Raw genomic sequence first — 57,200 nt, forward strand, 5'->3', positions numbered from 1 at the left:
GGCGGAACCGTTTCGATTACAACGCTGGCATTCGCATGATCGGCCATCGCGTTCCCCCTCGATCTTTCTGATCGTCGCCGTTCCGGCGATGTCGATTGTTACGCAAATGCATAGCAGTTCTATAGTTATCACGCAACGAACGCGGTGCGATGGCACTTTTATTATGCTTTGCTTTGAAAGTGCTCGACAATCGATGCTCCTGATATTCGCAAATATCCGTTGATCACTTCGCTCGTTGGAAGTTGAGTGCAGCAGTATTCTTCCGTTCCTGCATAAAGGGACTACTTCATGGCTGATGACTCCTGCAAACGCTCAGCGTTTGTAGGAGTGTATCTGAGAAGCTCTTCGGCTCGACCTGTGAGCGAATTACTGCGGAAGGCTCGTCATGCTGAAAATCGGTTCTCGTCTGCGCTTGTATCGTCGTTGCTGACCGATCACTGCTGCACGGGAATATCTAGATCTTCCGTGTTGATGTGATCTGCGTCTGGTCGGATACGTGCAAGGCGCTCCCCCTAAGGGAATGGAAGATGACGGCTTCTAACTTCGTGACTAGTTATCCGGATCAGACCCTTGATGCGCGCATTGGACGTGCGTTGAATCACTTGACGTCATTCCATGATGGTGACGGTGGTATGGCTGAGATATTGGAGCTTGGAATCGATGCTGTTCCCGCGCTGACGCAGGTTTTGACACAGCGCGAACCGTCTGGACTCTTTCAAGTTCGATGCCGTGCGGTCGAAGCACTGGCGACGCTCAAGGCATTCTCTGTTCTCAGCGATTTCCTTCGAAAGCGCCGCGACATTGCTGATCCGGTTGAGCGGCTCGGAGACGATGCGGTTGTCAGTATTGCAGCGCGAGCGATCGCGCATCTTCGTGAACCTTGGGTCTACGAGTTGCTCGCGGACCTTGCCCACCACCATCCACTTCAGGGAGTTCTCGCCGGGCTCGGGTCGTTCTTCCGCGTTGACTCCCTACCTGTCTTCATTGACGCGCTTCAAGAAGACCATCTTCGTTCGACTGCAGAGGCGATTCTTCGAGGCTTTGGGTCCAAGGCTCGTCCTGCCTTGGTGCTAGTCGCGTTAGAGCCTGGGGAAGGTGCAGGATGGGAAAGCGAATCACATTTGCGTAAGCGTCGGAGCGCGCTCGGAATTCTTTCCGAAGTCGGCGTGCGATGTCGAGATTGGCCGCGGCTGCGCCTTCTTATCGATGATTCCGATCATCAGGTCGCGCTGCTCGTCTGCGAGATCGGAATTAAGCTTGGTACCGCCGCAGATCGCGTGCGCGTCGCTGCCAGATTGCGCGACTTGCGATTGACCGCCGACTGGATTCATCGTGAACAGATTGACGAGTTGACGAAATCCTTGTCCTCTCCACGTATCAAGGGCGATCAGCGCTTGTTGTAGGCAGCAGGCAGAAGCAGCCGATGCTGGGCTGGGCACAACCGTGAAAATGAACTCAAACCGGACTCATTGAGTGCCCGGTGGACATGCAAGAAATTTCCTTGCTGTCGATCGGCAATCCCTGTCAAAGAACGAATGTTTTCTGATACATTTGCAGGGAATGGCTCGAGCAGTCACCGACTTCCGCGTCCGCGCGACAATTTTGAGAAAGCCGCGCCGCGCCGATTTTCGCCACATCTCCGGCGTTTTGCCTGATAATTCTGGTCTCAGGTTATTCGGCATGTTGGCCGCTGTTTGAGAAACTTCGCCGGCCGGTGGCATCCGATCTCAACGGGGGACAGCGATGCAGCGTGGAGGCGTTAGCGTGACGAGCCCTGGACGTCGCTCTTCACGGCTGAGATCGGCAGGACAGGGTGCAGTTTCCGGATTCTCCCGAAAGGCTGGCAGGATAAGCCTCGCCAGCCGGTTTGCTGCTGCCGCGGCGGCGTCGTTCATTTTCGCGACGGTAGACCCGCCGGCCCAGGCGGCGCCGGGCCCGTGCCATGAGGCGGCCGATTTCTCGATCCTGCCCTCGCCGTTTGCGCCCTGGAAAGGGGCGCCGCTGCGCGTCATGATCGTCACCGAAAAGCCACTCCGGGGTGTGATTTCGTTGGTCGCGCCCGATGGAAGCGTGGCGGCCAAATCGTCTGACCGGCATGGTAATGCGCCGTACTCCTGGTTCGCCGAGGTCGCTCAGCCTGCCGCGGGCATGTGGCACGCCACCCTGACACTCGACCACGCAACGGCGGGCTGCAGCACGATCAAACGCGATATCTCCGTCAGCGCGCGCAAGCCAAACCCTCTGCCTGTTCCGCCCAATGCCTTCTGGAAGGTTCGTAACAACTGGAATCACGCGACGGAGTCCTTGTTCTCGGCGTGGATCGAGAAACTGTTCGATGCGCCTCCCGATCAGGATCTGTCCTGGAAAGTCTGGCATGAAGTCCTGCGCGACCGCTCACGCAATTTCCTGTTCAACTATCTGGGTCGCGGCGAAGATAATGTGCGGACGGGCCTTCGCCCCGACTGCGCTGATTTCGTATACTTCCTGCGCGCCTATTTTGCCTACAAGATGGGGCTGCCCTTCGGCTACTCCAATTGCTCGCGTGGCACCCACGGCAAGCCGCCCAAGTGCTTCCAGTGGTTCGACATGGAGCATCCCGAGGTCACCCGTCCGCCACCGCCTCCCGAACAGGAAATCGCGTCGGCTACGACCGCCGCCAACGCCACGCCGCCCGGGCAGACGCCTCCTATACTGCAGCCCTTTGTCCCCTTGCAGTCGGCCGAGACGCCCGCGGCTCCGCTGAAGGCGCGGCCAAAGCGGCCGACGACGTTCAACGAATATCTTCGGGACGTCGGCGACGTGGTGCATACCGGCGCCGTGCGCGCCACCGCGAACGATGAAAACACCGATTTTTACACTGTCTCGCTGACCCAGGAAGCGCTCCGCCCGGGCACGGTCTACGCCGACCCATACGGCCACGTGCTGATGCTCGTGCATCGCGTACCGGAGATGAACGGCAAGCCGGGCGTTTTCCTCGCCGTCGATGCCGAGCCCGACGGCTCGATCACACGAAAGCGTTTCTGGCGTGGCAACTTCCTGTTCGTGCACGATCCTGCGCTGGGCAGCCCGGGCTTCAAGCACTTTCGGCCGATCGTGCGCGACAAAGGCGGCTCGTTGCGGCGGCTGGCCAACGCCGACATTATCGGCAATCCCCAGTATGCCGATTTTTCGCTCGATCAATCAAGAATGAGCGCCGAGGATTTTTACGATCACATGGATGACGTGATGTCGCCTGAGCCACTCGATCCCGTGAAAGCGATGACAGACGCCATCGAAAGTCTGAATGAACAGGTGAAGACGCGTGTGACCTCGGTTGAAAACGGACGGCAATATCAGGAAAAGCACGCCGGGGAGGTGGCTATGCCCAACGGCTCCTCGATCTTCGGGACGACGGGAGCCTGGGAGGATTACTCCACTCCGGCGCGCGATTTCCGTTTGTTGATCGCGATCGATGTCGTGCGAGGATTTCCCGATCGTGTCATTCGGCGGGCGCCGCACTACGCGATGCCGAAAGACAAGAGCAACGCCGATGTCGAAAGCGAATTGCAAGGGGTGCTTGCCTCCGAGCTTGCCTCGCGAAAAATATCCTATACGCGCAGCGATGGCTCGCAATGGACGCTTTCGCTCAAGGAGGTCATCGATCGGGCACCACGTTTCGAGATGGCCTATAATCCGAACGACTGCGTCGAGGTGAGATGGGGCGCATCGGAAGGGAGCGAAGAGGCATCCACGTGCAAGCGGCACGCGTCGCAGGCGCAACGCGAGAAGATGTCCTCGAAGTACCGAATTTGGTTCCACGAGCGGCACTGGCCGACGAACACCTGAATCGCGATGGTTTTGGCACGCCTTCAATGTCGTCGAATGGCCAAAGTGGACCGCCACGACTGACTCATTCCCCGTCCCTCGGGCGCATGAGAGCCTCCGGGGTGCATGAGAAACCCTGAGGGAATTGACTCCAAAGGCAAAAGGAAAAGCGATGGCAATTGGCAAGAACACTATCTGCCTATGGTACGACAAGGACGCCGAGGCTGCGGCCCGCTTCTACGCAGAGACTTTTCCTGACAGTTCGGTGAGCGCCGTCCGCCATGCACCCACTGACTATCCGTCCGGCAAGGCGGGCGACGTGCTGATGGTCGAATTCACCGTCGCCGGCATCCCATGCCTCGGTCTCAATGGCGGCCCCGCGTTCAAACATAGCGAGGCATTCTCGTTCCAGATCGCCACTGACGATCAGGAAGAGACAGACCGCTACTGGAACGCCATTGTCGGCAATGGCGGCCAGGAAAGCGCATGCGGCTGGTGCAGGGACAAATGGGGCATCTCCTGGCAGATCACGCCGCGCGCGCTGACCGAGGCGATGGCTGCCGGCGGCGACGAAGCAAAACGCGCGTTCAGTGCGATGATGACCATGAAGAAGATCGACGTCGCCGCGATCGAGAAGGCGCGGCGGGGCTGACGGTCGCAAAGTTGAGGGGTGCTGACTCGGATCAGGGACTCATCAATTCGAGTCGAAGGCTTTGGTCGAAGCGCTCGCGCCACGAAAAGGGATTCTGAGCCCTGACTTTCTCTTCTTGCTGCTTTTCCTTCTCCCGCTTGCGATTCATGAAACCAACGACGTGGGGAGGAAATACTCTCTCTTCCATTCCAGGCCTCCAAAGAAAGGCTCCGAACTCGAGAAGAACGGAGCCTTTCCAGGACCAGCAACGCGATGCGCGCTGGCACTACTGTTACTTGGAAATAAATCCGGGAGGGGAATTTCGTTCCCGTCCTAACTTTCGTCTATGAAAAGATCGAGGATTCAGAGAATTCCCTCATCGATTCCATTGCACCCGAGTGATCCATTCATGACATCGTCCACCGCAATGCAAAAAGGGTGGTAGTTCCATTTGGGCTGTTCGCGCTATAAGGCTGTCGAGCTATATAATTGTGATACGGATCGCCGGCCTGCCGGCGGCAGCTGAACTCCGGAGATGCGACAGGTGACCGATTATCGAGTCTACATCCTCAACGACAAGGGCCACATCCAGGGCGACACGCTCATAGTGAGCGCGGACGATCCTCAGGCGATCGAAACCGCAAAGAAGATTGTCGGCGCCCGTAACGTGGAATTGTGGGACGGGGAGCGCCTGGTTGGGCGTTTCAAGACGGAGCTTAATAGCTAGTCAGATGCTTTAATCCAATCTCCACTACTTCATGCCGGTGAGCAGGGCTCCAGCGCTTGTCTGTCTTGTGGCTGAAAGCGGAGGTCGAAGGTGCATCGTCAATACGTGTGCGCCACATCCAAACAGTGCTCATCCAGCGCGTCCGCATGAAGCGCGCTTCGCGGCGCGTCGAGCAGGTTGATCGATGCTTATCCCGTGACTCATGCCCCTCGCCGAATTCCGCATCGCGTTCAACTTAGAAGCGCTCCAATTTAACGGGATTGCGGGAAACATCGTTACGGTTTATTCGAGATCGCCATTGAGCGGCTGATCCTCTCCGGCACCGGGAAAACAGTCAGCGCGGCGCTGCCGTTCGCGAGTCGTTGGTGGTGGGTTCCGTCGGTGGTGGGTTCCGTCGCGCCGGGGCGGATCTCGCGGAGGGAGGTCGTACGGGATCGCTTGCGATGAAGGATGGGGAAATCAGCCACGGCGTTTACCTGTCGCATCGCGCGGCGCTGATTGACTACGTCGCTCCGATCCTTGGGTCGCGCGAAGCCGCCGAGGATATCGTTCAGGACGCATTTTTGCGTTTCGTGCCGGAGCGGATTCGATCGGTCACACCTGAACAGACCCTCGCCTATCTCTACCGTATCGTACGTAATCTGGCGTTCGATGTTCTACGCCGCCGCAAGGTCGAAACGCGAGAACTGGCGCAGGACGTGCCGTTTTGGGCGACGCTGCGGACGGAAGCCACGCCGGAAGAAAATCTTCTTCTCTCTGACAACGTGCGGAGCGTGTCGCGCGTTATGGCGGATCTGACCCCGGAGGCCCGAATCGCCGTCGAAATGCACCGGTTGGGCGGCTATACGCTCGGGGAAGTCGCCGAGCATCTTGGCATCTCGGTCGCCACCGCGCATCGGCACGTACGGGGCGCCATGATGCGGATTGCAATGGCGCTCGACACACCCGACGAGGCGTGAAAAGAAATTCCAGGCTAATCGTCTATTCGGTCGAGAGCAGGCTTTTCGGATCGCTCCGGTTCGACAGGCGGATTGGACGATAGCTGGAGGATCAGAGTGTTTGGTCGCGCACGACGATAAATCGGATCCGATACTTGAAGAGGCGATGGACTGGCTGCTGCGGTTGAACGCGGCTTCTCAGGATTCTGCGTTAGCGTGCGAATTCGAAAATTGGCTCGCGCAGTCGCCGGAACATCGGATCGCCTGGCAGAAGGCCCGGCGCACCTGGCGCGTGATGCGGGAGGTGCCTCCGGTCTACGAGCACGTATGGCGCCGCGAAGACCCCCGGGGCATCACGATCGGTTCCAGCCGGCGGGTTTCTTCGCTGCGGTCTCGATCACATTGGGGACGGCGGGCGGTTGCCGCCAGCATCGGCCTGGCGGCGTGCGTCGTCATCGCGCTGAACTACCCCGCATTATCGGTGCGTTTGCAGGCGGATTATGCCACGGGCACGGCCGAAACGCGCACGGTGCACCTGATCGACGGGACCAGCGTCGAGCTCGCTGCGGACAGCGCCATCAAGATTGACATGGCGAAAGGAGAACGGCGGGTAACTCTGCTGGCGGGGGAGGCGTTTTTTGACGTCACCCACGATGCGGCGCGCCCCTTCGTTGTCGCGGCGGCCGGCGTCGATGTGATCGATCTCGGCACTGCCTTCAATGTGCAGCTGTCAGCGACGGGCACAAGCGTGGAACTGTCGCGCGGATCGGTGTCGGTGGCTTTACCCAAAAAGGCTACGAACGAGATGGTCCTGGTGCCGGGCGAAGCGGTGGTGGTGGACCGCAGCACGGGCGCGATGCAAAAGAGCACGATCGCGCAAGACGACATCGCGGCGTGGCGCGACGGAAAGCTCTTCGTCAACGATGTGCCGATCGCTACGGTCATCGAGCAGTTGCAGCGCTATCACCGGGCATGGATCACGATCCCGGACAGGGATCTGGGACAGCAAAAAGTCACGGGACTTTACGATCTCCGCCATCCCGACAGGGCATTGCGGGCGCTTGTCGAGCCCTATGGCGGCACCGTGCGCACGGTCGCACCTTATGTGCGGTTAATTACCCGTTTTTGAATTGCTCCAGTCTCGCCTTGACGCCTGAGAATAAAGCGGCGGGCGGTGAAAAAAGCTTGTGAGCTAATCGTCTTTGGTCCGGAAACGCATGCGCGGGGGCGATGCGTCTGTTCGAGGAATAAAGACCAATGGGTTGGCCGAGCGCAGCAAGAACCAGAATGCGGTTTCCGACCGTGACACTCATCGCCGGGTTGGCGCTGAGTACGGCCGCTTGCGTCGGCCCCGCAAGCGCACAGGTACAATCAGAAGTGCGGACGTTCCATATTCCAGCGCAGCCTCTCACGAGCGCCCTGAATGCATTTGGACGGCAGGCGGGCGTTCAGGTTACGCTTGCAGCGTCCACCTCGCGCGGCCTTACCGCTCATGCCGTCGATGGGCAGTACACGACGCAGCAGGCCCTCTCGCAGCTTCTTCGGGGGACGGGGATCGTGTTTCGTATCACGAGCGATCGGACCGCAGTGATTGGTGAGCGCGCCTCGACCGGGAACGGTGCTGCGCCGGTAGAGAACGCGATCTCGCTCGACACGATCAATGTCCAGGGCGAAAATGGCTGGGGCCCGGTGAACGGACTTGTGGCGCAGAAAACGGTCACGGGTTCAAAAACCGATACCCCGGTCATTGAAGTGCCGCAGTCCATCTCCGTCGTAACGGCCGATCAGATTCGCCAGCAGGGCGCGCAGACAGTGAGCGAGGCGCTGCGCTATACGCCTGGCGTCGACAGCGAGGCTTTCGGCTACGACGCCAGGTTCAATCACCTCACCATCCGCGGGTTTCAGGTCGACAAATACCAGTATGTCGACGGCATGAAATTCCCGGCCGGCAATTATGCGATACCGCGTATCGAGCCTTACGGCCTGGAGAGGGTCGAAGTTCTGCGCGGTCCGACTTCGGGGCTGTATGGGCAGAACGTGCCGGGCGGGTTGATCAATCTCATCAGCAAACGCCCATCTGAAGAGACGATCCGGGAGGTGCAGATTGGCACGGGCTTTCCGGCTCAGGGCCAGGGCGCTTTCGATCTGAGCGGCGCTGCCAATGCCGAAAAGAGCGTGCTCTATCGCCTCGTCGGCGCGGGCAGCTTCGGTGACACGCAGGTCGATCACACAACAGATAAAAGAATGTTCTTCGCCCCTTCGGTTACTTTCAAACCGACGGAGGACACCAAGCTCACGATTCTGTCGCATGTTCAACGCGACAACGTGGAAGGCTGGAGCGGAACCTTCCTGCCGATGCAGGGCACGCTCCTGCCCAACCCGAACGGCAGGATTCCGACGAGCCGCTTTGTCGGCGAACCCGGCTATGACCATTACATGCGCGATCAGAATGCGATCGGGTATGAACTCGAGCATCGGTTCTCGGATACGCTGATTTTCCGGTCCAGCGCACGCTATGCCGACGTCAATGTCGATGCGCCCAACGTCTATCCGAGCGGCCTGGAAGCGGATCTCCGTACGCTTGATCGAGACACGCTGCGATTTCGCGACTATGTCCGCAACGCAACGACCGACAACAACATCACGACGAAGTTCGATCTCGGGCCGACATCGCACACCGTTCTCGCCGGTCTCGATTATCAATGGGTACGCGATCGCGACCGATTTGACGGCTCAGCCGGCCCGACGCCCCCGCTGGATATCTTTAATCCTGTCTATGGAGCGACGCTTCCCGGCGTAATACCGATGATCGACAACGACATCGAACAGCGGCAGCTCGGCATCTACCTGCAGGATCAAATCCGCCTCAGCAACTGGCTGTTGACGCTGGGCGGCCGGGAGGACTGGGCGCATGGGCGCATCACCAACATGATCGTTCCAAACTCCGCGTCGACCACAACGAACGACACGGCGTTCACCGGACGGGCGGGTCTTACCTATTTGTTCGAGAACGGCTTGGCGCCTTATATCAGTTACTCGACGTCATTCGAACCTACGGTCGGTGCGACCTATGAGGGTAACCTCTTCGTTCCGACAACGGGGCAGCAATATGAGGCCGGTGTCAAATATCAGCCCGCCGGCTCACGGATGCTGATCACGGCAGCGGGTTATCAGTTGACCCAGCAGAATGTGTTGACGGCCGACAACCGCCCCGCAGCGCCGCCTTTCAGCCAGATCCAGCAGGGAGAAATCCGCGTACGCGGCGCCGAACTGGAAGCGAAGGTGCAGGCCTGGAACGGTTGGGATCTGATCGGCTCGTACACATTCTCCGACGCGGTCGTGACCAGGAGCAATTCGGACGTTAACGGCGTGCCGATCCAGGGTCGATTCGTGACGAGCATTCCGCGCCACCAGACAGCGCTGTGGGCAAAATATACGTTCGACGCCGGGCCGCTTGCCGGCTTCGGCCTTGCTGCCGGCTTGCGGTATCGCAGCAGCGTCTACGCCGACGATCTCAATCAACTGACGGTTTCACCCGTCACGTTGCTGGATGCGAGCCTGAGCTACGACTTGGGCAAGGCCAATCCGCAATGGAGAGGCCTCACGCTCAATGTCAATGCGAGCAATCTGCTCGGGAAGGATTACGTGGCGAACTGCCAATATGGCGTCTGCTATTATGGCCTGTCGCGGACCGTCATAGCCCGGCTCACCTATCGATGGTGAGAAACACGATGCGGCTACCTCGCCTGGCGAAGCTCGGTCGGCGGACGAGGAGCGTGGATCGGGATCGCATGACGGCCAGTCGTCGCTGCCGTTGCGATCGGCCAGTGGACTGTCTGCGGTCGCCCTTTTGGTGAAGTCGTTCACGCTTTGCGGGTCAGCTTGTCGAGCGTAATGGGAAGATCGCGCACGCGCACACCTGTAGCGTGATGAACGGCGTTGGCGATCGCAGCCGGAACGCCGACGATACCGATCTCTCCAAGCCCCTTGACGCCCATCGGGTTGACGAGTTCGTCCTGCTCGTCGACAAAGATCACATCGATATCGTGAACGTCGGCATTCACCGGAACATGATACTCGGCGATGTTCGCATTCATCACGCGCCCGAAACGATGATCGATCAGAGTTTCCTCGTGCAACGCCATGCCCATGCCCCATACCACGCCGCCCATTATCTGACTGCGCGCGGTCTTCAGGTTGAGAATTCGCCCGGCGGCCACAGCACTGACGACGCGGGTGACGCGAATCACGCCGATTTCCTCATCGACCCTTACCTCGGCGAAGATCGCGGAGTGGGTATTGTGCGCGTGGGCATCGTCCTTGGCGAATGTCGTCTGCTCTTCGCGCTCGATCCGGTCGATGCCGGCCGATCGCATCACATCGGCAATCGCAACCGTATCCCGACTATCTGTTTTTAACGCGATCGCGCCGTCGGCAAGCACGACGTCGCCGCCGTGTCGCCCTTTGAGCGGCGAGCCGGGCAGGCGTTGCGCCAGCTTCAGAAGGTCGTCCCGGATCGCCTTGCAGGTGGTGACGATGCCGTTTGAGACCGACGCGGCCATCCACGATCCTCCCTCCACCGGCGCCTGCGGAAGCGCGGAATCGCCGAGCTTGATCGAAATCGCCTCCAGCGGAAGGCCCAGCATGTCGGCCGCCACCTGGGCCATGATGGTATAGGTTCCGGTGCCGATATCGGCTGTCGCGCATGACACCTCGGCGTGTCCGTTCGACGTCAGCGCGATACGGACGGTAATCGGCATCTGCAAGGCTTCCCACACGCCGGTCGCCATGCCCCAGCCGATCAATTCGCGGCCGTGGCGCATCGAACGCGGCGCAGGATTGCGCCGGCTCCAGCCGAAAGCCTCGGCGCCTTGCCGGTAGCACTCCCGCAGGTTCTTGCTGCTGAAGGGCAGGCCGCTGCTTTGGTCGCGATCGGAATAGCACTTCAGCCGCAGTTCGATCGGGTCCATCTTGAGCGCTTCCGCGAGTTCATCCATCGCCGCTTCCAGCGCATAGACTCCGGTCGCCGCGCTGGGCGCGCGCATATCGCAGCCGGTCGGAAGATCGAGACGGGCAAGTTTGTGGTCATATCTTGCCGTTTCGCTCTTGTAGAGAAGGCCCGACCAGGTCGTTTCGTTGCGGTGGAAGTCCTCATATTGTGACGTCGACGTCACCGCGTCGTGGCTGATTGCGTTCAGGCTGCCGTCGGCCTTTGCGCCGAGCTGAATGCGCTGGATCATCGCCGGCCGATAGCCGATCGCATACATCTGCTGGCGCGTCAGTACGAGGCGCACCGAGCGACTGATCGCGCGGGCGGCCAGCACAGCAAGCGCGACCTGAAACGGAGGCCGCAGGCCGGAGCCGAACGCGCCGCCGACATAAGGCGACATCACGCGGATATCTCCGGGGTCGCATTCGAACACGCCGCACAGGTAACCGTGGACGTTCTGGACCCCTTGCGTTTTGTCGTAGACGGTAATCCTTCCATCGTTCCATATGGCTGTCGACGCATACAACTCCATCGGATTGTGGTGCTCGATCGGAACGAAGTAATCGGCTTCATGGCGGACGTCCGACTCGGAGAAGGCTCGCGTGGCATCGCCGCGCGGCTTCGCGGGAGCCTTGAGCGCCACCGCATTATTGCGTTGACGCGTGATGTCGGTGACATGCGGCTCCTCGTCATATACGACATGGACGAGAGAGGCTGCGTAGCTTGCCGTCTCGGGATCCTCCGCCAGAACCATCGCGAGGGGCTGGCCACTGAACTTGATGTGGTCGTCGTAGAGCGGCCGGAACGGCGAACCGTTCCTTGGCGCAACCTGATCCTTGTATGCCTTGTCGTTGTCCGCCATGAGCGGACGGTTCTGGTGCGAGAGCACGGTGATGACGCCCTGGACTTTCAATGCCGCGGTCACATCAAGCTGTTTGAGACGGCCTCGTGCGATCGGCGACGTCACCAGGCTGGCATAAGCAAGATCCGGCGCTCCGAATTCGGCTGCATAGCGCGCCGCGCCGGTGACCTTGTCGCGCCCGTCGACCCGGGATGTCGCCTTGCCGATATAGCTGGTCATGGATGCCCTCGCTTGTCCCGGCGTCTCGGTAGCCGCCGCATGAGAAGCTGCGGTTCCGACCGTGCCGAAAGCGGCCGCGCCTTTGAGCAGCGTGCGGCGATCGATTCCTGCCGAAACGGATGTGCTTCGTTGCAGGCCAGGAATGTCATCGGCGCTCACGCGATCCTCTTGTCCGACTGCGATTGCGGCGTGCCTTGCGCCGCCTGATCCAGCGCACGGATCATGGTGCGCCGGGCGAGGTCGATCTTGAAATCGTTGTGGCCGAATCCTCTCGCATCACGCAGGACAATGTCCGCGGCCTTGGCGAACGTGGTTCTGTCGGCGGACTGACCGACCAAGGCCGCTTCGGCCTCCGGATCACGCCAGGGCTTGGGAGCGACGCCGCCGAGCGCCAGCCTGGCTTCGCGAATGATGCCGCCTTCGATTTCGAGCGCGACCGCAACGGCGACCAACGCGAAGGCATAGGACAGGCGGTCGCGAATCTTGAGATAGGTATGATGCGTGCGGAAGCTGCGCTCAGGAAGCGCGATGGTCGTGACGATCTCATTGGCTCCGAGATTGGTATCGCGCTCGGGCGTATCGCCGGGCAGGCGGTGAAAGTCCGCCATGGCAATGGCGCGCTCGCCTTCGGGGCCGACAACGTGAACGGTGGCGTCGAGCGCCGCAAGCGCTACGCACATGTCGGACGGATGCGTGGCGATGCAGGCGTCGCTGGTGCCGAGGATCGCGTTGATCCGGTTGATCCCGCCAAGAGCCGCGCAACCGGCTCCCGGCTTGCGCTTGTTGCATGGTGTGGCAACGTCATAGAAATAAAGGCAGCGCGTGCGCTGGAGCAGGTTGCCGCCGGTGGAAGCCATATTGCGGAGTTGCGTTGACGCTCCGGCAAGGATGGCGCTCGACAATAGCGGATAACGTTCTTTGACTTGCGGGTGCCATGCAAGGTCCGAGTTTGGCACCAGCGCGCCGATATGAAGTCCTCCGTCGGGCGTTTTTTTTATGGTGCGCAACGGCAGGCGGGAAATATCGATCAGGCGTGCGGGACGCTCAACTTCATACTTCATCAGGTCGACGAGATTGGTGCCGCCGGCAATGAACCTGGCTGATCGGTCGGCGGCGGATTGCCGGATGGCATCGGCGACATCCTGCGCCCGCGAATACTGAAAGCTGTTCATGTCGCCTTCATCGCCTCCTCAATTGCGGCCACGATGTTGGGATAGGCCCCGCAGCGGCAGATGTTACCGCTCATCGCCTCGCGTATCTCGTCGCGCGTTTTGGCTTTGCCGTTACTGATGAGGCCGACCGCCGAGCAAATCTGTCCCGGCGTGCAATAGCCGCATTGAAAGGCATCGTGATCGATGAAGGCCTGCTGCACTGGATGGAGCGTGCCGTCCCGGGCAAGACCTTCCACGGTGGTGACGTCGGTGCCGTCCTGCATCGCCGCGAGCGCGAGGCACGAATTGATCGGCCGTCCGTCGAGCAGAACCGTGCATGCGCCGCACTGACCGTGATCGCAGCCTTTCTTGGTCCCCATCAAGCCGAGACGCTCACGCAAGGCGTCCAGCAGCGTTGTCCAGGGCGCGATCTCAAATTCCCTCCTGACGCCATTCACCGTCAAGGCGATGGAAATTTGCTGCCTGGGCGAGGGCTGAGATGAAGGGAGGGCCATTGCCGCTGGAACATTTGAGTCTGCCATAGGCTTTCTCCGCAGATAACGTTCAATTCGATGAAGTCCGAGACGTTCCGTCGGTCGCGGCGGCGCCTGGCGCGAAGTGGACCGGATATTCGCACCTTTCGCTCAAGCAATGAAAGCCGGATGCAGACCGGTCAGGGTCCCGGACCGGCGAAGCTCTTAAGGTCTTCAGTGATAGGCATCCTTTTTCTCCTTGAGGGAATCCGGCGGATAACCCGTCAGCGGACGAAGGAGCCTCTCCAGAACCGCCCCGAGTGCGAACCCGGCGAGGACGTCCGACGCCCAGTGCGCGAGGATTGCAACTCGAGCCAGAGAAAGACTTACCGCGATCGCTCGAATCGCCCGCCGTTGGCCGGGAGGCAAAACGCCGGCCGCGGACGCCAATGCGCCCATATGGAGTGCGTGGCCCGAGGGAAAAGCGTCGTCGCGCTTGCCCGAGAACGAAATTCCGTGGACATGGCCCAGGACTGTTTTTCGATCGGGACGAGTCTGATCAAAAATCAGTTTCATGGCGTGCGGCAACAATGAGGAGGCCAATGCGACCAGCAGCGCATGGTCGCCGGCTCGCCGAACCTGTTCTCCACCGCCTCGGGAAGCAACCCATCCGATCGACGCTAGAACCAGCAGGACCTTCTCGTCGGCTCCCCACGCCAGCGCTCTGGCAATCTCCTCCGGAACGGGAGAGGTATGGCGGGCGATCGTTTGCGCGATCTCGACATCCGCTTTTGCAGGCCTTACGCGCACAGGAAAGCGAGGGCTTTGTTTTAAGCCGGCAATTTTGACCAGGGACCGACGTATGCTCATGTTTTTATGATCTCAGCGCGTCGCGCCTTTCTCCTAACGTCATCCGCTCGCGTGGGTTCATTTTTGCCATCCGTCTTAGCGGGAGACATGTGGCAACCAGACTGAATAGCGGAGGAACTCCAACTCGGCGGCGTTGTTGGCTCAGCCAGCAAAGGGAGTTTGGCTATGACAACAAATCCACGTTCCACGGCGCAAGTAGCTGGCCATCCGATCCATCCGATGGTGATAGGGTTTCCCATCGTCTGTTTTGTTCTGACCTTCGTCTCCGATCTCGCCTTTTACGCCACGGCAAATGAGTTCTGGGCGACAGCCTCACTGTGGCTGCTCGGCGTCGGTCTCATTACGGCGGTGATCGCCGGGCTGACGGGCCTTGTCGATGTCTTCGGCGACGGGCGCGTGAGCAACCTGTCGGATACACGGGTTCACGCAATCGGGAATGTCGTCGCAGTACTGATCGCGCTTTATAACTGGTATTCTCGTTACGAGCACGGCAGCGCGGCGGTTGTTCCGACCGGCGTGGTGTTTTCGGGCCTGGTGGTGCTGATCCTGGTGTTCACGGCCTGGAAGGGCGGCGAAATGGTTTTCCGCCATCGGGTCGGTGTTGCTGATTAAAGGTAGTGGATTCAAAAGGCTGCCGCCGGGACAATGGGAGCGACAAACAGGGCGCTTGGCACCGGCTTTTTCTGCATATGGAACAACCTTGCAGTGGTCGGCGCCGAACCTCTCATGAAAATGCAATCCTTTTATGTGAAAAGTGAATGAGTTGGCGTCGATGCAGAAGAGACGATTCCGTTTCAGGCGCGTTGGTAGGTGAGAGAGGAGAGGGAGAAAGACACATGGCTTATGCTCTATTTTATGACGATCAGCGCATCGGTGCAGCCGCGTCGACCGAGCTCGATGCCTGGAGACGAGCACTGCGGTCCGGCCTCATCACGGATATTCCGGTGGCGGACGAACGGGGCGGGCATGCGCTGCCGCGCGGCCTTCACGTGGAGCAGGTGGCCGAAGATTCTGGCACTCCGGTCAGAATGGAGGTTTCCGACGGAACCTCTTAAGTGGAAGGACATCCAGTTCTGAAGATTGGAGCGCCGACGGCTTCTTTCAATCCTTGGACAGGCCGAGATTGCTTGTCGGATGACTTGTCTCGCAACGAACCTGGAGGACGCGGCTCGCGCCTCCGTGAATGGTCGATGGCCCCGTTACCGTAATTGGGCGCTACTCCGGCGCTTGCTCGCGGCCAAAGCAAACAGTCGATCTTTGTGCTTCTGACAACATTCGGCCAGCTTCCAATTCTGCGTGATAGGCTCGGCCTCCCAGGAACGAACCCCGAGGCCGCACGTTTGTAGCCATCATCGGACAGTTCCATGCTCGATCGCCGCACCTTTCTCGCTGCCTCCGCGTTCTGGCTTGCCAGTTCGACAGCCATGACGCAGGCGTCCGAGATCCGCGAGCATATGCCGTGGTCGCCGTTTCCGTCCTCGGAGCCTCAGGTCGAGCGTCCCGGTCCCTGGAAATTCTTCACGGCGAACGAAGCCCGCGCCATGGAAGCGGTTGTCGATCGCATGATTCCGCCTGATCCCGAAACAGCAGGCGGCAAGGATGCCGGCTGTGCCGTCTTTATCGATCGTCAGCTCAAGGGTCCCTATGGCTCTTCGTCGGGGCTCTACAAGCTCGGCCCCTTCGTCAAAGGCACCAAGGAGCAGGGATCGCAGTCGCCTGTCACGCCCGCGGAACTCTATCGCAAGGGGCTCGCGAACCTCGATCGGGTCTGCAAGGCCGACAACGGCGGCAAGAGTTTTGCCGATCTTTCGGCCGACGAGCAGGACCGCGTGCTCAAGGAAATTGAATCCGGCAATATCAAGTTCGAGGGCGTCGATGCGCAGGGCTTCTTCGACGCATTGCTGAAAGACGTGCCTGAGGGATTTTTCTCCGACCCTATCCATGGCGGCAACCGCGACATGGCGGGGTGGAAGATGATCGGCTTCCCCGGCATCCGGTACGACTACCGCGACTGGATCGGCCGCCACAACGAACGTTATCCGTATCCTCCCGTCAGCATCATGGGGCGTGCTGACTGGACACCTCACAAGGCATAAGTCATGTCCCGCAAATTGCCGGCCAAGGATGTCGTCATTGTCGGCCTTGGATGGACCGGATCGATCATGGCTCACGAGCTGTCCGACGCCGGACTCGATGTGACCGCAATTGAGCGCGGGCCGTGGCGCAATACGGCGACAGACTATCCACCGGGCTATGTGGCGGACGAGTTGCGATACCGCATCCGCCATGAACTGTTCCTTCGGCCCGAGCAAACCACCTTCACTTTCCGCAACAGGATGAATCAGACGGCACTGCCGATCAGGTCATGGGGAGCTTTTATGCCGCCCAACGGGGTTGGCGGCGGCGGCGTTCACTGGAACGCTGAAACGTGGCGCTTTCTGCCGTCGGATTTCGTGGCGCGTACGCATCTGACCGAACGCTATGGCGCGGACTTCCTGCCAGAGGACATGACGATCCAGGACTGGGGTGTCACTTATGACGACCTCGAACCACACTACGACAGGTTCGAATATCTCTGCGGAACCTCGGGGCAGGCCGGCAATGTCAACGGACAGATCATCGAGGGTGGCAATCCCTTCGAGGGGGCGCGTTCGCGGCACTATCCCAATCCGCCGCAACAGCAGCCCTTTGGCGCAACGCTGTTCGCCAAGGCTGCCCGTGAACTCGGCTACAAGCCGTTTCCCCAGCCGTCGGGCAACATGTCGCAAGCCTATCGTAATCCGCTCGGCGTTCGGTTGGGGCCTTGCACCTATTGCGGCTTCTGCGAGTGGTTCGGTTGCGGCAACTATTCCAAGGCCACGCCACAGACGACGATCCTGCCGGTGCTGCTGCGGAAGCAGAACTTCTCGCTGCGCGACAACAGCGAAGTGACGCGCATCAACCTCGATGCGTCGGGCAAGCGCGCGACCGGCGTGACCTTCGTGGATACCAATGGCGTCGAATGGGAGCAGCCCGCCGATCTGGTGATTCTGGCCGCCTACACGATCTTCAACGTGCAATTGCTGCTGTTATCGGGAATCGGCGAGCCCTACGACCCGATCGCCGATACCGGAACGGTCGGCCGTAATTTCACGCACCAGACCATTTCGGACGTCACGAGCTTCTTCGATCCGGCCAAATTTGTCTTCAATCCCTTTATCGCGTCCGGCGCGATCGGCATGTGCATCGACGAGTTCAATGGCGACAACTTCGATCATGGACCGCACGGCTTTGTCGGCGGCGGCTACATGGGGCAGGTTCAGACCAACGGCCGGCCGATCGAGACCACGCCGGTCCCGCCGGGCACGCCCGCATGGGGCGCGGAATGGAAAAAGGCGGTAAAGGAAAACTATCAGAGCGCGCTGAAGCCGGGTACCGGCGTGCACGGCAGCATGTACAGCTATCGCGACGTCTACGTTGATCTCGATCCGACCTACAAGGATCGCTTCGGCCGTCCGCTCGCGCGCATGACCATCGATTTCCACGACAACGAACTCAGGCAAAACAAATTCCTGACCGACAAGTTCGCCGAGATTTTCGAGGCGATGGGCGCGAAGCAGATCAAGAAGGAATACCGCAAGGGCCCCTACGACATCACGAAGTACCAGACCACGCACCTTTGCGGCGGCGCGATCATGGGCACCGTTCCTGGCAACAGTACGCTCAACCGCTATCTGCAAAGCTGGGATGTGCCGAACCTGTTCGTCACCGGCGCCAGTGCGTTTCCGCAGAATCCGGGATACAATCCGACGGGAACGGTGGCTGCGCTCGCTTATTGGGCAGCGCAGGCGATCCGCAGCAAGTATCTGAAAAACCCGGGCCGGTTGATCGATGCGTAGTGCCGTCGCCATAACCGCAGCGATGCTGTGCGTCTGCGCCAGCCCTTCCCGTAGCGCCAGCTCGCAGGATTTCGCCGCAGTCGAGCGCGGTCGTTATCTGACAACGGCCGCCGATTGTGGAAGCTGTCATACGACGCCCGGCAGCGCTCATCCCTTCGCTGGCGGACGTCCCATCGAAACACCGTTCGGGGTTCTCGCGGCGCCCAACGTCACCCCCGACCCCGAAACGGGCATCGGCGCCTGGACCGACGACGAGTTCGACGCCGCTGTGCGGCACGGACGCAGCCGGAACGGCGCGCGTCTCTATCCGGCCATGCCGTTTCCGTACTACACGCGGATGTCGCGCCAGGACGTGGCCGATATCCGCGCCTACCTCGACACCGTCGAGCCCGTGCATAACGCGGTGACCGTCAATCGTCTTCCGTTTCCCCTCAACCTTCGTTCCTCCATGATCGCGTGGGACGCGCTGTACTTTACGCCGGGCGAGTTCCGGCCCGACGCCTCGAAGTCGAAGGAGTGGAATCGTGGCGCCTATCTGGTTCAGGGGCCCGGGCATTGCGGCGCGTGCCATACTCCGAAGACCGTACTTGGCAGTGATGAAGCGTCCCGGACGCTGCATGGCTCCGCCCTGCAAGGCTGGACCGCGCCGGATATTACGGGCAAGCAGGGATCGCTGCGCGACTGGTCGGTCGATGATATCGCTGCCTATCTCAAGACCGGCCACAACAAGAATGCGGCCGCGGCCGGATTGATGGGCGAGGTGGTCGGACGTTCGACCTCGCATCTGACCGATAGTGACGTGAAAGCCATCGCCGTCTATCTGAAGGATCTTTCCGGGTCGGCACCGGGAAAGACCGCATCGCCCGACAAGGATGTCATCAACGCAGGGGCTGCGATCTATCAGGATCTTTGCTCGGCCTGCCATCGCGGGGATGGCAAAGGCGTGCCGCAGATGTTTCCGAACCTGACGGAAGTCGCGACCGTCTCTGCGGCGAAGCCGGACACCGTGTTGCGGGTGATCATCCAGGGAGCGGAGAGCGTTTCGACGGACAAGGAGCCGACCGGTCCCGCCATGCCGGCCTTCGGCTGGCAGCTTGACGACGCCCAGATTGCTGCGGTCGCGACCTATGTCCGGAGTCATTTCGGCAAGCAAGACTCTGCCGTCAGCGCGGTGGATGTGGGCAAGGCGCGTTCCGCGCTGGCCGCGCGGGTCAATTGAAGTTGACCTGGATCAGGTGCGGGTGAGGAAATCCATCATTCCGAGCCACAGCAGAATGCCCAGCCAGAACACTCCGGCGCCGGCGAAGACGTAGGTGCGTGCGCCGCGGTGCCGCAGTTCCATGAACACCGCGGCGACGATGGTGGCTTTGGTCGCGGCGATGGTGAGCGCGATGATGCTGTTGAAGTTGCCGAGCGGCACATAGGCCAACGTCACTGTCAGCGTAAGCAGCGCCAGCAGCGCCAGCCAGGCGCCGAGCAATGCTGGAGGCGGACGCCAGTGCATCAGGCCGTCCTTCCCGGCAGGTAGATCAGGGCGAAAAGAAATATCCAGACCACGTCGACGAAGTGCCAGTAAAGCGCCACGCTGTGCAGGGCGGCGCGGTGCCGCGCAGTCGGCGCGCGCAAACTCAGTGGAGCGAGAACCGCCAGCAGACCAATGCCGACCAGCATATGCAGGGCGTGGATCGCGGTGGCGACGAAATAGAAGATGAAAAACAGCATTGCGCCGTTGGCGAATTTGTCAGCAAATCTGAAATCAACTCCCGGCACCAGATGCTCGCGGTACTCATTCGCATATTCGAAGCCCTTGAGGATGATAAACAGGGAACCCAGCAAGATAGCGCCGGACAGAAGCGTGACGCAGGTTTTCCGCGTCTCCTCGGCAAACGCATCCACTGCGCAGGCCACCAGAAAGCTCGATGTGAGGAGGATGGCGGTGTTCGCCGTTCCGATCGCGATGCCGGTATGTCGGCTCGCGGCAGCGAAAGCTTCGGGATAGGCGTGACGATAAACGCAATAGCCCAGAATGAGGCCGCCGAACAGCAGCACCTCGGTCGCGATGAAGACCCACATGCCGAGTTCGGCCGTCTCGTCGCGATGACGCGCGGAGACAAATTGCGGAGCGAAAGCACCGTCGTCAGGCATTTTGCGGCTCCGCGTGGAAATTCGGCGTGTATTGGTAGGGCGGCCGCGTCACAACCGGCTGCGAGGCGAAGTTGAATTCCGGCGGCGGCGAGGACGTTTGCCATTCCAGACCGGGCGCATCCCACGGATTGGCAGGGGCGCGGGCTCCAAAGAACAGCGAGTAAGCGAGATAGAACAGCGGCAGCAGGTAACCGAACGCCAGAATGCTGGCGCCGCCAGAGGAAAGCACGTTCCAGAGCTGAAACTCCGGCGGATAGACGTGATAGCGCCGCGGCATTCCCTCGGCGCCGAGAATGAACTGCGGAAAGAACGTCAGGTTGAAGCCGAAGAAAATCAGCACGGCTGCGACCCGCGCCCAGGGCTCGGAATAAAGCCTGCCGGTGATCTTCGGCCACCAGTAGTGCAGCCCGCCGAAATAGGCCGTCACCATGCCGCCGACCATGATGTAATGGAAATGTGCGACAACGAAATAGGTGTCCGTCGCATGCACGTCATAAGCAAGGCAGGCGAGGAACAGGCCGGTGAGACCGCCGATGGTGAAGAGGCCGATGAATGCAAGCGCGTAAAGCATCGGAGCATCGAAACGGATCGAGCCTTTGTGCAGCGTCGCCGTCCAGTTGAAGACCTTGATGGCCGATGGCACTGCGACAATGAAGCTCATGAAGGAGAATACAAGACTTGCCAGCAGCGACTGGCCGCTGACGAACATGTGATGACCCCAAACAAGGAAGCCGACCGCGGCGATCGCAAGGCTCGCCCAGGCAACGAACCTGTAGCCGAACACGGCCTTGCGGGAGAAGCATGATATCAATTCGTTGATCACGCCCATGCCCGGCAGGATCATGATGTAGACGGCCGGGTGCGAATAGAACCAGAACAGGTGCTGGAACAGCAGGGGATCGCCGCCGATTCTCGGATCGAAGATGCCGACGCCAAGCACGCGCTCGACCACGATCAGGACAAGCGTCATCGCCAGCACGGGCGTCGCCAGAACGAGAATGACGGACGTCGCATAGAGCGACCATATGAACAGAGGCAGACGGTACCAGGTCAGTCCCGGCGCTCGCAGGCGATGAATGGTGACGATAAAATTCAGCCCGGTGAGGATCGAGGAGAATCCTGAAATAAAGACACCGGTCACGGCCACTGCGACGTAACTGTTGGAATAAAGCGTCGAGAACGGCGTGTAGAATGTCCAGCCGGTATCGATGCCGCCGGCGGCGATGGCAATCAGCGTCACACCGCCGCCCAGCATGAACAGATACCAGCTCAGCAGGTTGAGGCGCGGGAAAGCAAGATCGCGAGCGCCGATCATCAGCGGAACGATGAAGTTGCCAAGTGTGTTCGGTATCGACGGGATCAGGAAGAACCACACCATGATGACGCCATGCATGGTGAACAGGCGATTGTACATGTCGGAGCTGACGAGGTCTGCCTGGGGAGTCGCGAGTTCGATACGGATCGCGGTCGCGGCAAGGCCGCCTATGAAGAAAAAGAAGATCAGGCTCGCGAAATAAAGAATGGCGATGCGCTTGTGGTCGGTGGTGAAAAACCAGGAACGCAACGTATAGCCGGCATTGAGATAGTTCTCTTCGTTCATGGGCGTCGTCCGCCAAGCGATTTGATGTAGAGGATTAGCCGGAGCAACTGTTCTTCATTCACCTTGCCTTCGAACGAGGGCATCAGCGGCTCGTAGCCGGCCGCGATCTGGCTGCGCGGCAGCAGGATGGAGTCGCGGATATACTTGTCATCGGCCGTCACCGTGCTGCCGTCGCTCAGCGGGACCGGACGTCCGTAAAGGCCGTCGAGGGACGGTGCATGGATCTTGCTGCCGGCCCCATGACAGCCGCTGCATCCCAGCTCACGAAACAGCGTGCCGCCTTCCTGTGCCAGCGAATTGACGGGCGTTTGCGCCGCGAGCCATGCCGCATAGTCCGGTGCCTCCATTGCGACGATCTCGCCCGTCATGCCGGAATGTTCGGTGCCGCAGTATTCCGCGCAAAACAGATGGTAGTGTCCCGCTTTGTCTATTTCGATCTCGAGGTCCTGATAGCGCCCCGGCACAACGTCGTGCTTGAGCCGGATCGCCGGAACGAAGAAGCTATGGATGACATCCTGCGACGCCATCACCAACCGGACCGGCTGGCCAACCGGAATATGCAGCGCGTTGATCTCGGACTGGCCGCCGCTGTGCTGGACTTTCCACATCCACTGCTTGGCCACCACGAACACCGACAGTTGATCCGTCGGTACCCGGTAGATCTGAAAGTAGATTTCGGCTCCCCACACGAACAGCAAAAGAAATCCAACCAGCGAAGCCGCTGTCCAGCTTACTTCCCAATGCCAGCTCTTGGTAATCCGATGGTCGCGATCGACATCGTTCGTCGCGCGATAGCGCACGCAGAAGAGGGTCAGAAGAAAAAACAGCAGGACGAGTACAAGCGAACTTGCGACCAACAGGCCGGTGAACAGCAGATCGACGTCGCTGCCATGAGGCGAAACGCCGGGATGCCAGAAGGGGATCCATTCGCGCCACATTGCGAGGGCCCGATCAGCGCCAGTGCGTCCGAATGACCATCATTGTGATGGCCATCCAGGCAATCCTTTGTGAAGCAGCACTTGCACGGCCCGCGCGACGGGAATCCGGACCCGTCCATGTTCCCGGTCCGACCATCCGTAAGTGTCGGTGAGCCGCCTTTCGCTTCGGTGGAATCGATCCAGGCTCTCGCGCGGCACGATGTCGAGACGCGGCGTGCCGGCGCTTAGTGTGGGCGGCGCGGCTGGGTTTTTGTGCTTCATCGATTGAGGGAAGACAAACGGCATCAAAAGCGGCGTCAGAATAATGAACGCCGCGAGCCCGCCGGCGGTCCAGGCGATCCCGACGCTTGCGATGTCGGTTCGCTCGTAATCGAAGTCTGTCTGCTCTGTCATCGCCTGACCCTCGGCGATTCGATAATTCGCCCGATGCTTGCCGGTTCCTGAGAAGGAACGATTTCAGCGCCGGAGGATTAGACGACGTACATTCTCCAGGCGGGTCAGCCCGAATGACCCAGATCTTTTCTCCTGCCGCCGACACATGGCTGCGACTGTTCCTGCTGGCGGGGCTCGCGTTGACGGCGGGCGGCTTGGTCATGGTCGTCGGCGTGGCGCGGTCGGACTACGTCACGTCGTCGAATTTCCGGCCATCGCAGCCCGTTCCGTTCAGTCATCGGCATCATGCGGGCGAACTCGGTATCGACTGCCGTTACTGCCACTCAAGCGTCGAGGACGGTCCTCATGCCGGCTTGCCGCCGACCGCAACCTGCATGACCTGCCATTCCCAGATCTGGACAAATGCCAGCATGCTCGCGCCGGTTCGGGACAGCCTTGCAGAGAACAAGCCGCTCAGCTGGACGCGGGTGGCAAAGCTGCCAGATTACGTGTTTTTCCGCCACGACGTCCATATCGCAAAGGGCGTGGGATGCGAGACCTGCCACGGTCGTATCGACGAGATGGCGCTGACTTATCGCGCCAAGGCATTCACCATGCAGTTCTGCCTCGATTGCCATCGCGATCCGGCGCCGAACTTGCGCCCTGCCAATGCCATCACCGCGATGGGCTGGAAGCCCCAGGGCGATGTGCGTGCCGCTGGCGAAGCCATTGCCGCGCACGAGCATATTCGCGTTGGTGAATTGACCCATTGTTACGTGTGTCACCGATGAATCGCCGCTCGTCAAAGCAGGAGGGCAACAGCTCGAGCCCGACGCGGCTCTGGTCGGGCATCGAGGAGTTGTCCGGCGATCCGTCGTTCGAAAGCTGGGTGAATGCCGAATTCCCATCTGCAATGGAGCTGCCTCCGGCGGCGCGGCGGCAGTTCCTCAAGCTGATGGGCGCCTCCTTTGCGCTCGCGGGTTTGACGGCCTGCGAAAAGAGTCCATTCGTGGCGGCGCTTCCGTACGTCGATCAGCCCGTCGATGACGTGCCGGGAGTCCCGCGCTATTACGCCTCCGCCGTGACGCTAGAGGGTTATGCCCAGCCGGTGATCGCCACGACCTATGCCGGGCGGCCGACAAAACTCGACGGCAATCCGGATCATCCGGTTACGCAGGGCCGTAGCGACATCTTCATGCAGGCGGCGATTCTCGGCCTTTACGATCCCGACCGCGCGCAAGCGCCGACGCGGCGAAGCGAGCCGGTCACGTGGAAAGACGTTGCCGCACATTTTCACGAGCAGCGCGCGAACTGGTCGGAAAGCCAGGGCAAGGGAGTGCGCCTTTTGATGGAGCCAACGACGTCGCCGACCCTGCTTCGACAGGTCGACGCGTTGCTCACGCAGTTTCCGCTGGTTCGTGTCCATACATTTGAAGCTGTCGGTCGCACTGTCCGCCGTGGCCTGACACAAGCCGCCTACGGCCGGGCGCTCGACGTTCACTATGCTCTCGACAAGTGCGACGTCATCGTCAGTCTCGATGACGATTTTCTCGGGCCCGGTCCCGATCAGGTGCGGAACGCGCGCGCCTGGTCGGCTGCACGAAGGCGGCATGCGAACCGGCCGGGCGTCCGGCTTCTTGTTGCCGAACCTGTACCGTCTGCAACCGGTGCTGTGGCCGCCGAGCGTCTTGCCGCTGACGTTGCGCGGATGTCGATCCTCGCTGAAGCCTTGGCCGCGCAGATGGGCGTCGGCGGCGCGTCGATGCGGGAGGTCAGCGATCGCGAGCGTCGCTGGATAGAGGCTGCTGCTGCTGCATTAAAGGTATCCGCAGGACGCAACGTCGTTGCCTGCGGCGGATGCTGCAGCGGCATCGCTGCGTTGTGGGTGGCGCGGCTCAACGAGGCTTTGAAGAATCCGGGCCAGACGTTGAGCTTCACCGATCCCATCGGGGGGCCTACCTCTGCGGAAACGATGTCCGGCCTGATCGCTGACATGCGAGCGGGGCAGGTCGATACGCTGATCGTTGTCGATGCCAATCCGGTTTATGCGACGCCGGTCTCGCTCGGCTTTGTCGATGCCCTCGCGAAGGTTCCGTCAAGCGTGCACGTCGGTCTCCAGCGCGACGAGACCGGCTATCATTGTGAATGGCAGCTCCCACTGACGCATATGCTGGAAAGCTGGAGCGACGCCCGTGCCGTCGATGGTACTGCGACCATCATCCAGCCGACCATCGCACCGTTCTACGACGTCCGGAGCGTTCATGAGATTTTTGCGATGCTGCTCGGCGAGATCGATCCGTCGCCGGATGGTACGGTGCGCGAGACCTGGCGCGCCGTGTTTGGCGACCAGTTCAACGCGCGGTGGTCGCAAGCTCTGCATGACGGCTTTATTCCGGGTGCCGCGCCGTTTGTGACTGAGGTGGCGCCGCGTCAGGATCTGCCGTCGCCGATGGATATCAAGACCAGGGCAGACGATTTCGACGTCGTCTTCCATCCTGACCCGACCATCTGGGACGGCCGCTTCGCCAATGTGGGATGGCTGCAGGAATTGCCGAAACCGCTCACCACTTTGACATGGGGCAATGTCATCAGCATCGGCCCGTCCCTGGCCCGATGCCTCAATCTGTCCAATGGAGATGGCGTCGAGATCGCCATCGGCGATCGGCACATCCAGGGACCGGTCTGGGTGATGCCGGGACAGGCCGCGAATACGGTTGCTCTGTCGCTCGGCTACGGCAGGACACGCTCGGGCCGCGTCGGCGACAATCTCGGCTACAATGCGTTCGAGGTGATGCCCGCCGACGGCGCCCGGACTGCGAAGGGCAGCCTCCGCAAGACCGGGAAGCGCGAAACCCTCGCGGTCACGCAGTTGCATCATCGCATGGAAGGATTTGATTTCGTCCGCGAAGTGAGCCCCTCCCGTCCGGCGCTACCGAAGCCTGAACAGCAGGCGAGCCTGTATCCGCCATGGCCCTCGGCAAGGAATGCGTGGGGCATGGTGATCGATCTCGACTCCTGCATTGGGTGCAACGCTTGCGTCGCCGCCTGTACGGCCGAAAACAACGTACCGGTTGTCGGCAAGGAGCAGGTCGAGGCCGGCCGCGAAATGCACTGGCTGCGGATCGCTCGCTACTACACGGGCGATGTTAAGACGCCGCGCAGCTTCTTCCAGCCTGTGCCGTGTATGCATTGCGAGCAGGCGCCTTGCGAAATGGGTTGTCCGGTCCATGCCACGACCCATAGTCCCGAAGGCGTCAACCAGATGGTCTACAACCGCTGCATCGGGACGCGGACCTGCTCCAGTTTCTGCCCCTACAAGGTACGGCGCTTCAATTTCTACGACTACCGCGCGCCCGAGGATTCGCCGCTGCATGCTGCCGACAATCCTGACGTGACCGTGCGCGCGCGCGGCGTGATGGAGAAATGCACCTACTGCACGCAGCGGATCGAGGCCGCTCATGCCGCAGCCGACAAGGAGAATCGAGCGATCCGTGAGGGCGAGGTGGTGACCGCCTGCCAGAGTGCCTGTCCTACCCGAGCGATTACATTCGGCGACATCAACGATCCGCAGTCGGAGGTGTCCCGTCTCAGGCGCGACGGACGGCATTACGCATTGTTGGAAGAGCAGGGGACGCGGCCGCGCACCACCTATCTCGCTCGCTGGCGCGATAGCGAGGAGGATCAGGGATGACTGATCGCTCCGCCGACATCCTGCCGTTGCGGCAAAGCATGGGCGGCATCGCCGATCAGTTGACCGGCATTCCGCTACGCTTCCCGGCGCGTCGCCGCTGGTGGATCGCGATGCTGATCGCATTGGCGCTGTTGCTGCTGCTGATCGTCTCGACAATCGAACTGTTCACGCGCGGCGTCGGAATCTGGGGCATCAACATCCCGGTCAACTGGGCTTTTGCGATCCACAATTATGTCTGGTGGCTCGGCATCGGCCATGCCGGCACGCTGATCTCGGCGTTGCTGCTTCTGACAGGCAGCGAGTGGCGCAATTCGCTCAACCGGTTTGCGGAGACAATGACGTTATTCGCGGTGCTTTGCGCCGGTATCTATCCGGTGCTGCATCTTGGCCGGCCCTGGTATCTCTACTGGATGTTTCCTTATCCGGCGACGATGGGCGTTTGGCCGCAGTTTCGCAGCCCGCTGGAGTGGGACATCTGGGCCGTTCTGACTTATCTCACAGTCTCCCTGGCGTTCTGGTACACCGGTCTCATTCCCGATCTCGCATCCGCGCGTGATCGCACCACCCGCCGCGGATGGAAAATCTTCTTCGGCATCACCGCGCTCGGCTGGCGAGGATCGGCTGCACATTGGCAGCGCTGGTCGCAAGCCTATCGGCTCACGGCGGGGCTCGCGGTGCCGCTGGTCGTGTCGGTTCACAGCGAAGTCTCGCTGCTGTTTGCGGCGGGCCAGATCCCCGGTTGGCACTCGACGATTTTTCCGCCGTATTTTGTACTCGGCGCCGCCTTCTCCGGCTTTGCTATGGTGTCGATCATTGCGATTTCGCTGCGGTCCTGGTTCGGGCTTAAAAACCTCGTGACCGACCAGCACCTCGATCTGCTCGGCATGGTGCTGCTGGCGACGGGACTCATGACCGCCTACGGCTACGTGTTCGAAGTGTTCGATGCGTTTTATTCCGGCGAGCCGCATGAGATGCAAACGCTGCTCGATCGCGCCGCCGGGGCTTATGCCTGGACTTATTGGGGCGCGGTGATTCTCAATTTTGTCCCGCTGCAGGCGCTGTGGTCGCGCCGCGTACGCCGCACGGGCTGGGCCATGATGCTGATTTCGATCGCGGTCGTGATCGGCATGTGGCTTGAACGCTACATGATTCTTGTCACCAGCCTGTATCGCGATTTCCTGGTTTCCTCCTGGAGCCACTTCACGCCGACGTTCTGGGATTGGTCGACATGGCTCGGCACCATCGGCCTGTTTCTGGTGCCCTTCCTGCTGGCTATCCGCTTCATTCCGATGATTTCGATATTCGAAACCGAGGAGCTGTTGCACGAGGAAGAGGAGAAGGCGCATGGCTGATCGCCCGTTCGGCCTGCTGGCCGAATTCGACAGCCCGGAAGCCTTGCTGAAGGCGGCGCGCAAGACGCGTGAAGCCGGCTATCGCGCGCTCGACGCGTTTACGCCGTTTCCGGTCGAAGGGCTGGCAAGAACCCTGCGGCTGCCGCGACCGAAGATTTCCTGGGTGGGGCTTTTCGGCGGTTTCGCGGGGAGCGCGTTTGCTTTGCTGATGCAGAGCTACGTCAGTTACGACTTTCCCCTCAACGTCGGCGGGCGCCCCGTCTATGCGCTGTCAGCATTTGCGGTGGTCACATTCGAGCTCACGATTCTGTTTTCGGCGTTGTCGATGATCGTCGCCCTGCTGTGGCAGAACGGATTGCCGAGGTTGAACTTTCCGCTGTTCGCGGCGAGACGCTTTCATCTTGCCAGCAAGGACCGGTTCTTTCTTTGCGTCGAAAGCCGTGACGCCGCATTCGACGAGCAGGGGACGGCGTCGTTTCTGAAGGGACTGGGCGCGATCTCGGTGGAGCTCGTGCCGTCATGAGAACTCTTGTGCTGTTGCTCGCGGCGCTCGCCCTTGCCGGCTGTGACCAGAACATGGAAATTCAACCCAAATACGGCGAATACGCGAAGGCGCCGCTGTTTCGCTCGAGCAGCGCGCGCAATCCGCCGGCGGGTGCGATGGCGCGCGACGCGCTGGCAAGGCAGCAAGAGGCGACGCAAAGACCGCCCCTGACGGCCGGCCTGCTCGACCGCGGCCGTCAGCGTTTTGCGATATTTTGCTCGCCTTGTCACGGCGCGGGCGGTGATGGCAATGGCATCATCGTGCAGCGAGGCATGCCGCACCCGACGAGTTATCATGATCCGCGGCTCGTCGCGGCTGACGACCAGCATTTCTTCGACGTGATCAGCGATGGCTACGGTGCGATGTATTCTTATGCCTCGCGGGTCCCGCCGCGCGATCGTTGGGCCATCGTCGCCTATATCCGCGCGCTGCAATTGAGCCGCCGCGCTTCGCTTGACGATGTGCCGCCCGGTCAGCGCGCCAGGCTGGAGGCGATGCCGTGAGGGCGGGCATCAATTTGAGCATGGCCGCGATTGCTGCGATCCTGCTTTCTCTCGGCGCGGTTGTCGATGGCCGGTCCGCGCTTGCGGCCTATCTTGTCGCGTGGATCGCGCTGAGCGCCATTCCGATCGGAGCGCTCGGCGTGCTGATGGTCAGTTATCTGGTGCGGCGCGACTGGACTGAATCCCTGCATCCCATCCTGACGGCCGCCACCGCGACCCTACCTTTGGCCGGTGGGCTATTCGTTCCGGTCCTGGTTTTGCTCGGCTGGCTCTATCCGGCGGCATCGGACACCGCCTCTCTGCCGGCGTTCAAAGCCATTTATCTTGCGCCCTGGTTTTTTGTTACGCGGGCGGTTTTCTATTTTGTTGTATTGACGATTTTGGGATGGCGGCTGCGCGCCGCCTGGCCCGATCGGGCTCGCATGAGCCGCGTCGCGTCCATGGGGTTGATCGTCTACGCGTTGCTGGTGTCGCTGGCCGGCGTGGATTGGCTGGAGTCGCTGGAGCCGGATTTTCATTCGTCCATCTATGGATTGCTCTATCTGAGCTTTGCTCTGACTGCCGGCATCGCCTTTGCGATCGGTGCCGGCTTGCTGCTGGCGCGCCGTCTGGTCGGCATCAACGGCTATAGTGGACTGTTGCTGTCGACGATACTGCTTTGGGGATATCTTCACGCGATGCAGTATATCGTGATCTGGTCCGCAAATATTCCGGACGAGGTGGTCTGGTATCTCAAGCGATCAGTTGATGGCTGGCAGTATGTGCTCGTTGTTCTTGCCATCGGTCAGTTTATCTTTCCCTTTTTCGCACTGCTCAGTGCGCGTATTCGCCGGGACCGTCGCTGGCTCGCTGGGCTGTGCGCGCTCACGCTTGCGATGCGCCTCGTCGAAGCCGCTGTGCTGATTTTTCCGGCTATCCCCGCATTGCCGGTCATCCCGGTCATGCTCATGCTGGTGCCGGCGCTGATACTGGTGAGTACGCTTCTGCTTGTCGTTTTTGAAGCAGCGAGGACCAGAGAAGGACGGCTATTCAGCCACGCGACCGGTCCACACGAAACAGCACCGCGATCAGCAGGATGAGGGAAATCGCGGTCACCGCGCCGGCTCCCGCCAGCACGCGCCCGATCGCAACGTTGTAAACACCTCGCGCCGGGTCGAACCCGTAGCACAACAGCCGGATATGATCGGCAAGCGATCCGACGTGGCCCTGCGACGCGCTGACGATTGCCAGCCGCAGGTCGGAGGGCCGAAACGCGAGATCCGAAAGCATGAAGGCAATTCGTCCTTGCGGTGTCAGTACAAAGGCGGCCGCGGGATGCGCGAACTGGTCATTGCCGCGGTCATAAACGGCTTGAAATCCGAATGCATGCAATAAGATTGCGGTGTCCTTCGGAGAAGCCCGCAGGAAATGGGTGTATTCGGCGAGAGGGCCGCCGATCCGCCCATGTTTCATGGTTGCCGCGTCTGCGGCTGTATCTTTGGCGTCGAGCCCGGCAACGAGGTAATTGAAGTCCTGACCCGGCCGAAGTCCGCTTCGATCGAGCGCATCTGCGACCGCGCCAATCGTCGGTCCGCACAATGTCTTGCAGGTATAGTCGGCCAGAACCCAAATCGTTGGCTTTCCATTCAGCCATTGCCGTAGGGTTTTTGTCGTATCCTTTTCGTCGGTGAGTGCCAGATCTGTCGGCAGGCGGGCATTTGGCTCAGGCGCTGCTTGCGCACGCGCTATATCCGCGCGCGACAGCGCCGCTCGCGCCGGGTCCGTTCCGCCGATCGTCAGGCCAAAACAAGCGACCATAATGGCTACGGAGAATCGCAGCGTCTGCCTGCCTGCATAAGCCATTCTGTCCGGTCCGGAACGAAAAGACGCCTCGTGAAACGCGATCGCGACTTCAGGGTTCCAGCGACCGACAGGAAAAGATGGCCTATCCTTGCCGTACCGTGATTGCCTGTATGGGCGACGGCGCCATGCAGATGAATGGCCTCAATGTGATGATCACGATTTCGAAATACCGGAAGCAATGGTCGAATCCGCGCTGATCGTTCTCGTCCTCAACAATCGTCCCCTCACATCACGCTGAAGGAAGCCGTGCTCCCCGGAAAAAATTGAAGACGCCGATCCGGGATCGGAAAGGATCTGTGTGCCGAACGGTCATGCAGGCGGGACGGGCGACTGAGGTTCTCCCGCTGGACATGGTTGCGAGGGAGCATTAGCTTGAGCGGCCAGAGGGTAACTCGAGGCGCACTCGTGAACGCCCAGAGAGCGAGAATAGCGTGGCCCCTCAGTGGCGGTATCAGGTTAGATTCGATGTAACCGATTCTGCTATGGCGGAGTCGATACGAAGAAACGCGCGTGAACCGGGGCTCGCCGGTCTCTTCGATGTCCTCGCAAGACATCGCGCCGTGCCGAAATGTCAGTACGACGCCTTTTCGGAGTATGTCGCTGCAGCAGAAGCGCGCGGCGTCGAGAGCTACCCGCTTTATCATTGGACCAAGACGACGATCGAAAACCCGGCAAAGAAGGAAAAATATTTGAAATCCTTTACGCTCTATGTGGACGACCGGGAAGTCTACGCCAGGGAGATCGCTGACGGTCTGGAGGCGGATCTGCAGCCGCTCGCCGCGAGCGGGCTTATTGCGCGAATCTCGAAGTATGACACGAATCCCTCAAACAATCCTCAGCCGCCACAGCGCGGATTGGCGTGAATCGATCGGCTGCAAACCATCGCGGTGGAGCAGTTTTTTCTGTCGCCTTCAATCCCAGGCGAGCGCGCCGCCGTTCTGATATTCGATGACGCGGGTCTCGAAAAAGTTCTTCTCCTTTTTGAGATCCATTGCCTCGCTCATCCACGGGAACGGATTGTCGGCCTCGGCGAACACCGGCTCAAGCCCGAGTTGCGCGCAGCGCCGGTTAGCAATGAAGTGCATATAGGTCTCGCACAGCGTCGCGTTCAAACCGAGAAATCCGCGCGGCATGGTGTCCTGTCCATAGGCGGCTTCGAGTTCGGCGGCATTCTTCAGCATGGCGCGCACCTCCTCCTGGAATGGTTTGGTCCAGAGATGGGGGTTCTCGATCTTGATCTGGTTGATGACGTCGATGCCGAAGTTCAGGTGAATGGATTCGTCGCGCAGGATGTACTGATACTGCTCGGCAATGCCGACCATCTTGTTGCGGCGGCCGAGGGAGAGAATCTGCACAAAGCCGGTATAGAACCACATGCCCTCGAACACGACGTAGAACGCGACGAGATCGCGCAAAAACGCCTGATCGGCTTCCGGCGTGCCGGTCTTGAAGTCGGGGTCGTCGAGATGCTGCGTGTACCTGAGCGCCCAGGCCGCCTTGTCGGTGATGGAGGGCACCTCGCGATACATGTTGAACAGCTCGCCATCGTCGAGACCGAGGCTTTCGACGATGTACTGGAACGTATGGGTATGCACCGCTTCCTCAAAGGCCTGACGCAGCAGATATTGCCGGCATTCGGGGTTGGTGAGGTGGCGATAGATCGCCAGCACGATGTTGTTGGCGACGAGTGACTCGGAAGCTGCGAAGAAGCCGAGATTGCGCTTGACCATGCGCCGCTCGTCCTCGGTGAGGCCGTCCTTCGACTTCCACAGCGCAATGTCGGCCTGCATCGACACCTCGGTCGGCATCCAATGATTGTTGCAGCCTGAGAGATACTTCTCCCACGCCCAGCGGTATTTCAGCGGCAGAAGCTGGTTGACGTCGGCGCGGGCGTTGATCATCCGCTTGTCGTCGACGCGCACCCGCGCAGCGCCGCGGTCGATTTCGCCGAGGCCGGTCGCATCGGTCAGGGTTTCCCCCGGTTTCGCGCGAGGCGATGGACCGGTCGCCGCCGTGTCGTTCGCGAGCGTTGTCGGTGGGGCAGGTGGCGTCGGCGCGGAAGGAGAGATGTCGGACCAGTCGAGCATGGTGATGTTCCCTGAATTTCCTATTGTTCGTCATGGCGTGGCTTGTTGGCCAACCAGACGGCTTACTGACATGCCTCGCAGGTCGGATCGTCGATGCGGCAGGCTTTCCAGCCTTCGCTCTCGACGGCGTCGGTAGCGTGGCCATTCGATGACGCTGCCGACACCGACGCCGAGACGGCGTTGAGCTTGCCGTCGGTGCCTTTTAGCGTGGATTTCTCAACGTGCGTCGCGGAGCGCGAGCGTAGGTAGTAAGTGGTCTTGAGGCCGCGCTTCCACGCGTGACGGTAGAGCGCATCGAGCTTCTTGCCGCTCGGATTGGCGATGTAGAGGTTGAGCGACTGGGCCTGGTCGATCCACTTCTGCCGGTGCGCGGCTGCGTCGATCAGCCAGGCGGAGTCGATCTCGAAAGCGGTGGCATAGAGCGCCTTGAGATCGTCGGGGATGCGATCGATCTGGCCCACGCTGCCGTCGAAATACTTGAGGTCCGAGATCATCACCTCGTCCCACAACCCGCGCGCCTTGAGATCGCGCACGAGATGGACGTTCACCACGGTGAAGTCGCCGGACATGTTGGATTTGACGTAGAGGTTCTGATAGGCCGGCTCGATTGACTGCGAGACGCCGCAGATGTTGGAGATGGTCGCGGTCGGCGCGATCGCCATGCAGTTCGAGTTGCGCATGCCGATTGTCAAGACGCGCTGGCGCAGCGTGTCCCAATCAAGACGGCTGGAGCGGTCGATGTCGACCGGCGCGCCGCGCGCGTCATCGACGAGCGCAAGGGAATCCAGCGGCAGGATGCCTTTCGACCAGAGCGATCCTTCGTATGAAGGATAACGGCCGCGCTCGGAGGCGAGATCGATCGAACCGGAGACCGCCCAGTACGAAATCGCCTCCATGCTTTCATCGGCGAAGGTTACGGCCTCATCCGAGGCATAGGGCAACCGCAGGACATTGAGCGCGTCCTGAAAGCCCATGATGCCAAGCCCGACCGGGCGATGCCGCAGATTCGACGCGCGCGCTTCCGGGATGGTGTAGAAATTCACGTCCAGCACGTTGTCGAGCATGCGCATCGCGGTCTTCACCGTGCGCGCGAGGTGCTCATGGTCGAGTTCGCCGTCGTGCAGATGGTTGACGAGATTGACCGAGCCGAGATTGCACACCGCGACTTCTGTGTTCGACGTGTTGAGCGTGATCTCGGTGCAGAGGTTCGAGGAATGCACGACGCCGCAATGCTGCTGCGGCGAGCGCAGGTTGCACGGGTCCTTGAACGTGATCCAGGGGTGTCCGGTCTCGAACAGCATGGTCAGCATGCGCCGCCACAGATCGACGGCGCGGACCTGTTTGGTCACCCGCATCTCGCCGCGCGCGGCCTTCTCTTCATAGAGGGCATAGCGTTTGGCGAAGGCCTTGCCGGTGAGGTCGTGCAGGTCCGCGGTCTCATCCGGTGAGAACAGCGTCCAGACGCCGTCCTGCTCGACCCGCTGCATGAAAAGGTCCGGCACCCAGTTCGCCGTATTCATGTCATGGGTGCGGCGACGGTCGTCGCCGGTGTTCTTGCGCAGGTCGAGAAATTCCTCGATGTCGATGTGCCAGGTTTCGAGATAGGCGCACACCGCGCCCTTGCGCTTGCCCCCCTGGTTGACGGCGATCGCGGTGTCGTTCGCGACTTTCAGGAACGGCACCACGCCCTGGCTTTCGCCGTTGGTGCCCTTGATGTGCGCGCCGAGCCCGCGCACGCGCGTCCAGTCGTTGCCGAGTCCGCCGGCATATTTGGAGAGCAACGCGTTGTCCTTGATCGCCTTGAAGATGCCGTCGAGGTCGTCGGCGACAGTCGTGAGGAAGCACGACGAGAGCTGCGGGCGCAGCGTGCCGGCGTTGAACAGCGTCGGCGTCGAGGCCATGAAATCGAACGACGAAAGCAGGTCGTAAAAGGCGATCGCTTTCTCTTCCCGGTCGATCTCGCGGAGCGCCAGCCCGCAGGCGACGCGCATGAAGAAGGCCTGCGGCAGTTCGAAACGCGTGCCGCGAACATGCAGGAAATAGCGATCGTAAAGCGTCTGGAATCCGAGATAATCGAACTGCAGGTCGCGCTCCGGCTTCAGCGCGGCCGCAAGCCGGTCGAGGTCGAAGCGGTCGATCTCCGGATCGAGCAGCTCGTTGGCGATGCCGGTTTGCACATAGGCGCGGAAATAGTCCGCATAGCGCGCCGCCATCTCCGCCTGGGTCGCCTGTTCCGGCTGCCCGGCAATGAAGCTCAACGCCTCGCGGCGCAGCTTGTCGAGCAACAGGCGCGCGCTGGCTTTGGCGTAGTCCGGATCGGTCTCGACCAGCGTGCGTGCCGCGAGGATCGGCGCAAGCGCCAGTTCATCCGCGCTGATGCCGTCATAGAGGTTGCGATGCGCTTCGCTCAGGATGGCCTCGGCAGCGACGCCGTCGAGACCGGCGCAGGCTTCCTCCACCACAGTGGTAAGGCGCCTGATGTCGAGAGGCGTCAACGATCCGTCGGCCGACTTCATCCGCAGCACAGGCGTCGCTGTTGTCGGGCCACCCTTCTTTGTCTTCGCCTCCTGCGCCTTTGCCCGTTCGCGTGCGCGCTCCTCCCGATAGAGCACGTAGGCGCGCGCGACCTTGTGATGTTCGCTTCGCATCAGCGCGAGTTCGGCCTGGTCCTGAATGTCCTCGATGTGGAAGGTGCGGCCCGCATCGGTGCGCCGGGTCAGGCTGGCGACGATCTGGCCGGTCAGTTCAGTGACGACATCGTGGACCCGTCGCGAGGCTGCGGCGCTGCTGCCTTCGACCGCGAGGAACGCTTTTGTCAGCGCGACCGCGATCTTCGCGGAATCGAATGGCGAAACCGATCCGTTACGCCGGATCACCTGATACGCGGGCTCACTGGACGGCGTCGCGGCCGAAGCCGAGAAAGACGGACGCACGGAACGTGCAAAGGATGCAGCTTCAGTTGCGACGGACATCGCTCAAACCCCGATTTGTTGCGAGCGGGGTCGTGCGGAGACGCGCGCAGGAAACGCCGCGGTAGGATGCGGCACCTGACAAGCGACCCGCCGGGACCCCCGCCCAGGGACGTTTTGCTGTCGCGGCAGGTCTCCTGGCTCGCGGGTCCCAGCGTCCGTCCGGTCTTCCCGGAACCTTGCGATCCCAGTGACAATAAATGGACTTCGGCTCGCCGCTTACAGTTGCGGGGGCAGCGCCGGCATTGCTGGGTCATGGCCCAAGCGCACCAGCTTCCCTCTTAGCTCTCGGTGTTGCGACTCGAGAGACCGTGACCACCATATCTAGTATGGTGATCGCCCTAAGTGTCAATACATCGTTTTCGAATCCCGACGCGGAATATTCGCAATCCACAGCGGGACGAAACGGGCTTACCACTCGGCCCGGCTCTTGACGCTCCGGCCGTTCAGACCTTTATCTCCACGGATACGCCGCGCCCTGTGTCTCGCGGCTCAACCGCCGAGCCTGATCGTGAACGACTTCGTCCGACCGAACCTGACGCCCCCGAACGGGCAGAAGAAGGTGCTGCTGCATTCCTGCTGCGCGCCATGTTCCGGCGAGGTGATGGAGGCGATGCTGGCCTCGGGGATCGATTACACGATTTTTTTCTACAATCCGAACATTCATCCGCAAAAAGAATACCTCCTTCGCAAGGACGAAAACGTCCGTTTCGCGGAGAAGCACGGCGTGCCGTTCGTCGATGCCGATTACGACAAGGACACCTGGTTCGCGCGCGCCAAGGGAATGGAGTGGGAGCCGGAACGCGGCGCGCGGTGCACCATGTGTTTCGACATGCGCTTCGAGCGCACCGCGCTCTATGCGTACGAGCACGGTTTCCCGGTGATGACGTCTTGCCTCGGCATCTCCCGGTGGAAGAACATGGCGCAGATCAATGACTGCGGCCATCGCGCGGCCGGACGTTATGAAGGGCTGTCGTATTGGGATTTCAACTGGCGCAAGGGCGGCGGCGCGCAGCGGATGATCGAGATCAGCAAGCGCGAGGAATTCTACCAGCAGGAATATTGCGGCTGCGTCTATTCGCTGCGCGACACCAATCAACACCGCCGGGAGCAGGGCCGCCCGCCGATCGTGATCGGTACGCAATTCTACCAAAATGAGAACGATTCGGATTCGACCTGATCCGCCTTGGCGGGTTGACGGTGCCTGCCCGCTGGCCCATAGGATTGATCGTCGAGGTTCTCCGGGACATTCAAGCCCGGAGCTAAGAGGGAAGCCGGTGCGCTCTGGTCGATGGGCCTTCGTCCATGGATCCGGGCAATGCCGGCGCTGCCCCCGCAACTGTAAGCGGCGAGCCGTGGTCCATCAGTGTCACTGGGAGCAATCCCGGGAAGGCCGGACCGAAGCCGAGACCCGCGAGCCAGGAGACCTGCCCCGGCAACATAGTCGTCCTCGGGCGGGGTGTCCCGGTGGTGCGCTTGCGGTTTTCATGGCGCGCGCCGCCAGGATTCCCATGCCGCGTCGCTAAGGCCCAGCCCCCAACACATGGGGTAAAGCCAATGTCAGTTTCCTCTCTCCCTGTCGCCACGCTCGGTACGCCGCGCATCGGCCCGCGTCGCGAGTTGAAAATCGCGCTCGAAAGCTACTGGTCGGACAAATCCAGCGAATCCGCGCTGCTTGAAGCGGCGGCCGGCTTGCGCGCCGCGAACTGGGCGCGCCAGAAGTCGCTCGGCGTCACTGTGATTCCGTCGAACGATTTCACGCTCTACGACCATGTGCTCGACACCAGCGTCATGGTCGGCGCGATCCCGGACATCTACGGATGGAAAAGCGGGACCGTGCCGCTCGCGACCTATTTCGCGATGGCGCGTGGCGCTCAGGGCGAAGATTGCGATTCAAGCTGCGCGCACGCTGGTGATAGGGGCGGTCACGCTCACGGCGCGCCGGCGCAGGAGATGACCAAGTGGTTCGACACCAATTACCATTACATGGTCCCCGAATTCAGCAAGGGCCAGCGATTCGAACTCTCCTCGCTCAAGGCTGTCGAGGAATATCGCGAAGCCATAGCGCTGGGCTACCAGACACGGCCGGTGCTGCCCGGGCCCGTCACCTATCTGAAACTCGGCAAGAGCAAGGACGCGGATCTCGATCCGCTGTCGCTGCTCTCTGGTTTGCTGCCGGTCTATATCGAGGTGCTGAAACGCCTTGCCGCCGAGGGCGCCGAGTGGGTGCAACTCGACGAGCCCTGTCTCGTGCTCGATCTCGACGATGCGACCCGCAAGGCGTTGCGCGCCACATATGAACAACTCGCGCATGCGCTGCCTAAACTGAAGATCATGCTGACCACCTATTTTGGCGGCATCGGTGATAGTCTCGATACCGCGTTGTCGCTGCCGGTTGCGGGTCTTCATCTCGATCTTGTCCGCGCTCCGGAACAACTCGACATCGTGGCGGCAAAAGCGCCGCGCGATCTGATCCTGTCGCTCGGCGTGATCGACGGCCGCAATATCTGGCGCGCCGATCTCCCCGCATTGCTCGAGCGTCTGGAACCCGTGGTCGCCGAACGTGGAATCGATCACGTGCAGCTCGCGCCGTCCTGCTCGCTTCTGCATGTGCCGATCGACGTAGCGCTGGAAACCGATCTCGATGTTGAGTTGAAGAGCTGGCTTGCCTTCTCGGTGCAGAAGATGGGAGAGCTTGCGACGTTGGGCGAAGCTCTCGCCAAGGGTCGCGCCTCGGTCGGCGATGCTCTGAAAGCATCGGCAGACGCCGCGGCGGCGCGCAAGGCATCACTCAAGGTTCATGACGCGAAAGTCGCGGCGCGAATCGCGGTCGTCACCTCCGGTATGGCCCGGCGCAAGAGCGCCTTTGCCGATCGCGCCAAGTTGCAGCGCGACCGCTTCGGCCTTCCGTCGTTCCCAACGACAACCATCGGCTCGTTCCCGCAGACCGCCGAGGTCCGCAAGGCGCGTTCGGCGCATGCCAAGGGCGCATTGAACGATGCCGACTATGAGACGTTTTTGCGGGGGGAGACGGCGCGAACCATCAAATGGCAGGAAGACATCGGCCTCGACGTGCTCGTGCACGGCGAGTTCGAGCGCAACGACATGGTGCAGTATTTCGGCGAGCAGCTTTCCGGATTCGCTTTCACCAGGCATGGCTGGGTGCAGAGCTACGGCTCGCGCTGCGTCCGTCCGCCGATCCTGTTCGGCGACGTGTCCCGGCCCAAGCCGATGACCGTCGGCTGGTGGACATACGCGCAATCCCTGACGACAAGGCCGATGAAGGGCATGCTCACCGGTCCCGTCACCATTCTCAACTGGTCCTTCGTGCGCGACGACGTGCCGCGCAGCCTTGCCTGCCGGCAGATCGCGCTCGCGATCCGCGACGAGGTCGCCGACCTGGAGATGGCCGGCGCGTCGATGATCCAGATCGACGAGGCGGCGCTGCGCGAGGGGCTGCCGCTGTGCCGGTCCGAATGGAAGACGTATCTCGACTGGGCTGTCGAATGTTTCCGTTTGTGCGCGAGCGGCGTCGCTGATGCGACGCAGATCCATACTCACATGTGTTATTCGGAATTCAACGACATCATCGACGCGATCGCGGCGATGGATGCCGACGTCATCTCGATCGAGACGTCGCGCTCCAAGATGGAGCTGCTCGATGCCTTCAGAAACTACAAATATCCGAACGAAATAGGTCCCGGCGTCTACGACATTCACTCTCCGCGCGTGCCGGCGGTCGATGAGATGACGAGCCTGCTCAGGCTTGCGCGCCAGCGCCTTTCCGATACCCAGCTCTGGATCAATCCGGATTGCGGGCTGAAGACCCGCAAGTGGGAGGAAGTCAAGCCGGCGCTCGTCAACATGGTCGAGGCGGCAAGACGGATGCGTTAGAGGCGTTCACGGTTTGATGGAATCGGAATGTCGGCCTTCTTCACCTCTCCCCGCCGGGGAGAGGTCGACCGCCGGAGCCGGTCGGGTGAGGGGCCGCTGCCAATTGACGTGGATGGCTGGACCATAGACGAGAGGAGGCAACGTCGTTCTTCGAACGGCTATGCCGAACTATGTCGCGTGACGACAGCGCGACAGATATCGGGCTGACGTGCCGGACGGCGTCGTGCTTCAATGCTCCGCGCGCATGGCGTTGCGCAGTTTGGCGACATCCGCGGCGGTCACGGCGGGCGCGTTGTTGGACCAGCTCTTGCGCACGAACGTCGCGAGCGCAGCCACTTCGTCGTCTTTCAGCCGCCAGCCGAAACCGGGCATGGCCAGACGCGCCGGACGCTGCTCCGTGGAGGGCATGGCGTCACCGTTCAGGATCACCGAAATGAGGCCGCCCGGTTCGGCCGACGTCACCAGCGAGTTGGCGTCGAGGCGCGGAAAGACGCTTTTCGCGCCATGGCCGTTGGTGAAGTGACAGGCGTTGCAGTTGTCGAGATAGAGCCGTGCGCCCAGATCGAGCTGCGGTGAGGCGCTGGCGAGAAGCTCGGCGGTCGGTTCGGGCGACGAGCGCGGCGGGCTGACGCCGGCCGCGGGGCGATCCTGCTTGATGGCCTTGAGATACGACACGATCGCCTCGATATCGCTTTTGGAGAGATATTGCAGCGAGTGCTCCACCGCCAGCGCCATTTCGCCCGATACGCCGTCTGTTGCGTTGCGCCCGCCCGTCAGTAGCGCGGCGAGCTGATCGTCGTTCCAACTTTGCGCTGCGCTGTCGCGCGCGCGCAGGTCGGGCGCTGGCCATCCGTTGAGAGTGGCTCCGGTCAGGAACTCGGCCGAGCGGGAGTCATAAGCTTTCTCCGCAAAGGTCAACTTGTTGCGCGGCGTGTGACACGAACCGCAATGCGTCAGCGCCTCGACGAGATAGGCGCCGCGATCAAGCCTGGCGTCGCCCATATGCGGCTTGAAGCCTACCGGCGGCAGCGACACCAGGTTCCAGAGTCGCAGGCCCCATCGCTGATTGAAGGGGAACGGAAGCCTGGTCGCGGGAGGCGTCGATTCGACCGGAGCGACGTCGTTCATCATGTAAGCGTAGAGCGCGCGAACGTCCTCTTCCGTCATCTTGCGATAGCTTGGATAAGGCATCGCCGGATAAAGATGCGCTCCATCGTTTCTGATGCCGTCATAGAGGACGGCGCGGAAGTCATCGAACGTGTAGCGGCCGATGCCGGTTTTCTTGTCGGGCGTGATATTGGTCGAATAGATTTTTCCAAGCGGAGAATCGATCGCCCGTCCGCCCGCGAAGAGCTTGCCGCCCGGCGCGGTGTGGCAGGCCATGCAGTCGGCGGCGATCGCGACCTGTTCGCCGGCTCCCTTCGGCGTCTCATAATTGGCGGGCAGATCGGTCAGCGCCGCGGTGCGATGCGCCGGAATAAAGATGGCGCCGAGCACAACGGCGATTCCGATCAGGATCAGCAGGCCGATGAGGCGAAGAAGCATTCTCATATCGCGCTCCTCGGATCACATCAGGGGACGGGGGTTTTTCAGATAATCGTCGCGGATGGCGCGCGCGGACCAGTAAGCCAGCGCGCCGACCGTGCCGGTCGGGTTGTACTGGAGGTTCTGCGGGAATGCGCCCGCGCCCATCACGAAGACATTATGCACGTCCCAGCTTTGCAGATAGCGGTTGATCGCGCTCTTGGCCGGATCAACACCCATGATCGCACCGCCGACATTGTGGGTGGTCTGGTAGGGACGTACATCGTAATGCGACTGGTCGTTTTTGTACCCTGACACAAAACTTGCCGGATTCATCGATTTCGCGATGGGCTCGATCCTGGAACGCATGAACTGCGTCATGCGGATGTCGTTCGGCTTCCAGTCGAATGTCATGCGCAACATCGGCTGGCCGTATTTGTTGCGGTAAGTCGGGTCGAGGTCGAGGTAACAGTCGCGGTAGGACATGTTCGAGCCGTGCGAGCTGATGCTCATCGAGCGGCCGTACCATGTCTTGATCGCTTCCTTCCAACCCGCGCCCCAGGCCGGCGTGCCGCCGGGCACCGACATCGAACGGATCGGTTGACCGTTGAACTGTCCGCTGGAGATGTAGCTGCCGCCGATGAAACCTTCCTTGGCGAAATCGATCTGGCCGATGGAAAAATCATCGATCACCATCGCGCTCGATCCGGCGCCGACGAACGGGTTGAAATGATGATCCTTGAAGAAAAGGCCGGTGCCGCCGGTCATCTGGTAGGCGTAGTTCTTTCCGATCACGCCTTCGCCAGTTTCCGGCGAGTAGGGTTGGCCGATGCCGGACAGCAGCATCAGATGCACGTTGTGAAACTGATAGGCGGCAAGGATCACAAGATCGGCGGGCTGAAAGATTTCGTCGCCCTTTTCGTCGATATAGGTGACACCCGTCGCGGTCTTCTTGTCGGCGGAAAGCTCCACGCGCAGCACGTCTGAGCGTGTACGATAGCGGAAGTTCGGCTTGCGTTTCAGCGCGCCGAGAATGCAGGTTTGCGGCGAGGATTTCGAATAGTTGATGCAGCCGAAGCGCTCGCAGAAGCCGCAGAAATTACATGGCCCGAGCTGCATGCCGTATTCATTGGTGTAGGAATCGGACAGGTTCGCCGACGGCATCGGGAAAGGGTGATAGCCCATCGCCTTGGCCGCATCGTGGAACATCTTTCCGTTCAACAGTGTCGGCAGCGGCGGCAGCGGATAGCCGCGCTTGCGCGGCCCTTCGAACGGATTGCCGCCATCCTGCGTCTGTCCTCCGAGATTGCCAGCCTTGCCGGAGATGCCGCAGACATATTCGAAGCGATCGAAATAGGGCTCGAGTTCCTCATAGGTGACGCCCCAGTCCTCGATCGTCATGCCCTCCGGAATGACCTTCTCGCCGAAGGTTTCCACGACATAGGATCGCAGCCGAAGCTCTTCCGGCATCGCCCGCCAGGTGTGACCGTTCCAGTGCACGCCAGCGCCGCCGACGCCGATGCCGGGCAGAAAGCTTCCGAGCGAGCGATACGGCAGCGCCGTTTCCTGCAATGACCGGCGGATGCTCAGCGTGGAATCCGCCGGTCGTTGCATGAGACCGAGCCGCACGCCGTACTTCAACTCGTCGATCATTTTCGGATAGGCGAAATCCGGTACGGTGTCGCGGTCCTCGCCACGCTCCAGCGCAAGGACTTCGAGTCCGGCCTCGGCGAGCTCCATGCCCAGGATTGCGCCAGTCCAACCCAGCCCGACGATGACGGCGTCGGTCTTCTTCTCCTGTCTTGCCATGATCGGTCAGCCCCTGTCGCCAGCGATGGAAACCGGACCGAGCGGGTAGGCGACATCCGTGGTGTTCGCCCATTCGAGGAAAGAACCTCGCGCGCCGGGAAAGCCGACATGCTTCCAGCCCGCCATTTTGTAGTTTCCGCCGTACATCGGGTCCGCGAAAAAACCTTCCCTGGTGTTTTGCAGGAGGAGGGAGAAGAAGTCTCGCAGCTCAGGTTTGAGCTGGTGTTTTCCGGAGTGCAGTTGATCGAGCACGTCGTCCTGCGCAGGGGGGTCGAGTTCGACGAAAATTTTGCCTTTTTCGGTCTTGCACCATGCATCGACCGCCGCGATTCCCTCGCGGTAGATCTGTGCCGGCGTCAGGGGCGACTGGAAACCGAGCCGTTGATCGGCGCTCGGGTCGTGCGGTCCGATCATGTACCAGTCCGCCGCGTTGCCGAAATCGCCAGCCATCTGCCTGTCGATGAAGACGGGGACCTGGGCCTCGATTGCGCCGGGACCGTCGCCTTCCGATGGAATCAATCGCGCGCAAGCGGCGCGGATGAAGGCCCATTCGTCGGCGGTGAAATAAACGGGAGTATAGCCGTCCAGCAATACTGCGGGGGTTTGCGCCTCAGAGACGCTGAGCGTGGATACCAGTGCCGCTCCGCCCAGCGTAGCCTTCAAAACGAATCGGCGGTCGGGAAACCCAGCTTGCGGCTTAAGTTCGTACCAGGTTGTTGGCGGCTTCGCGGACATGCAGAACCTCCCCATGGTCTTCGCAAGAGCGAAGTCTAGACCGATTTTAAATTTCTGGAAGGCACAAAGTTCCATCCCATGGAACATAAATTTGCGATGGTCTTTACGCTTTTACCGCTTTCGAAAAAGGCATGCGTAATGCGACTTCGAGCGAAGGTCGCATGCAACGTGCTGAACTCTTCTAGCGGTTATAGCGTTCGACTTACCGGTCCGCGCGCTCAATGACGGCCATTAGCTCGGCGAGCTTGCGGCGCTGATCGGCCTTGTTGCCGCTCGTGATCGCGTGCTCGACGCAATGCGCCACATGATCCTTGAGCACTTCCTCCTCGACGCGCCGGAGCGCGGCGCGCACGGCCGAAATCTGCGTCACGATGTCGATGCAATAGCGGTCTTCATCGACCATTCGCGACAGACCCCGCACCTGGCCTTCGATCCGGCTCAATCGTTTGCGGCAGGACGTCTTGAGATTATCGCGCATGCGCAGTATATACCCCTATAGGGTATTTGATGCAAGAGCCGAACGGGGAGAGTCCGGATGAACACAGCGGAACAGGCGGAGTCGAAGAAAGGCTGCGGCTGCGCGGATGAGACGCCGGCTGCACCGTCCGCCGGCGCATTGTCCGAATCGAGTTGCTGCGGCGGCGACGCCACGGCAGCCCGCAGCCATGGCGTCCATGCACATCGTCACGAGCAACACCATGATCACACCGCTGGCGCGAATGATGGAAAAGTCCTCGATCCCGTCTGCGGCATGAGCGTCGACCCGCAGACCAGCAAGCATCGCTTCGATCACCACGGCACGACTTATCATTTCTGTTCCGCCGGCTGTCGGACCAGATTCGCCGCGTCCCCGCAGTCGTATCTCGACACGTCCAAGGCACCACCGCCCCCCGCGAACCTGCCGAAAGACGCCATCTACACCTGTCCGATGCATCCGGACGTCCGTCAGGTCGGCCCCGGCGCCTGTCCGATCTGCGGCATGGCGCTGGAGCCGGAACTGGTGTCGCTGGATGACGCGCCTAATCCCGAACTTGCGGACATGTCGCGACGATTCTGGATCGGATTGATTCTCGCGCTGCCTGTGATCGTGCTCGACATGGGGGGACACATTGCGGGAGCGCATGGTTGGATCGAGCCGAGGCTGTCGAACTGGATTCAGTTCGCTTTTGCGACGCCGGTGGTTATCTGGGCCGGCTGGCCGTTCTTCGTGCGCGGCTGGCAGTCGCTGCTGACGCGCAACCTCAACATGTTCACGCTGGTCGCGATGGGTACTGGCGTTGCCTATCTCTACAGCATTGCAGCCACCTTTGGGCCGGGACTATTCCCGCCGGCCTTTCGCAGGCACGACGGCGCGGTCGCCGTCTATTTCGAGGCGGCGGCTGTCATCACGATCCTGGTGCTGCTCGGCCAGGTGCTCGAATTGCGCGCGCGCGAGGCGACATCGGGTGCGATCAAGGCGCTGCTCGATCTCGCGCCGAAGACCGCGCGCCGCGTCGATGGGTCAGGCGCGGACCACGACGTGGCGCTTGACGACATTGTCGTCGGCGACCGCCTCCGCGTGCGTCCCGGCGAGAAGGTGCCGGTGGATGGCGTCATCGCGGACGGCCGCTCGTCGCTTGATGAGTCCATGGTGACCGGAGAGTCGATGCCGGTCAGCAAGGAAGCGGGCGCCAAAGTGATCGCCGGCACCATCAACCGCTCGGGAAGTTTCGTGATGCGGGCCGAGAAGATCGGACGCGACACGCTGCTGTCCCGGATCGTGCAGATGGTCGCGCAGGCGCAGCGGTCGCGCGCGCCGATCCAGCGTCTGGCCGATCAGGTGGCCGGGTGGTTCGTGCCGGCCGTCATCGCTGCGGCCGTGGCGGCGTTCACGGTCTGGGCTTTGGTCGGACCCGAGCCGCGTCTCGCCTTCGGTCTGGTTGCCGGAGTGAGCGTGCTGATTATCGCGTGCCCCTGCGCGCTCGGCCTCGCGACGCCGATGTCGATCATGGTCGGCGTCGGGCGCGGCGCGCAGGCCGGCGTCCTGATCAGGAACGCCGAGGCGCTGGAGCGCATGGAGAAGGTCGATACGCTGGTGGTCGACAAGACCGGCACATTGACGGAAGGAAAACCCAGGCTCGTCGCCATCGAGGCCGCGGAAGGTTTTCACAAGGACGATCTGTTGCGGCTCGCCGCGAGCGTCGAACGATCCAGCGAACATCCTCTCGCGGACGCCATTATGGCCGCGGCGAAGCAACGCAATCTTGCGCTGAATGACGTGCAGGAGTTCGATGCGCCGGCCGGAAAGGGCGTGAGCGGAAAGGTCGACGGCAGGACGGTCCTGATCGGATCGGCCGCGTTTCTCGAATCCGCGCAGGTTGTCGTTGCCGGAATGACGCCCCGCGCCGAGCGGCTGCGCGCCGCTGGAGCCACCGTCATCAACGTCGCTGTCGACGGCAAGCTGGCCGGTCTGTTCGCGATCGCCGATCCGGTGAAGCCGTCGACGCCGGCTGCCCTGAAAGCGCTGGCTGACGACGGCATCAAGGTCGTCATGCTGACCGGCGACAACCGCACCACCGCCGACGCGGTAGCAAAACAGCTCGGCATCGCCGAAGTCGAGGCGGATGTTTTGCCGGAGCAGAAGAGTGCCGTCGTCACCCGGCTTCAGAAGGAGGGCCATGTCGTGGCGATGGTCGGAGACGGCACAAACGACGCCCCCGCGCTCGCCTCTGCCGATGTCGGCATCGCCATGGGCACCGGGACCGATATCGCCATGGAGAGCGCCGGCGTGACGCTGCTCAAGGGTGATCTTGGCGGCATCGTTCGCGCCCGTCTTCTCTCCGAGGCGACCATGCGCAACATCCGGCAAAACCTGATCTTCGCCTTCGTCTACAACGCCGCCGGCATCCCGATCGCGGCCGGCGTTCTTTATCCGGTCTTCGGCCTGTTGCTGTCCCCGATCGTGGCGGCGGCGGCGATGGCGCTGTCGTCGGTGAGCGTCGTCGGCAACGCGCTCCGGCTGCGTACGGCAAAACTTTGAAGGCAGGACTTTGAGGGCGAGGCTTTAAGGGCGAACCTTTGAAGGCTTTGAAGGCGGTGCCGGTTCGACCCCCGTTTTTCAGCGGTGGGAACGCGTCCACATCTCTCCGCCACACAACGCGCCGACGCAGCCTTCCACGCGTAGCGCGCCGGCCCCGGCGACGGAAATGCTGCTGGCGTAGCTGTTGCCGTCGTCGGCGTTGTAGATCGTGCCCGACCATTTGTTCGGGCCGCTCGGCGACATGCCCTGGAACAGCGGTAGCCCGATCATCGGTCGTTTGGCCAGCGACGGATTGCGATTCTTGTCGTCGACGGCCGGCCGTCCAGTCGCGGGATCGATGGGGCTGCGCAGCCAGACCACCACGCCGCAAATTCCGCCGCGGCATTTGCTGACACGGACCTTGGCGTCACCGGCCTGCGTAAGCCAGATGCCGGTGGGGTCGGGCGCTGTCTGCGCATCGGCGACGGACAAGGCGGCGGCAAGGATTGCAATCGCGAAACCGGATCGCATGAGCATGACAACCTCCAGAGCAACCCGGTGTGAATAACAAAAAAAAGGAGTCGTGCAACGTCATATGGAAGGTGAAGTCATGTTAGCGACAGGATGTCTCACGATCGATGGCCGGGCCCATAAGCGAGCCGGAAGCGATGCCGTTCTTCGAACGGTCATAGGCGCGAACGATGCCGTTCTTCGAAAGTTTATGTCCGGCCCATGACGGATCGGTGATTCATCAAATGCAAACCGCCCCGAGGGTCGCCGGCCTGATTGCGAACGCCGGCATCGGAGGAAGCCGCGCGTCTCATGAATACTCAGCGTTGACCGCCCTTATGTTATGGTATGTAACGGCTATCGTAGTATCTACGGCGATGGAACCCTCAACAGGGGGTCTCGTCAGATCCTCTAGTTCCCATCAATTCTCCCACCAATTCGGACAATATCCCCATGACCTTCACGCTTCCGAACCTGCCATATTCCTACGACGCGCTTGCGCCCCATATGTCCAAAGAAACCTTGGAATATCATCACGATAAGCACCATCAGGCCTACGTGACCAACGGCAACAACGCGATCAAGGGGACCGAATTCGAAGGCAAATCGCTCGAAGACATCGTCAAGAATTCGTACGGCAAGAGCGCGTTTGTGGGCGTCTTCAACAACGCCGGTCAGCACTACAACCACCTGCATTTCTGGCAGTGGATGAAGCCGAACGGCGGCGGCGACAAGCTGCCGGGCCGCCTGGAGAAGAGGATCGCCGAGGATCTGGGCGGTCTGGAGAAATTCAAGGCCGCTTTCGCCGCGGCCGGCGCCGGGCAGTTCGGGTCGGGCTGGGCCTGGCTGCAGGTGAAGAACGGCAAGCTCGAGGTCACCAAGACGCCGAACGGCGAAAATCCGCTGATTCACGGCGCGACCCCGATCCTCGGCTGCGATGTCTGGGAGCATTCCTATTACATCGACTACCGCAATCGCCGTCCCGATTACTTGAAGGCGTTCCTGGATCATCTGGTGAACTGGGAATATGTCGACGAGCTTTTGGGCAAGGCCTCCTGACGACCTCCCTGTAATTGTGAGAATTCAAAAGGCGGCACGATGGTGCCGCCTTTTTTCATCAAACGCCTGATGGAGCGGCCGCCTTGCCGCGTCGAAGCATTTTCGGCAAGACACGATGCGCGAGACAAGGACGGCCGATTAGCGGGCGCGAGGCTTTTCAACGACAGGGACAAACGATGAACTATCTTCTGGTTTTTGTCGGGGGCGGCCTCGGCGCGACCTTTCGGCATGGGATCAATATTTTGTGCGCGCGGATTTTCGGGACGCATTTTCCGTTCGGCACATTTTTCATCAATGTTTCAGGCTCGGTCGTGATGGGCCTGATCGCCGGCTATCTCGCGTTCAAAGGAAACGCCGCGCAGCCGTGGCGGCTGTTCGTGATGACCGGGGTTCTCGGCGGCTACACCACGTTCTCGACATTCTCGCTCGATTCCGCGCTGTTGTACGAACGGGGCGAGATCGGCCTTGCGGCCCTCTATGTGGTTGGCTCGGTTGTGCTGGCCATCGGAGGGCTGTTTGCCGGTCTCGCGCTGGTTCGCCACCTGGCGTGAAACCGGGACCGCCGGGATGCGTCTAGCGTCCCGGCCCATCTTGTCCGGAAGCCGTTGTCCGCTGGACACCTGTGATGTTATAATATAACGATTACATCAGGATATTGGCGGTTTGACTCCTTGTCCCTTCCGGGATCGGAAAGCGTATCAAGTGCTCCATTCTCACGATCGCGATCATGGTCATGCTCACGAGCATGGGCACACCCACGGTCCGTCCACGCCGCATCCGGCCCAGACGGTACCGTGGTCCATCCTGCGGATGGCGCTGATGACGCGGCTCGGCGCCGCGCTTGCGGTCAGCGCCGGGCTTTGGGCCGTCGTGCTGCTGGCGATGAGGTGAGATGGCGGCGCAACTGCAGTTCCGTGACGTCACTCTCGGCTATGACCGGCATCCGGCCGTTCATCACCTGAGCGGGGAAGTCGCGTCCGGTGCGCTGCTCGCGGTCGTCGGCCCGAACGGCGCGGGCAAGTCGACGCTGTTTCGCGGCATCGTCGGCATCCTGAAGCCGCTGGCCGGCTCGATCTTGCGCGGCAAGCGCGACCTCCGCGACATCGCCTATCTGCCGCAGAGCGCAGAGATCGACCGCAGCTTTCCGATTTCGGTGTTCGATTTCACCGGCTCAGGGCTGTGGCGCGCCACCGGCGCGTTCGGCGCATTGGGCCGCTCCCAGCGCGGGAAGATCGTGGAGGCGTTGGCGGCGGTCGGTCTTAACGGGTTCGAAAACCGTCCCATCGGAACGCTGTCGGGCGGACAGATGCAGCGGATGCTGTTCGCGCGTGTGCTGTTGCAGGATGCGGCCGTGATCGTACTGGACGAACCCTTCAACGCGATCGATGCCAAGACGTCGGCCGACCTGCTCGCTCTGGTGCGGCGCTGGCATGAAGAAAAGCGCACGGTGCTCGCGGCGTTGCACGACATGGATCTGGTGCGCGCTAATTTTCCGCAGACGCTGCTGCTCGCGCGCGGCGAGGTGGCGTGGGGCCCGACGGCGCAGGTGCTGACATCGGACAATCTCGCGCGCGCCCGGCAGATGTGCGAAGCCTTCGACGACGGCGCAGCCGCTTGCGCGGCGCACCTGCCGCCCCGCGCGGCCTGAGGCATTCATGGCCTACGACTGGCTGGTCGCTCCCTTCGCCGATTTCGAGTTCATGCGCCGCGCGCTGGCGGCGTCGATTGCGCTCGCGCTCGGCGCCGCGCCGATCGGCGTATTCCTGATGCTGCGGCGGATGAGTCTCGTCGGCGACGCGATGGCGCACGCGATCCTGCCGGGCGCGGCCATCGGCTTCCTGCTGTCGGGCCTCAATCTGTTCGCGATGACGGCCGGCGGCTTGATCGCGGGGTTCGCGGTGGCGATTCTGGCCGGCGTGGTGTCGCGCGTCACCGAATTGAAAGAGGATGCTTCGCTCGCGACCTTCTATCTCGCCTCGCTTGCGCTCGGCGTCACCATCGTTTCGGTCAAGGGCACCAATATCGATCTGCTGCATGTGCTGTTCGGCAATATCCTTGCGATGGATAATCAGACGCTGATCGTGATCGCGATCAACGCCACCGTGACGCTTGTGGTTCTCGCCGTGATCTATCGCCCGCTGGTGCTCGAATGCGTCGATCCGCTGTTTCTGCGTACCGTGAGCCGCGCGGGCGCGCCGGCGCATCTGGCGTTTCTCGCGCTTGTCGTCGTCAATCTGGTCAACGGCTTCCACGCGCTGGGCACGCTGCTGGCAGTCGGGCTGATGGTGCTCCCGGCTGCTATTGCGCGGTTCTGGGCGCGTGACATCACGGGGATGATGATGGTCGCCGTCGTCAGCGCGATGCTGTCGGGGTACGCGGGACTGGTGCTGTCGTTCCACAGCAAGGTGCCGTCGGGGCCTGCGGTCATTCTGGTCGCCACGGCGCTTTATGTGATGTCGGTGCTGTTCGGCAGCGTCGGCGGGATGCTTCGGCAGCTTTTCCCCGCGCCCCATCTCGAAGCGTGATGATGGCGCAGTCTTGCCGTCTCGTGTTCTTGGTGATCTCGATCGTGCTGGCGGCGCTGGCTCCCGTCCGTGCCCAAAGTCATGACGGCGCCGGCGGCGATCACCGCATCGAGGTCGTCGCGAGCTTCTCGATCCTCGGTGATTTCGCCCAAGAAGTCGCAGGCGCGCGGGCCGACGTCACGACGCTGGTCGGGCCTAACGGCGACGTGCATATGTTCACCCCGACGCCGGCGGATGTCAGGAAAGTCGCGGGCGCGAAACTGGTAATCGTCAACGGCCTCGGTCTCGAAGGCTGGCTGCCGCGATTGGTGCAAGCCTCCGGCGGCCATGCGGCGGTCGTGGTTGCGTCCCGTGGCGTTGCCCTGCGTGGGGCCGACGCAGGCGAAATGCACAGCACCCAGCATGACGAGGGACCGGCCGATCCTCACGCATGGCAATCGGTCGCCAATGCCAGAATCTATGTCGCCAATATTCGCGATGGTCTGATCGCGGCGGACCCGGCGGGCGAGCCGGTCTATCGGACCAATGCGGCCGCCTATCTGTCCAAACTCGATGCGCTGGATCGGGAAGTTCGTGAAGCGGTGGCCCGGATTCCGCCCGAGCGGCGCAAGGTGATCTCGACTCATAATGCGTTCGGTTATTTCGAAGCGGCCTATGGCATAGCTTTCATCGCCCCGCAGGGCGTCTCGACCGACAGCGAGCCGAGCGCGCACGACATCGCCATGACCGTCACCCAGATCAGAAATGCCAAGATCCCGGCGATCTTTCTGGAAAACCTCAGTGATGAGCGGCTGATCCGCCGGATTGCGGCCGAATCCGGGGCGCGGGTCGGAGGGACCTTGTATTCCGACAGTTTGAGCGACGAAAAGGGCGATGCCCCCACTTACATTGCCATGGTCAGGCATAATATAAAGGCACTGACGAGCGCGCTGGCGGACTAGTCTGGCGGCGCCTTCTTATGCCCTTTCCGCCAGGGAAGGGTGGCCAGAGCGGTCGCTTGAAGGTCGGTGCGCTATTGACCCCAGCCTCTCCCGCAAGGGAGAGGAGCAGCCATGAGTTGAATTGATGTCCGATGTAAACGCTTCTGCCTCGACGAAAATCCCCGTGACCGTGCTCACCGGCTATCTCGGCGCAGGCAAGACCACGCTGTTGAACCGCATCCTGTCCGAAAATCACGGCAAGAAATACGCCGTGATCGTCAACGAGTTCGGGGAGGTCGGCATCGACAACGACCTGATCATCGGCGCGGACGAGGAAGTGTTCGAAATGAACAACGGCTGCGTCTGCTGCACGGTGCGCGGCGACCTCGTGCGCATTCTCGAAGGCCTGATGAAGCGCAAGGGCAAGTTCGACGCCATCATCGTGGAGACCACCGGCTTGGCCGATCCGGCGCCGGTGGCGCAGACTTTCTTCGTCGACCAGGACGTGCAGAACAATGCGCGGCTCGACGCCGTCGTGACGGTGGCCGACGCCAAGTGGCTGAGCGAGCGGCTGAAGGATGCGCCCGAGGCCAAGAGCCAGATCGCCTTCGCCGACGTCATCGTGCTCAACAAGACCGATCTGGTGTCGAAATCCGAACTGGCCGAGGTCGAAGGGCGGATACGCGGCATCAATCCTTACGCCAAGCTGCATCACACCGAGCGCTGTCAGGTGGCGCTGTCGGATGTTCTGGAACGCGGCGCGTTCGATCTCGACCGTATCCTCGAACTCGAGCCGGATTTCCTCGCCAAGGACGATCACGATCATCACCATGATCACGATCATCATCATGACCACCACGATCATGACCACCATCACGACCACGACCATCATCATGATCATGATCACGACCATGGTCTGAAGCACTACCATGACGAAGAGATGCAATCGATGGCGCTGCGTTCCGACAAGCCGCTCGATCAGGAAAAGTTCATGCCGTGGCTGCAGGAACTGCTGGCGGCGGAGGGACAGAAGATCCTGCGCTCGAAAGGCATTCTGGCTTTCGCCGACGATGACGACCGCTATGTTTTCCAGGGCGTTCACATGATGCTGGAGGGAAGCCGCCAGCGCGAATGGAAGCCCGGCGAAAAACGCGAAAGTCGTGTCGTCTTCATTGGCCGCGAATTGCCGGAAGCGCTGATCCGCGAAGGCTTCCAGAACTGCATCGCCGCGTGATGACCGTCTCCAGCGCTCCGCAGCAGAATTCCATCACCACGATCGGCGAACGCGTGCGTCCCGTCGCCATCGGTACGCCGGTTGCCGCCGTGTATTTCATCGGCGACCGCGCCGCCTTCGTCGGAGACGAGGAGACGATCACGCTGGTTTCCGGCGACGGCGAGAAGGTCGCGGCGACCGTTCATGGCGGCGCGATATTGTCGTCGGTTTCGGACGGCAAACGGATCATCACCGGCGGCGATGACGGCAAGGTTGTCGCGCTCGACATGAAGGGCGAGAGTTCGGTCCTTGTGAACGACGCAAAACGCCGCTGGGTCGACAATGTTGCGGTTCATCCGGACGGCGCGATCGCGTGGTCCGTCGGCAAGACCGCGTTCGTGCGCGGGGCCAAGGGCGAAGACAAGTCGATCGAAGCGCCATCGAGCGTCGGCGGACTCGCCTTCGCACCGAAAGGCTTGCGGCTCGCGCTCGCGCATTACAACGGCGTGACCTTGTGGTTTCCCAACATGACGGCGCAGCCGGAAAAGCTTGAATGGGCCGGCTCGCACCTCGGCGTGATGTTCAGCCCCGACAGCAGGTTCATCGTCACCGCCATGCACGAGCCGGCGTTGCACGGCTGGCGGCTGGCGGACGCGCAGCACATGCAGATGACCGGCTACCCGAGCCGCGTCAAATCGCTGTCATGGAGCCCGGGTGGGAAGGCACTGGCCACATCCGGAGCCGACCGGGTGGTGGTGTGGCCGTTCGCCAGCAAGGACGGCCCAATGGACAAGGAGCCGCTGATGCTGGCGCAATTGCAGGCGCGCGTCACCGCCGTCGCCTTCCACCCCACGCAGGACTTCCTTGCCGCCGGCTACGAGAACGGCGTTATCCTGATGGTTAAGATTGCCAATGGCGCCAAGGTCGCCGTTCGCCGCGACGGCGACGCACCTGTCGCAGCGCTGGCATGGAACGCGAAGGGGTCGATGCTGGCTTTCGCCCTGCAGAATGGCGATGCGGGACTGGTTGATCTCTAGCGTTGCCAGTTATCGCGTCGTAGGGCCTGCCTCTGCAGCGTTTCGAGCGAAGACATGTCTTCGGGAGAGTTCCGAAAATGGATAATTGTTCGCGTCAAAAAAGCGTCGAACAAAATCATGAAGCTTCGTTTCTGATCCATCAGAAGCGAAAGACGCAAGCCGGCTCATTGGTTCGTCCACCGTGGCTCGCGGGCGGTTGGTTCCAGAAGGAACCTGACCGGTGCCGAACCGTTAGTCCTGCGAAAGGATTTGCGGTGAGTCGATGTCCGTCAGCGAACGCAGCACCAAAAGGAGGAAACGCAACGCGAGAAAAGATTTCGCGATTGCGGTCGCGATCGTCGCGGGCGGCATGGCAATGCCCGGCGTCTTCCTGATGCAGCTCGCGCAGGGACAGACGCGGACGGAGATCGCCCAACAGCAGACTCCGCCGCAAATTTCCCCCGTCGTGCCCGCAGGCAAGCAGAACGGACCTGCGGAAGCCGAACCCGGCGGCACGCGTCCCACCACGCCCGCGCCCGAGCCCGCCCAGCCAGATGCCGACGCGCGAAAAGCGGGCGCTCAGCCGGCGCTTCCACCAGCGCCGGCGGAGAAGACCGCGCCGCCGATCAGGGAAAAGTAGGCAGCGCCGTTCTCAGTCGTTCCCGCCGAACTTGAAAATAAAAAGCGCTTCGGTATCCGCGGCTCGTCATTCCGGAGCGATACGCAATATCGAACCGGAATCCCGCCCTTCCTATCTCGTAATTTATGTGTGCCGGGTCAGCGGGCATCCGCCCACATGACGATGATTGAATCACCGGACCAGCACGTTCCTGAACTGCCAGGGATCGGAGGTGTCGATGTCTTCCGGAAAAAGTCCGGGGCGGTCGTTGAGCGGCGTCCAGTCGGTGTAGAAGCCTTTCACCGGACCGAGATAGGGTCGCTGGATTTCCAGGCAACGACGGAAGTCGATTTCATCCGCCTCGACGATGCCGGCTTCAGGATTCTCCAGCGCCCAGACCATGCCCGCGAGCACGGCGGATGAGACCTGCAGGCCGGTCGCATTCTGATAGGGCGCGACGCGGCGGGTCTCCTCGATCGACAACTGCGAGCCGTACCAGTAGGCGTTCTTGCCGTGGCCATAGACCAGCACGCCGAGTTCGTCGATGCCGTCGACGATCTCCGTCTCATCCAGAATGTGCCACTTCGGCTGCATCCTGCCTTCCGCGCCGAACATCTCGTGCAGCGATAGCACGGCGTCGTTCGCCGGATGATAGGCGTAATGGCAGGTCGGGCGATAGATCACGTTCTGGCCGTCGCGCACGGTGAAATAGTCCGCGATCGAGATCGACTCGTTGTGGGTGACCAGAAAACCGTATTGCGGTCCCGGTGTCGGGCACCATGAGCGCACGCGGGTGTTGGCTCCCGGTTGCAGCAGATAGATCGCGGCCTGACATCCCGTGTCGTGTTCGCGGCCGTTCTCCGGCATCCATGTTTCGTGGGTGCCCCAGCCGAGTTCGGCCGGCTGCAGGCCCTCCGAGACGAATCCCTCTACCGACCAGGTGTTGACGAACACGTTCATCGGCTTCGGCGTCCTGGCGCGCTGGGTGTCGCGCTCGGCGATGTGGATGCCCTTGACGCCGAGCTTGTGGGCGAGCTGGCCCCAACCTTCGCGGCTCTTCGGTTCGTTGTACTCCGTCCTGGTGTCGCGCGCGATATCGAGCAGCGCCTGCTTGACGAACCACGACACCATGCCGGGATTGGCACCGCATGTGGAGACCGCGGTGGTGCCGCCCTCGCTCCTGCGCTTGGCGGCGAGCAGCGTTTCACGCAGCGCGTAGTTGGAACGCTTTTCCGGGCCGGCGCTCTTGTCGAAATAAAATCCGAGCCACGGCTCGACCACCGTATCGATGTAGAGCGATCCGATCTCGCGACACATGGTCATGAGATCGACGGAGCCGGTGTCGACGGACAAATTGACGCAGAAGCCCTGTCCGCCGCCCTGCGTCAGGAGCGGGACAAGGACGTCGTGATAGTTGTCGCGTGTGATGGCCTGCCTGATGAATCTGACGCCGTGCTTTTTCGCCAGCGTGTCGTCCGCATGCGGATCGATGATGACGAAGCGGGATTTGTCGAATTCGAAATGCTTCTCGATCAGCGGCAGGGTACCTTTGCCGATCGAACCGAAACCGATCATGACGATCGGGCCGGTGATGCGCGCATGCACGGACGAAGCATTGGACGACATCATGACTCTCCAGATTGTCGGAAAATTGCGAGCCGGCAGAAGGCGGCCGCGGGCGCTCCTGAAAACGACAAAACGCCGATGAAATCAAGTCCCGCGCGCAGTCGCGCGAGTCGCCAGCGGATATTCAATCATGAATGTTACGTGATCACACCACGTGATCGGGCGC

52 protein-coding genes and 2 riboswitches (2 of these 54 running past the window's edge) are annotated in these 57,200 nt (G+C 61.4%); of the genes, 32 read left to right on the forward strand and 20 right to left on the reverse strand.

All coding sequences use genetic code 11. The features are described from left to right. Window positions 1–47, reverse strand: partial view of a formate/nitrite transporter family protein gene (locus ACS3WA_RS03025; protein WP_438277089.1) — the 5' end (the start) only. Its footprint begins 772 nt before the window's first position; only the first 47 of its 819 coding nucleotides appear in the window; it begins with the start codon at window positions 45–47; the stop codon falls past the left edge of the window. A 480-nt stretch (window positions 48–527) separates the two neighbouring features. Here ACS3WA_RS03025 and ACS3WA_RS03030 point away from each other — a divergent pair, with 480 nt between their 5' ends. From ACS3WA_RS03030 to ACS3WA_RS03060, 7 genes are all read left to right on the forward strand, one after another. Continuing rightward, complete coding sequence (locus tag ACS3WA_RS03030) at window positions 528–1,403, forward strand: hypothetical protein (RefSeq protein ID WP_438277090.1); 876 nt, start codon at window positions 528–530, stop codon at window positions 1,401–1,403. A 445-nt stretch (window positions 1,404–1,848) separates the two neighbouring features. Further along, entirely contained in the window at window positions 1,849–3,825 is a 1,977-nt protein-coding gene (locus ACS3WA_RS03035) for a hypothetical protein (protein ID WP_438277386.1), read from the forward strand. A 157-nt stretch (window positions 3,826–3,982) separates the two neighbouring features. Continuing rightward, a complete protein-coding gene (locus tag ACS3WA_RS03040; RefSeq protein WP_438277387.1) occupies window positions 3,983–4,456 on the forward strand; it encodes a VOC family protein in 474 nt (157 codons plus the stop codon). Window positions 4,457–4,970: 514 nt separating this feature from the next. Further along, on the forward strand, window positions 4,971–5,162 hold the full coding sequence (locus ACS3WA_RS03045; RefSeq protein WP_438277091.1) for a hypothetical protein: 192 nt from the start codon (window positions 4,971–4,973) through the stop codon (window positions 5,160–5,162). Window positions 5,163–5,605: 443 nt separating this feature from the next. Continuing rightward, window positions 5,606–6,121 (forward strand): RNA polymerase sigma factor, encoded by a 516-nt coding sequence (locus ACS3WA_RS03050; protein WP_438277092.1) that lies wholly within the window; start codon window positions 5,606–5,608, stop codon window positions 6,119–6,121. A gap of 100 nt (window positions 6,122–6,221) precedes the next feature. Next, a complete protein-coding gene (locus ACS3WA_RS03055; protein ID WP_438277093.1) occupies window positions 6,222–7,229 on the forward strand; it encodes a FecR family protein in 1,008 nt (335 codons plus the stop codon). A 248-nt stretch (window positions 7,230–7,477) separates the two neighbouring features. Beyond that, window positions 7,478–9,823, forward strand: a complete 2,346-nt coding sequence (locus tag ACS3WA_RS03060) for a TonB-dependent siderophore receptor (protein WP_438277094.1) — start codon at window positions 7,478–7,480, stop codon at window positions 9,821–9,823. Window positions 9,824–9,963: 140 nt separating this feature from the next. Here ACS3WA_RS03060 and ACS3WA_RS03065 read toward each other — a convergent pair whose 3' ends face one another. The 4 genes from ACS3WA_RS03065 to ACS3WA_RS03080 form a co-directional block, all read right to left on the reverse strand. Further along, window positions 9,964–12,171, reverse strand: coding sequence for a xanthine dehydrogenase family protein molybdopterin-binding subunit (locus ACS3WA_RS03065; RefSeq protein WP_438277095.1), 2,208 nt, complete (start codon window positions 12,169–12,171; stop codon window positions 9,964–9,966). Window positions 12,172–12,326: 155 nt separating this feature from the next. Further along, on the reverse strand, window positions 12,327–13,343 hold the full coding sequence (locus tag ACS3WA_RS03070) for an FAD binding domain-containing protein (RefSeq protein WP_438277096.1): 1,017 nt from the start codon (window positions 13,341–13,343) through the stop codon (window positions 12,327–12,329). After that, window positions 13,340–13,837, reverse strand: a complete 498-nt coding sequence (locus ACS3WA_RS03075) for a (2Fe-2S)-binding protein (RefSeq protein ID WP_438277097.1) — start codon at window positions 13,835–13,837, stop codon at window positions 13,340–13,342. The genes ACS3WA_RS03070 and ACS3WA_RS03075 overlap by 4 nt, the downstream gene beginning before the upstream one ends. Window positions 13,838–14,029: 192 nt before the next feature. Continuing rightward, entirely contained in the window at window positions 14,030–14,665 is a 636-nt protein-coding gene (locus ACS3WA_RS03080; RefSeq protein WP_438277098.1) for a phosphatase PAP2 family protein, read from the reverse strand. A gap of 165 nt (window positions 14,666–14,830) precedes the next feature. On the opposite strand from ACS3WA_RS03080, the gene ACS3WA_RS03085 reads away from it, so the two are divergent. The 5 genes from ACS3WA_RS03085 (at window position 14,831) to ACS3WA_RS03105 (ending at window position 19,762) form a co-directional block, all read left to right on the forward strand. Beyond that, window positions 14,831–15,277, forward strand: a complete 447-nt coding sequence (locus ACS3WA_RS03085; protein WP_438277099.1) for a DUF2231 domain-containing protein — start codon at window positions 14,831–14,833, stop codon at window positions 15,275–15,277. Window positions 15,278–15,501: 224 nt separating this feature from the next. Then, window positions 15,502–15,720: a hypothetical protein gene (locus ACS3WA_RS03090; RefSeq protein ID WP_438277100.1), complete on the forward strand. Its 219-nt coding sequence runs from the start codon at window positions 15,502–15,504 to the stop codon at window positions 15,718–15,720. Between the two features lie 309 nt (window positions 15,721–16,029). Beyond that, entirely contained in the window at window positions 16,030–16,761 is a 732-nt protein-coding gene (locus ACS3WA_RS03095; protein ID WP_438277101.1) for a gluconate 2-dehydrogenase subunit 3 family protein, read from the forward strand. Window positions 16,762–16,764: 3 nt separating this feature from the next. After that, entirely contained in the window at window positions 16,765–18,543 is a 1,779-nt protein-coding gene (locus tag ACS3WA_RS03100) for a GMC family oxidoreductase (protein WP_438277102.1), read from the forward strand. Next, complete coding sequence (locus ACS3WA_RS03105; RefSeq protein WP_438277103.1) at window positions 18,536–19,762, forward strand: c-type cytochrome; 1,227 nt, start codon at window positions 18,536–18,538, stop codon at window positions 19,760–19,762. The genes ACS3WA_RS03100 and ACS3WA_RS03105 overlap by 8 nt, the downstream gene beginning before the upstream one ends. Before the next feature lie 12 nt (window positions 19,763–19,774). On the opposite strand, the gene ACS3WA_RS03110 is transcribed toward ACS3WA_RS03105, so the two are convergent. From ACS3WA_RS03110 to ACS3WA_RS03130, 5 genes are read right to left on the reverse strand one after another with little or no spacing between them, the layout of a single operon-like run. After that, the gene (locus ACS3WA_RS03110; protein WP_438277104.1) at window positions 19,775–20,047 is read right to left on the reverse strand and encodes a cytochrome C oxidase subunit IV family protein; all 273 of its coding nucleotides are present in this window, start codon (window positions 20,045–20,047) and stop codon (window positions 19,775–19,777) included. After that, window positions 20,047–20,688: a cytochrome c oxidase subunit 3 gene (locus tag ACS3WA_RS03115; RefSeq protein ID WP_438277105.1), complete on the reverse strand. Its 642-nt coding sequence runs from the start codon at window positions 20,686–20,688 to the stop codon at window positions 20,047–20,049. Before ACS3WA_RS03115 ends, ACS3WA_RS03110 begins: the two co-directional genes overlap by 1 nt. Further along, a complete protein-coding gene (gene ctaD / locus ACS3WA_RS03120) occupies window positions 20,681–22,288 on the reverse strand; it encodes a cytochrome c oxidase subunit I (protein WP_438277106.1) in 1,608 nt (535 codons plus the stop codon). Before ctaD ends, ACS3WA_RS03115 begins: the two co-directional genes overlap by 8 nt. Beyond that, window positions 22,285–23,226, reverse strand: a complete 942-nt coding sequence (gene coxB, locus ACS3WA_RS03125) for a cytochrome c oxidase subunit II (RefSeq protein ID WP_438277107.1) — start codon at window positions 23,224–23,226, stop codon at window positions 22,285–22,287. Before coxB ends, ctaD begins: the two co-directional genes overlap by 4 nt. Before the next feature lie 39 nt (window positions 23,227–23,265). Continuing rightward, window positions 23,266–23,619 (reverse strand): hypothetical protein, encoded by a 354-nt coding sequence (locus ACS3WA_RS03130; protein WP_438277108.1) that lies wholly within the window; start codon window positions 23,617–23,619, stop codon window positions 23,266–23,268. A 113-nt stretch (window positions 23,620–23,732) separates the two neighbouring features. Between ACS3WA_RS03130 and ACS3WA_RS03135 the strand changes: the two genes are divergently transcribed. The 6 genes from ACS3WA_RS03135 to ACS3WA_RS03160 are packed head-to-tail and all read left to right on the forward strand — an operon-like array spanning window position 23,733 to window position 30,767. Then, a complete protein-coding gene (locus ACS3WA_RS03135; RefSeq protein WP_438277109.1) occupies window positions 23,733–24,389 on the forward strand; it encodes a cytochrome c3 family protein in 657 nt (218 codons plus the stop codon). Continuing rightward, window positions 24,386–27,289, forward strand: a complete 2,904-nt coding sequence (locus tag ACS3WA_RS03140; protein ID WP_438277110.1) for a TAT-variant-translocated molybdopterin oxidoreductase — start codon at window positions 24,386–24,388, stop codon at window positions 27,287–27,289. Before ACS3WA_RS03135 ends, ACS3WA_RS03140 begins: the two co-directional genes overlap by 4 nt. Then, window positions 27,286–28,641 (forward strand): NrfD/PsrC family molybdoenzyme membrane anchor subunit, encoded by a 1,356-nt coding sequence (gene nrfD, locus ACS3WA_RS03145; RefSeq protein WP_438277111.1) that lies wholly within the window; start codon window positions 27,286–27,288, stop codon window positions 28,639–28,641. The genes ACS3WA_RS03140 and nrfD overlap by 4 nt, the downstream gene beginning before the upstream one ends. After that, a complete protein-coding gene (locus ACS3WA_RS03150) occupies window positions 28,634–29,164 on the forward strand; it encodes a DUF3341 domain-containing protein (RefSeq protein WP_438277112.1) in 531 nt (176 codons plus the stop codon). The genes nrfD and ACS3WA_RS03150 overlap by 8 nt, the downstream gene beginning before the upstream one ends. Then, the gene (locus ACS3WA_RS03155) at window positions 29,161–29,688 is read left to right on the forward strand and encodes a c-type cytochrome (RefSeq protein WP_438277113.1); all 528 of its coding nucleotides are present in this window, start codon (window positions 29,161–29,163) and stop codon (window positions 29,686–29,688) included. The genes ACS3WA_RS03150 and ACS3WA_RS03155 overlap by 4 nt, the downstream gene beginning before the upstream one ends. A 14-nt stretch (window positions 29,689–29,702) precedes the next feature. Further along, complete coding sequence (locus tag ACS3WA_RS03160; protein ID WP_438277114.1) at window positions 29,703–30,767, forward strand: hypothetical protein; 1,065 nt, start codon at window positions 29,703–29,705, stop codon at window positions 30,765–30,767. Here the strand turns inward: ACS3WA_RS03160 and ACS3WA_RS03165 are convergent. After that, the gene (locus tag ACS3WA_RS03165; protein ID WP_438277115.1) at window positions 30,718–31,530 is read right to left on the reverse strand and encodes a hypothetical protein; all 813 of its coding nucleotides are present in this window, start codon (window positions 31,528–31,530) and stop codon (window positions 30,718–30,720) included. The two genes, ACS3WA_RS03160 and ACS3WA_RS03165, sit on opposite strands and share 50 nt — an antisense overlap. 110 nt (window positions 31,531–31,640) lie before the next feature. On the opposite strand from ACS3WA_RS03165, the gene ACS3WA_RS03170 reads away from it, so the two are divergent. Together ACS3WA_RS03170 and ACS3WA_RS03175 are read left to right on the forward strand one after the other, a co-directional pair. Next, window positions 31,641–31,727, forward strand: a complete 87-nt coding sequence (locus tag ACS3WA_RS03170) for a hypothetical protein (protein WP_438277388.1) — start codon at window positions 31,641–31,643, stop codon at window positions 31,725–31,727. A gap of 234 nt (window positions 31,728–31,961) precedes the next feature. Continuing rightward, entirely contained in the window at window positions 31,962–32,393 is a 432-nt protein-coding gene (locus ACS3WA_RS03175) for a hypothetical protein (protein ID WP_438277116.1), read from the forward strand. A gap of 48 nt (window positions 32,394–32,441) precedes the next feature. Here ACS3WA_RS03175 and ACS3WA_RS03180 read toward each other — a convergent pair whose 3' ends face one another. Together ACS3WA_RS03180 and ACS3WA_RS03185 are read right to left on the reverse strand one after the other, a co-directional pair. Next, window positions 32,442–33,617: a ribonucleotide-diphosphate reductase subunit beta gene (locus tag ACS3WA_RS03180; protein ID WP_438277117.1), complete on the reverse strand. Its 1,176-nt coding sequence runs from the start codon at window positions 33,615–33,617 to the stop codon at window positions 32,442–32,444. Window positions 33,618–33,679: 62 nt separating this feature from the next. Beyond that, the gene (locus ACS3WA_RS03185) at window positions 33,680–36,589 is read right to left on the reverse strand and encodes a ribonucleoside-diphosphate reductase subunit alpha (RefSeq protein ID WP_438277118.1); all 2,910 of its coding nucleotides are present in this window, start codon (window positions 36,587–36,589) and stop codon (window positions 33,680–33,682) included. Window positions 36,590–36,696: 107 nt separating this feature from the next. Next, window positions 36,697–36,915, reverse strand: a riboswitch (cobalamin riboswitch). 182 nt (window positions 36,916–37,097) lie between these two features. On the opposite strand from ACS3WA_RS03185, the gene ACS3WA_RS03190 reads away from it, so the two are divergent. Both ACS3WA_RS03190 and metE read left to right on the forward strand, forming a co-directional pair. After that, window positions 37,098–37,766 (forward strand): epoxyqueuosine reductase QueH, encoded by a 669-nt coding sequence (locus ACS3WA_RS03190; protein ID WP_438277119.1) that lies wholly within the window; start codon window positions 37,098–37,100, stop codon window positions 37,764–37,766. A gap of 37 nt (window positions 37,767–37,803) precedes the next feature. Beyond that, a riboswitch (cobalamin riboswitch) is annotated at window positions 37,804–38,035 on the forward strand. 108 nt (window positions 38,036–38,143) lie between these two features. Continuing rightward, window positions 38,144–40,480 carry a 5-methyltetrahydropteroyltriglutamate--homocysteine S-methyltransferase gene (metE, locus tag ACS3WA_RS03195; RefSeq protein ID WP_438277120.1) on the forward strand — a complete coding sequence of 779 codons (2,337 nt, stop codon included), beginning with the start codon at window positions 38,144–38,146 and terminating at the stop codon, window positions 40,478–40,480. A 228-nt stretch (window positions 40,481–40,708) separates the two neighbouring features. Here the strand turns inward: metE and ACS3WA_RS03200 are convergent, their stop codons facing one another. The 4 genes from ACS3WA_RS03200 to ACS3WA_RS03215 form a co-directional block, all read right to left on the reverse strand. Continuing rightward, window positions 40,709–42,031: a cytochrome c gene (locus ACS3WA_RS03200; RefSeq protein ID WP_438277121.1), complete on the reverse strand. Its 1,323-nt coding sequence runs from the start codon at window positions 42,029–42,031 to the stop codon at window positions 40,709–40,711. Between the two features lie 15 nt (window positions 42,032–42,046). Continuing rightward, window positions 42,047–43,813 carry a GMC family oxidoreductase gene (locus ACS3WA_RS03205; protein WP_438277122.1) on the reverse strand — a complete coding sequence of 589 codons (1,767 nt, stop codon included), beginning with the start codon at window positions 43,811–43,813 and terminating at the stop codon, window positions 42,047–42,049. Between the two features lie 6 nt (window positions 43,814–43,819). After that, window positions 43,820–44,548 (reverse strand): gluconate 2-dehydrogenase subunit 3 family protein, encoded by a 729-nt coding sequence (locus tag ACS3WA_RS03210; RefSeq protein WP_438277123.1) that lies wholly within the window; start codon window positions 44,546–44,548, stop codon window positions 43,820–43,822. 202 nt (window positions 44,549–44,750) lie between these two features. After that, window positions 44,751–45,026 carry a metal-sensitive transcriptional regulator gene (locus ACS3WA_RS03215; protein WP_438277124.1) on the reverse strand — a complete coding sequence of 92 codons (276 nt, stop codon included), beginning with the start codon at window positions 45,024–45,026 and terminating at the stop codon, window positions 44,751–44,753. Window positions 45,027–45,083: 57 nt separating this feature from the next. Between ACS3WA_RS03215 and ACS3WA_RS03220 the strand changes: the two genes are divergently transcribed. Continuing rightward, complete coding sequence (locus ACS3WA_RS03220; protein WP_438277125.1) at window positions 45,084–47,567, forward strand: heavy metal translocating P-type ATPase; 2,484 nt, start codon at window positions 45,084–45,086, stop codon at window positions 47,565–47,567. A gap of 78 nt (window positions 47,568–47,645) precedes the next feature. On the opposite strand, the gene ACS3WA_RS03225 is transcribed toward ACS3WA_RS03220, so the two are convergent. Next, window positions 47,646–48,083 (reverse strand): DUF2147 domain-containing protein, encoded by a 438-nt coding sequence (locus ACS3WA_RS03225; RefSeq protein ID WP_438277126.1) that lies wholly within the window; start codon window positions 48,081–48,083, stop codon window positions 47,646–47,648. A gap of 426 nt (window positions 48,084–48,509) precedes the next feature. Between ACS3WA_RS03225 and ACS3WA_RS03230 the strand changes: the two genes are divergently transcribed. The 9 genes from ACS3WA_RS03230 (at window position 48,510) to ACS3WA_RS03270 (ending at window position 55,429) form a co-directional block, all read left to right on the forward strand. Then, window positions 48,510–49,115 carry a superoxide dismutase gene (locus ACS3WA_RS03230; RefSeq protein WP_438277127.1) on the forward strand — a complete coding sequence of 202 codons (606 nt, stop codon included), beginning with the start codon at window positions 48,510–48,512 and terminating at the stop codon, window positions 49,113–49,115. 176 nt (window positions 49,116–49,291) lie between these two features. Next, entirely contained in the window at window positions 49,292–49,666 is a 375-nt protein-coding gene (gene crcB, locus ACS3WA_RS03235; protein ID WP_438277128.1) for a fluoride efflux transporter CrcB, read from the forward strand. Between the two features lie 151 nt (window positions 49,667–49,817). Then, window positions 49,818–50,006, forward strand: a complete 189-nt coding sequence (locus tag ACS3WA_RS03240) for a hypothetical protein (RefSeq protein WP_438277129.1) — start codon at window positions 49,818–49,820, stop codon at window positions 50,004–50,006. A 1-nt stretch (window position 50,007) separates the two neighbouring features. Continuing rightward, on the forward strand, window positions 50,008–50,763 hold the full coding sequence (locus ACS3WA_RS03245; protein WP_438277130.1) for a metal ABC transporter ATP-binding protein: 756 nt from the start codon (window positions 50,008–50,010) through the stop codon (window positions 50,761–50,763). A gap of 7 nt (window positions 50,764–50,770) precedes the next feature. Then, a complete protein-coding gene (locus tag ACS3WA_RS03250; protein ID WP_438277131.1) occupies window positions 50,771–51,640 on the forward strand; it encodes a metal ABC transporter permease in 870 nt (289 codons plus the stop codon). 2 nt (window positions 51,641–51,642) lie between these two features. Then, window positions 51,643–52,581 (forward strand): metal ABC transporter substrate-binding protein, encoded by a 939-nt coding sequence (locus ACS3WA_RS03255; protein WP_438277132.1) that lies wholly within the window; start codon window positions 51,643–51,645, stop codon window positions 52,579–52,581. Window positions 52,582–52,705: 124 nt separating this feature from the next. Beyond that, window positions 52,706–53,794 (forward strand): CobW family GTP-binding protein, encoded by a 1,089-nt coding sequence (locus ACS3WA_RS03260; RefSeq protein WP_438277133.1) that lies wholly within the window; start codon window positions 52,706–52,708, stop codon window positions 53,792–53,794. Then, complete coding sequence (locus ACS3WA_RS03265; RefSeq protein ID WP_438277134.1) at window positions 53,794–54,810, forward strand: WD40 repeat domain-containing protein; 1,017 nt, start codon at window positions 53,794–53,796, stop codon at window positions 54,808–54,810. Before ACS3WA_RS03260 ends, ACS3WA_RS03265 begins: the two co-directional genes overlap by 1 nt. 262 nt (window positions 54,811–55,072) lie before the next feature. Further along, window positions 55,073–55,429, forward strand: a complete 357-nt coding sequence (locus ACS3WA_RS03270) for a hypothetical protein (protein WP_438277135.1) — start codon at window positions 55,073–55,075, stop codon at window positions 55,427–55,429. A 171-nt stretch (window positions 55,430–55,600) separates the two neighbouring features. On the opposite strand, the gene ACS3WA_RS03275 is transcribed toward ACS3WA_RS03270, so the two are convergent. Both ACS3WA_RS03275 and ACS3WA_RS03280 read right to left on the reverse strand, forming a co-directional pair. Then, window positions 55,601–57,037 carry a homospermidine synthase gene (locus tag ACS3WA_RS03275; protein WP_438277136.1) on the reverse strand — a complete coding sequence of 479 codons (1,437 nt, stop codon included), beginning with the start codon at window positions 57,035–57,037 and terminating at the stop codon, window positions 55,601–55,603. 142 nt (window positions 57,038–57,179) lie between these two features. After that, window positions 57,180–57,200: the final stretch of a cation diffusion facilitator family transporter gene (locus ACS3WA_RS03280; protein WP_438277137.1), read on the reverse strand. It continues 948 nt past the right edge of the window; only the last 21 of its 969 coding nucleotides appear in the window; its start codon lies beyond the right edge, outside the window — the gene reads right to left on this strand; its stop codon occupies window positions 57,180–57,182.

Origin of the sequence: Nitrobacter sp. (assembly GCF_051535235.1) — a bacterium.
Taxonomy (GTDB): domain Bacteria; phylum Pseudomonadota; class Alphaproteobacteria; order Rhizobiales; family Xanthobacteraceae; genus Nitrobacter.

Bases quoted from the DNA above. Each gene is read 5' to 3' on its own strand.
- ACS3WA_RS03105 (WP_438277103.1), top strand. From the start codon at position 18,536: ATGCGTAGTGCCGTCGCCATAACCGCAGCGATGCTGTGCGTCTGCGCC.
- ACS3WA_RS03050 (WP_438277092.1), top strand. From the start codon at position 5,606: ATGAAGGATGGGGAAATCAGCCACGGCGTTTACCTGTCGCATCGCGCG.
- ACS3WA_RS03255 (WP_438277132.1), top strand. From the start codon at position 51,643: ATGGCGCAGTCTTGCCGTCTCGTGTTCTTGGTGATCTCGATCGTGCTG.
- ACS3WA_RS03225 (WP_438277126.1), bottom strand. From the start codon at position 48,083: ATGCTCATGCGATCCGGTTTCGCGATTGCAATCCTTGCCGCCGCCTTG.
- ACS3WA_RS03275 (WP_438277136.1), bottom strand. From the start codon at position 57,037: ATGATGTCGTCCAATGCTTCGTCCGTGCATGCGCGCATCACCGGCCCG.
- ACS3WA_RS03185 (WP_438277118.1), bottom strand. From the start codon at position 36,589: ATGTCCGTCGCAACTGAAGCTGCATCCTTTGCACGTTCCGTGCGTCCG.
- ACS3WA_RS03245 (WP_438277130.1), top strand. From the start codon at position 50,008: ATGGCGGCGCAACTGCAGTTCCGTGACGTCACTCTCGGCTATGACCGG.
- ACS3WA_RS03260 (WP_438277133.1), top strand. From the start codon at position 52,706: ATGTCCGATGTAAACGCTTCTGCCTCGACGAAAATCCCCGTGACCGTG.
- ACS3WA_RS03250 (WP_438277131.1), top strand. From the start codon at position 50,771: ATGGCCTACGACTGGCTGGTCGCTCCCTTCGCCGATTTCGAGTTCATG.
- ACS3WA_RS03180 (WP_438277117.1), bottom strand. From the start codon at position 33,617: ATGCTCGACTGGTCCGACATCTCTCCTTCCGCGCCGACGCCACCTGCC.
- ACS3WA_RS03165 (WP_438277115.1), bottom strand. From the start codon at position 31,530: ATGGCTTATGCAGGCAGGCAGACGCTGCGATTCTCCGTAGCCATTATG.
- ACS3WA_RS03070 (WP_438277096.1), bottom strand. From the start codon at position 13,343: ATGAACAGCTTTCAGTATTCGCGGGCGCAGGATGTCGCCGATGCCATC.
- ACS3WA_RS03115 (WP_438277105.1), bottom strand. From the start codon at position 20,688: ATGCCTGACGACGGTGCTTTCGCTCCGCAATTTGTCTCCGCGCGTCAT.
- ACS3WA_RS03270 (WP_438277135.1), top strand. From the start codon at position 55,073: ATGTCCGTCAGCGAACGCAGCACCAAAAGGAGGAAACGCAACGCGAGA.
- ACS3WA_RS03095 (WP_438277101.1), top strand. From the start codon at position 16,030: ATGCTCGATCGCCGCACCTTTCTCGCTGCCTCCGCGTTCTGGCTTGCC.
- metE (WP_438277120.1), top strand. From the start codon at position 38,144: ATGTCAGTTTCCTCTCTCCCTGTCGCCACGCTCGGTACGCCGCGCATC.
- ACS3WA_RS03200 (WP_438277121.1), bottom strand. From the start codon at position 42,031: ATGAGAATGCTTCTTCGCCTCATCGGCCTGCTGATCCTGATCGGAATC.
- ACS3WA_RS03210 (WP_438277123.1), bottom strand. From the start codon at position 44,548: ATGTCCGCGAAGCCGCCAACAACCTGGTACGAACTTAAGCCGCAAGCT.
- ACS3WA_RS03090 (WP_438277100.1), top strand. From the start codon at position 15,502: ATGGCTTATGCTCTATTTTATGACGATCAGCGCATCGGTGCAGCCGCG.
- ACS3WA_RS03135 (WP_438277109.1), top strand. From the start codon at position 23,733: ATGACCCAGATCTTTTCTCCTGCCGCCGACACATGGCTGCGACTGTTC.
- ACS3WA_RS03075 (WP_438277097.1), bottom strand. From the start codon at position 13,837: ATGGCCCTCCCTTCATCTCAGCCCTCGCCCAGGCAGCAAATTTCCATC.
- ACS3WA_RS03150 (WP_438277112.1), top strand. From the start codon at position 28,634: ATGGCTGATCGCCCGTTCGGCCTGCTGGCCGAATTCGACAGCCCGGAA.
- ACS3WA_RS03030 (WP_438277090.1), top strand. From the start codon at position 528: ATGACGGCTTCTAACTTCGTGACTAGTTATCCGGATCAGACCCTTGAT.
- ACS3WA_RS03100 (WP_438277102.1), top strand. From the start codon at position 16,765: ATGTCCCGCAAATTGCCGGCCAAGGATGTCGTCATTGTCGGCCTTGGA.
- ACS3WA_RS03045 (WP_438277091.1), top strand. From the start codon at position 4,971: ATGCGACAGGTGACCGATTATCGAGTCTACATCCTCAACGACAAGGGC.
- ACS3WA_RS03205 (WP_438277122.1), bottom strand. From the start codon at position 43,813: ATGGCAAGACAGGAGAAGAAGACCGACGCCGTCATCGTCGGGCTGGGT.
- ACS3WA_RS03130 (WP_438277108.1), bottom strand. From the start codon at position 23,619: ATGACAGAGCAGACAGACTTCGATTACGAGCGAACCGACATCGCAAGC.
- ACS3WA_RS03155 (WP_438277113.1), top strand. From the start codon at position 29,161: ATGAGAACTCTTGTGCTGTTGCTCGCGGCGCTCGCCCTTGCCGGCTGT.
- ACS3WA_RS03215 (WP_438277124.1), bottom strand. From the start codon at position 45,026: ATGCGCGATAATCTCAAGACGTCCTGCCGCAAACGATTGAGCCGGATC.
- ACS3WA_RS03220 (WP_438277125.1), top strand. From the start codon at position 45,084: ATGAACACAGCGGAACAGGCGGAGTCGAAGAAAGGCTGCGGCTGCGCG.
- ACS3WA_RS03265 (WP_438277134.1), top strand. From the start codon at position 53,794: ATGACCGTCTCCAGCGCTCCGCAGCAGAATTCCATCACCACGATCGGC.
- ACS3WA_RS03085 (WP_438277099.1), top strand. From the start codon at position 14,831: ATGACAACAAATCCACGTTCCACGGCGCAAGTAGCTGGCCATCCGATC.
- ACS3WA_RS03065 (WP_438277095.1), bottom strand. From the start codon at position 12,171: ATGACCAGCTATATCGGCAAGGCGACATCCCGGGTCGACGGGCGCGAC.
- ACS3WA_RS03080 (WP_438277098.1), bottom strand. From the start codon at position 14,665: ATGAGCATACGTCGGTCCCTGGTCAAAATTGCCGGCTTAAAACAAAGC.
- ACS3WA_RS03230 (WP_438277127.1), top strand. From the start codon at position 48,510: ATGACCTTCACGCTTCCGAACCTGCCATATTCCTACGACGCGCTTGCG.
- nrfD (WP_438277111.1), top strand. From the start codon at position 27,286: ATGACTGATCGCTCCGCCGACATCCTGCCGTTGCGGCAAAGCATGGGC.
- ACS3WA_RS03140 (WP_438277110.1), top strand. From the start codon at position 24,386: ATGAATCGCCGCTCGTCAAAGCAGGAGGGCAACAGCTCGAGCCCGACG.
- ACS3WA_RS03170 (WP_438277388.1), top strand. From the start codon at position 31,641: ATGGGCGACGGCGCCATGCAGATGAATGGCCTCAATGTGATGATCACG.
- coxB (WP_438277107.1), bottom strand. From the start codon at position 23,226: ATGTGGCGCGAATGGATCCCCTTCTGGCATCCCGGCGTTTCGCCTCAT.
- crcB (WP_438277128.1), top strand. From the start codon at position 49,292: ATGAACTATCTTCTGGTTTTTGTCGGGGGCGGCCTCGGCGCGACCTTT.
- ctaD (WP_438277106.1), bottom strand. From the start codon at position 22,288: ATGAACGAAGAGAACTATCTCAATGCCGGCTATACGTTGCGTTCCTGG.
- ACS3WA_RS03110 (WP_438277104.1), bottom strand. From the start codon at position 20,047: ATGCACTGGCGTCCGCCTCCAGCATTGCTCGGCGCCTGGCTGGCGCTG.